Annotated in this window: 46 protein-coding genes and 1 tRNA gene; 23 read left to right on the top strand and 24 right to left on the bottom strand. The window is 71.3% G+C overall.

Translation table 11 applies throughout. The features are described from left to right. Positions 1-171 precede the first annotated feature (171 nt). Genes ACWDAK_RS31890 through ACWDAK_RS31880 form a run of 3 tightly spaced genes read right to left on the bottom strand, consistent with a single transcriptional unit; the run spans position 172 to position 3,011 of the window. On the bottom strand, positions 172-903 hold the full coding sequence (locus tag ACWDAK_RS31890; RefSeq protein ID WP_344636754.1) for a tyrosine-protein phosphatase: 732 nt from the start codon (positions 901-903) through the stop codon (positions 172-174). A gap of 54 nt (positions 904-957) precedes the next feature. After that, the gene (locus tag ACWDAK_RS31885) at positions 958-2,199 is read right to left on the bottom strand and encodes an aminotransferase class I/II-fold pyridoxal phosphate-dependent enzyme (protein ID WP_344636753.1); all 1,242 of its coding nucleotides are present in this window, start codon (positions 2,197-2,199) and stop codon (positions 958-960) included. Next, positions 2,199-3,011, bottom strand: coding sequence for an SDR family NAD(P)-dependent oxidoreductase (locus tag ACWDAK_RS31880; protein WP_344636752.1), 813 nt, complete (start codon positions 3,009-3,011; stop codon positions 2,199-2,201). The genes ACWDAK_RS31885 and ACWDAK_RS31880 overlap by 1 nt, the downstream gene beginning before the upstream one ends. A 187-nt stretch (positions 3,012-3,198) precedes the next feature. On the opposite strand from ACWDAK_RS31880, the gene ACWDAK_RS31875 reads away from it, so the two are divergent. Beyond that, positions 3,199-3,702, top strand: coding sequence for an FBP domain-containing protein (locus ACWDAK_RS31875; RefSeq protein WP_427395487.1), 504 nt, complete (start codon positions 3,199-3,201; stop codon positions 3,700-3,702). A gap of 58 nt (positions 3,703-3,760) precedes the next feature. Here ACWDAK_RS31875 and ACWDAK_RS31870 read toward each other — a convergent pair whose 3' ends face one another. Continuing rightward, positions 3,761-3,949 carry a hypothetical protein gene (locus ACWDAK_RS31870; RefSeq protein WP_344636750.1) on the bottom strand — a complete coding sequence of 63 codons (189 nt, stop codon included), beginning with the start codon at positions 3,947-3,949 and terminating at the stop codon, positions 3,761-3,763. A gap of 116 nt (positions 3,950-4,065) precedes the next feature. Then, complete coding sequence (locus ACWDAK_RS31865; protein WP_344636749.1) at positions 4,066-4,467, bottom strand: pyridoxamine 5'-phosphate oxidase family protein; 402 nt, start codon at positions 4,465-4,467, stop codon at positions 4,066-4,068. 226 nt (positions 4,468-4,693) lie between these two features. Here ACWDAK_RS31865 and ACWDAK_RS31860 point away from each other — a divergent pair, with 226 nt between their 5' ends. From ACWDAK_RS31860 to ACWDAK_RS31850, 3 genes are all read left to right on the top strand, one after another. Then, the gene (locus ACWDAK_RS31860) at positions 4,694-6,133 is read left to right on the top strand and encodes a DUF2252 domain-containing protein (RefSeq protein WP_344636748.1); all 1,440 of its coding nucleotides are present in this window, start codon (positions 4,694-4,696) and stop codon (positions 6,131-6,133) included. A 189-nt stretch (positions 6,134-6,322) separates the two neighbouring features. Continuing rightward, positions 6,323-7,531 carry a cytochrome P450 gene (locus ACWDAK_RS31855; RefSeq protein WP_427395486.1) on the top strand — a complete coding sequence of 403 codons (1,209 nt, stop codon included), beginning with the start codon at positions 6,323-6,325 and terminating at the stop codon, positions 7,529-7,531. Continuing rightward, positions 7,528-7,767 carry a ferredoxin gene (locus ACWDAK_RS31850; RefSeq protein WP_344636746.1) on the top strand — a complete coding sequence of 80 codons (240 nt, stop codon included), beginning with the start codon at positions 7,528-7,530 and terminating at the stop codon, positions 7,765-7,767. The genes ACWDAK_RS31855 and ACWDAK_RS31850 overlap by 4 nt, the downstream gene beginning before the upstream one ends. Here the strand turns inward: ACWDAK_RS31850 and ACWDAK_RS31845 are convergent. From ACWDAK_RS31845 to ACWDAK_RS31835, 3 genes are all read right to left on the bottom strand, one after another. Continuing rightward, a complete protein-coding gene (locus ACWDAK_RS31845; protein ID WP_427395485.1) occupies positions 7,761-8,642 on the bottom strand; it encodes an ATP-grasp domain-containing protein in 882 nt (293 codons plus the stop codon). The genes ACWDAK_RS31850 and ACWDAK_RS31845 overlap by 7 nt on opposite strands. After that, a complete protein-coding gene (locus tag ACWDAK_RS31840) occupies positions 8,639-9,514 on the bottom strand; it encodes an ATP-grasp domain-containing protein (protein ID WP_427395484.1) in 876 nt (291 codons plus the stop codon). The genes ACWDAK_RS31845 and ACWDAK_RS31840 overlap by 4 nt, the downstream gene beginning before the upstream one ends. A gap of 228 nt (positions 9,515-9,742) precedes the next feature. Next, positions 9,743-10,624: a hypothetical protein gene (locus ACWDAK_RS31835; protein WP_344636743.1), complete on the bottom strand. Its 882-nt coding sequence runs from the start codon at positions 10,622-10,624 to the stop codon at positions 9,743-9,745. Between the two features lie 203 nt (positions 10,625-10,827). Here ACWDAK_RS31835 and ACWDAK_RS31830 point away from each other — a divergent pair, with 203 nt between their 5' ends. Then, positions 10,828-11,508, top strand: coding sequence for an AAA family ATPase (locus tag ACWDAK_RS31830; RefSeq protein ID WP_425557613.1), 681 nt, complete (start codon positions 10,828-10,830; stop codon positions 11,506-11,508). 336 nt (positions 11,509-11,844) lie between these two features. Further along, positions 11,845-12,627 (top strand): hypothetical protein, encoded by a 783-nt coding sequence (locus ACWDAK_RS31825; protein WP_449806519.1) that lies wholly within the window; start codon positions 11,845-11,847, stop codon positions 12,625-12,627. A gap of 371 nt (positions 12,628-12,998) precedes the next feature. Here ACWDAK_RS31825 and ACWDAK_RS31820 read toward each other — a convergent pair whose 3' ends face one another. After that, entirely contained in the window at positions 12,999-14,837 is a 1,839-nt protein-coding gene (locus tag ACWDAK_RS31820; RefSeq protein ID WP_427395482.1) for a flavin monoamine oxidase family protein, read from the bottom strand. A gap of 216 nt (positions 14,838-15,053) precedes the next feature. Here ACWDAK_RS31820 and ACWDAK_RS31815 point away from each other — a divergent pair, with 216 nt between their 5' ends. Then, the gene (locus tag ACWDAK_RS31815; protein WP_344636740.1) at positions 15,054-15,839 is read left to right on the top strand and encodes a hypothetical protein; all 786 of its coding nucleotides are present in this window, start codon (positions 15,054-15,056) and stop codon (positions 15,837-15,839) included. A 564-nt stretch (positions 15,840-16,403) separates the two neighbouring features. Here the strand turns inward: ACWDAK_RS31815 and ACWDAK_RS31810 are convergent. Further along, complete coding sequence (locus tag ACWDAK_RS31810; protein WP_344636739.1) at positions 16,404-16,943, bottom strand: NUDIX hydrolase; 540 nt, start codon at positions 16,941-16,943, stop codon at positions 16,404-16,406. An 831-nt stretch (positions 16,944-17,774) separates the two neighbouring features. On the opposite strand from ACWDAK_RS31810, the gene ACWDAK_RS31805 reads away from it, so the two are divergent. The 4 genes from ACWDAK_RS31805 to ACWDAK_RS31790 all read left to right on the top strand — a co-directional run bounded on the left by ACWDAK_RS31805 (position 17,775) and on the right by ACWDAK_RS31790 (position 19,418). Beyond that, on the top strand, positions 17,775-17,954 hold the full coding sequence (locus ACWDAK_RS31805; protein ID WP_344636738.1) for a hypothetical protein: 180 nt from the start codon (positions 17,775-17,777) through the stop codon (positions 17,952-17,954). Between the two features lie 57 nt (positions 17,955-18,011). Then, positions 18,012-18,533: a hypothetical protein gene (locus ACWDAK_RS31800; protein WP_427395481.1), complete on the top strand. Its 522-nt coding sequence runs from the start codon at positions 18,012-18,014 to the stop codon at positions 18,531-18,533. A gap of 233 nt (positions 18,534-18,766) precedes the next feature. Continuing rightward, positions 18,767-19,051 carry a hypothetical protein gene (locus ACWDAK_RS31795; RefSeq protein ID WP_344636736.1) on the top strand — a complete coding sequence of 95 codons (285 nt, stop codon included), beginning with the start codon at positions 18,767-18,769 and terminating at the stop codon, positions 19,049-19,051. 52 nt (positions 19,052-19,103) lie between these two features. After that, positions 19,104-19,418, top strand: coding sequence for a hypothetical protein (locus tag ACWDAK_RS31790; RefSeq protein WP_427395480.1), 315 nt, complete (start codon positions 19,104-19,106; stop codon positions 19,416-19,418). Positions 19,419-19,813: 395 nt separating this feature from the next. Here ACWDAK_RS31790 and ACWDAK_RS31785 read toward each other — a convergent pair whose 3' ends face one another. After that, on the bottom strand, positions 19,814-20,398 hold the full coding sequence (locus tag ACWDAK_RS31785) for a hypothetical protein (protein WP_449806518.1): 585 nt from the start codon (positions 20,396-20,398) through the stop codon (positions 19,814-19,816). A 395-nt stretch (positions 20,399-20,793) separates the two neighbouring features. Here ACWDAK_RS31785 and ACWDAK_RS31780 point away from each other — a divergent pair, with 395 nt between their 5' ends. Then, positions 20,794-21,453 carry a pyridoxal-dependent decarboxylase gene (locus ACWDAK_RS31780; RefSeq protein WP_427395478.1) on the top strand — a complete coding sequence of 220 codons (660 nt, stop codon included), beginning with the start codon at positions 20,794-20,796 and terminating at the stop codon, positions 21,451-21,453. A gap of 177 nt (positions 21,454-21,630) precedes the next feature. Here ACWDAK_RS31780 and ACWDAK_RS31775 read toward each other — a convergent pair whose 3' ends face one another. Then, complete coding sequence (locus tag ACWDAK_RS31775) at positions 21,631-22,164, bottom strand: NUDIX domain-containing protein (RefSeq protein ID WP_427395477.1); 534 nt, start codon at positions 22,162-22,164, stop codon at positions 21,631-21,633. 253 nt (positions 22,165-22,417) lie between these two features. Here ACWDAK_RS31775 and ACWDAK_RS31770 point away from each other — a divergent pair, with 253 nt between their 5' ends. Together ACWDAK_RS31770 and ACWDAK_RS31765 are read left to right on the top strand one after the other, a co-directional pair. Further along, positions 22,418-22,969 (top strand): hypothetical protein, encoded by a 552-nt coding sequence (locus tag ACWDAK_RS31770; protein ID WP_427395476.1) that lies wholly within the window; start codon positions 22,418-22,420, stop codon positions 22,967-22,969. Positions 22,970-23,375: 406 nt separating this feature from the next. Continuing rightward, complete coding sequence (locus ACWDAK_RS31765; protein WP_427395475.1) at positions 23,376-24,326, top strand: SDR family NAD(P)-dependent oxidoreductase; 951 nt, start codon at positions 23,376-23,378, stop codon at positions 24,324-24,326. Between the two features lie 636 nt (positions 24,327-24,962). On the opposite strand, the gene ACWDAK_RS31760 is transcribed toward ACWDAK_RS31765, so the two are convergent. The 3 genes from ACWDAK_RS31760 to ACWDAK_RS31750 all read right to left on the bottom strand — a co-directional run bounded on the left by ACWDAK_RS31760 (position 24,963) and on the right by ACWDAK_RS31750 (position 27,027). Then, on the bottom strand, positions 24,963-25,298 hold the full coding sequence (locus ACWDAK_RS31760; RefSeq protein ID WP_344636729.1) for a hypothetical protein: 336 nt from the start codon (positions 25,296-25,298) through the stop codon (positions 24,963-24,965). Between the two features lie 535 nt (positions 25,299-25,833). Continuing rightward, complete coding sequence (locus ACWDAK_RS31755) at positions 25,834-26,679, bottom strand: hypothetical protein (RefSeq protein ID WP_449806517.1); 846 nt, start codon at positions 26,677-26,679, stop codon at positions 25,834-25,836. Between the two features lie 75 nt (positions 26,680-26,754). Further along, positions 26,755-27,027 (bottom strand): hypothetical protein, encoded by a 273-nt coding sequence (locus tag ACWDAK_RS31750; protein ID WP_427395473.1) that lies wholly within the window; start codon positions 27,025-27,027, stop codon positions 26,755-26,757. Positions 27,028-27,315: 288 nt separating this feature from the next. On the opposite strand from ACWDAK_RS31750, the gene ACWDAK_RS31745 reads away from it, so the two are divergent. After that, positions 27,316-27,537: a hypothetical protein gene (locus ACWDAK_RS31745; RefSeq protein WP_449806516.1), complete on the top strand. Its 222-nt coding sequence runs from the start codon at positions 27,316-27,318 to the stop codon at positions 27,535-27,537. 323 nt (positions 27,538-27,860) lie between these two features. Here the strand turns inward: ACWDAK_RS31745 and ACWDAK_RS31740 are convergent, their stop codons facing one another. Beyond that, entirely contained in the window at positions 27,861-28,343 is a 483-nt protein-coding gene (locus ACWDAK_RS31740; protein ID WP_344636726.1) for an RICIN domain-containing protein, read from the bottom strand. Between the two features lie 486 nt (positions 28,344-28,829). Between ACWDAK_RS31740 and ACWDAK_RS31735 the strand changes: the two genes are divergently transcribed. Together ACWDAK_RS31735 and ACWDAK_RS31730 are read left to right on the top strand one after the other, a co-directional pair. After that, a tRNA-Ser gene (locus ACWDAK_RS31735) sits at positions 28,830-28,887 on the top strand. 433 nt (positions 28,888-29,320) lie between these two features. Next, a complete protein-coding gene (locus ACWDAK_RS31730) occupies positions 29,321-30,982 on the top strand; it encodes a TROVE domain-containing protein (protein ID WP_427395471.1) in 1,662 nt (553 codons plus the stop codon). A 795-nt stretch (positions 30,983-31,777) separates the two neighbouring features. Here ACWDAK_RS31730 and ACWDAK_RS31725 read toward each other — a convergent pair. Continuing rightward, entirely contained in the window at positions 31,778-32,200 is a 423-nt protein-coding gene (locus ACWDAK_RS31725) for a RidA family protein (protein WP_427395470.1), read from the bottom strand. A gap of 46 nt (positions 32,201-32,246) precedes the next feature. Continuing rightward, complete coding sequence (locus ACWDAK_RS31720; protein WP_427395469.1) at positions 32,247-32,921, bottom strand: HD domain-containing protein; 675 nt, start codon at positions 32,919-32,921, stop codon at positions 32,247-32,249. Between the two features lie 71 nt (positions 32,922-32,992). On the opposite strand from ACWDAK_RS31720, the gene ACWDAK_RS31715 reads away from it, so the two are divergent. Next, a complete protein-coding gene (locus ACWDAK_RS31715; RefSeq protein WP_427395468.1) occupies positions 32,993-33,958 on the top strand; it encodes a GlxA family transcriptional regulator in 966 nt (321 codons plus the stop codon). A gap of 431 nt (positions 33,959-34,389) precedes the next feature. Beyond that, positions 34,390-34,686: a hypothetical protein gene (locus ACWDAK_RS31710; protein ID WP_344636721.1), complete on the top strand. Its 297-nt coding sequence runs from the start codon at positions 34,390-34,392 to the stop codon at positions 34,684-34,686. A gap of 598 nt (positions 34,687-35,284) precedes the next feature. Here the strand turns inward: ACWDAK_RS31710 and ACWDAK_RS31705 are convergent. Then, on the bottom strand, positions 35,285-36,115 hold the full coding sequence (locus ACWDAK_RS31705; protein WP_427395467.1) for an MIP/aquaporin family protein: 831 nt from the start codon (positions 36,113-36,115) through the stop codon (positions 35,285-35,287). 592 nt (positions 36,116-36,707) lie between these two features. Here ACWDAK_RS31705 and ACWDAK_RS31700 point away from each other — a divergent pair. Continuing rightward, positions 36,708-37,040: a hypothetical protein gene (locus tag ACWDAK_RS31700; protein ID WP_344636719.1), complete on the top strand. Its 333-nt coding sequence runs from the start codon at positions 36,708-36,710 to the stop codon at positions 37,038-37,040. Positions 37,041-37,090: 50 nt separating this feature from the next. Here ACWDAK_RS31700 and ACWDAK_RS31695 read toward each other — a convergent pair whose 3' ends face one another. The 4 genes from ACWDAK_RS31695 to ACWDAK_RS31680 all read right to left on the bottom strand — a co-directional run bounded on the left by ACWDAK_RS31695 (position 37,091) and on the right by ACWDAK_RS31680 (position 40,662). Then, the gene (locus ACWDAK_RS31695; RefSeq protein WP_344636718.1) at positions 37,091-37,738 is read right to left on the bottom strand and encodes a response regulator transcription factor; all 648 of its coding nucleotides are present in this window, start codon (positions 37,736-37,738) and stop codon (positions 37,091-37,093) included. A 42-nt stretch (positions 37,739-37,780) separates the two neighbouring features. Next, entirely contained in the window at positions 37,781-39,415 is a 1,635-nt protein-coding gene (locus ACWDAK_RS31690; RefSeq protein WP_427395466.1) for a sensor histidine kinase, read from the bottom strand. Positions 39,416-39,483: 68 nt separating this feature from the next. Continuing rightward, positions 39,484-39,729, bottom strand: a complete 246-nt coding sequence (locus ACWDAK_RS31685) for a hypothetical protein (protein WP_427395465.1) — start codon at positions 39,727-39,729, stop codon at positions 39,484-39,486. A gap of 108 nt (positions 39,730-39,837) precedes the next feature. After that, complete coding sequence (locus ACWDAK_RS31680; RefSeq protein ID WP_427395464.1) at positions 39,838-40,662, bottom strand: SDR family oxidoreductase; 825 nt, start codon at positions 40,660-40,662, stop codon at positions 39,838-39,840. Between the two features lie 256 nt (positions 40,663-40,918). On the opposite strand from ACWDAK_RS31680, the gene ACWDAK_RS31675 reads away from it, so the two are divergent. Both ACWDAK_RS31675 and ACWDAK_RS31670 read left to right on the top strand, forming a co-directional pair. After that, on the top strand, positions 40,919-43,150 hold the full coding sequence (locus ACWDAK_RS31675; RefSeq protein WP_427395463.1) for a xanthine dehydrogenase family protein molybdopterin-binding subunit: 2,232 nt from the start codon (positions 40,919-40,921) through the stop codon (positions 43,148-43,150). Between the two features lie 26 nt (positions 43,151-43,176). Beyond that, a complete protein-coding gene (locus ACWDAK_RS31670; RefSeq protein WP_344636713.1) occupies positions 43,177-43,638 on the top strand; it encodes a (2Fe-2S)-binding protein in 462 nt (153 codons plus the stop codon). A gap of 7 nt (positions 43,639-43,645) precedes the next feature. Here the strand turns inward: ACWDAK_RS31670 and ACWDAK_RS31665 are convergent, their stop codons facing one another. After that, positions 43,646-44,968, bottom strand: a complete 1,323-nt coding sequence (locus tag ACWDAK_RS31665) for an outer membrane protein assembly factor BamB family protein (RefSeq protein ID WP_427395462.1) — start codon at positions 44,966-44,968, stop codon at positions 43,646-43,648. A gap of 403 nt (positions 44,969-45,371) precedes the next feature. Here ACWDAK_RS31665 and ACWDAK_RS31660 point away from each other — a divergent pair, with 403 nt between their 5' ends. Continuing rightward, the gene (locus ACWDAK_RS31660) at positions 45,372-46,073 is read left to right on the top strand and encodes a pyridoxine/pyridoxamine 5'-phosphate oxidase (RefSeq protein ID WP_427395461.1); all 702 of its coding nucleotides are present in this window, start codon (positions 45,372-45,374) and stop codon (positions 46,071-46,073) included. The last annotated feature ends 111 nt before the right edge of the window (positions 46,074-46,184 follow it).

Raw genomic sequence — 46,184 nt, 5'->3', positions numbered from 1 at the left:
GGCGGCGCCATCGAGGCCACCGCACGCCCGGAAGGCGGCCTGACCATGCGGGTGCGGATCCCCGGCGCCTGAGAACCCCCTCAGGGCCGCTGAACAGCCCCGCCCCGGGCCCCGGCCGACGGCACGGCGGCTCCGGAGTGCCCCGAGGCCGCCGTTGACGGCCGCCCGAGCTCAGTCGACGAGCAGCCGCTCGCGTAGCCGCTCGCCGAACTCCGTCCCGAGGCCCAGGACTTCGCCGACATAGCCACGCACGGACCCGTGCCGCTCCGCCAGCCCGTCGAGGAAGAGCCGCATCAGCACGGCCGGCGCGGTCCCGTACCCGGGCCAGTTCAGCTCGTGGCCCGGATTCGCCGCGCGCCAGTCCGCGATCAGCCGCTCGGTGGCGAGCCCGGTCAGCGCGAAGTCGGCCACCACCGTCTCCTCGGGCACTCCGAGCAGGTCCAGTACCAGCGCGGCCACGATTCCCGTACGGTCCTTGCCCGATGCGCAGTGGAAGACCAGCGGGCCGCCGTCGGCGGCGATCACTTCCAGGACCCGCCGGAGCTCCTTCACCCCGTCCTCGGCCACCTCCGCGTACCGCTCGGCGAGGAAGGCCGCCGTGTCGGTCTCGGGGCCGAGCGCCGCCTGGTCGTACGGGCGGTGCTCGATGCTGAGGTTGTGGTACGCGACCCCGAGGTCCTCCGGTACCCGGCCCCTGGCCTCGATCTCCCAGGGGTAGCGCAGGTCGATCACGGTACGGATGCCCAGGGCCCGGAAACGCTCCCGGTCGGGCTCGCCGGCAAGCTTGGCCAGCGAGTCCGACCGGTAGAGCGCGCCCCAGCGCACGGTACGGCCGTCCTCCGTGCGGTAGCCGCCGAGGTCTCGGAAATTGTGCAGTCGGTCGAACTCGATGTGTCTGATCATCAGTTCACTGTAGAGCCACGGCAGTTGACTCCCGGGGCCAGGGTCGGTTGCGCCTCAGGGCCGAGGCCGCGAACCGAGCAGCCTGCCCAGCCTGGCCACCGCCTCGGCGACCGTCTCCTGGTCCTGGGTGTGGCAGAGTCGGAACCAGCCGGGGGCGTTGGGATGGAAGATCTCGCCGGGGATGATGCTGACCCTGGCCTGCTCCAGGATGGTCCGCCAGAGCTCGCGCTCGCCGTCGTAGGTCGGCTCGGGCAGCCGGTCGCGCAGGTCCAGCCAGAGCGAGCAGCCGGCCTCCGCCGGGATGTGTGGTATGCCCTCCCGGGCCAGCGCGCCGGCGGTCGCCGCATACGAGGCGGCGAGCCGGCGCCGGTTCTCGGCGAGGAAGCCGGCCGTCCACTCGGGGTCGTCCAGCAGGTCGGCGAGGAAGGACTGGGTACCGGTGGAGACCGGGGCGAAGTAGGACAGTGCGCGGGCGGCCGCGCGGACCCGGGGGTCCGTCACGTGCAGCACCCCGGTCTTGAAACCGGGCAGGCCGAAGTCCTTGGCGAAGCCCCAGATGGTGTGGGTCCGGCCCGCCCTGGCCTGGCCGACGGCCGGGTTTCGCAGGCTGGTGAACGGGGTCGGGCCGAACACCGAGTGCGAGTACAGCTCGTCGCCGACCAGGTCCAGGTCGTGGGCCGCCGCCACCTGGGTTAGCTCGCGCAGTTGCTCGGCGCTGTGCACCTGGCCGAGCGGATTGGACGGCGAGGCCAGCACCACCGCCCGGACCGTCACGCCCTGCCGGTGCAGTTCGGTGACCGTACGGTCCACCGCCCGGGCCGAGAGCGCGAAGTCGTCGGACTCGTCCAGCAGCGCGGGGACCACCCGCGCGCCGGACCGGCCGCCGAGGTCGGTGTCGAAGGCCGCGTAGTAGGGCGCGGGCACGACGATCGCCTCGCCCGGGTCGCAGAGGATGGTGGCGATGATGTCGAGCGCGGCCGTGGCGCCGCTGACCACCACCAGGTCCTCCGGATCGACCGCGGACCGGCCGGTGCGGGTGAGGAGTTCGGCGATCCGCCGGCGCAGCACGGGGCTTCCGTGGAGTTCGGCGTAGCGGGTGTTCTCCTCGGTGAGCGCGCCCGGCCGGGCGAGGTGGTCCGCGAGCAGGTCACCGACCAGCCGGTTCTCGGCGGTGCCCAGGTTGAGGTAGCCGTCCGGGCGCAGCCGGGGGTGGTAGGGCCGCGCCTCGGCGCGGAAGTGGGCCTCGGCAATGGCCGGGGAGGCGGCCGTGAGGGCGGCGGCGGTCCGTGACACCATCAGTGGCCTCCGGCGTCGTGGTGGGTGGGGGCTGCGGTGATGAGTCCCGGGTGGACGCCCAGTCCCATCGAGGCGTCGATGACGGCGCCGTGCAGCAGCGCGGAGTGCGGGCCGGCCAGCCAGTGGACCAGCTCGGCGACCTCGTCCGGTTCGATCAGCCGTCCGCGCGGCAGGCGGGCGAGCAGCCCGGCCCGTTCGTCCGACGAGAGGCCGGTGAGGGTGCTGGCCTCGAACATGCCGGTCGCGGTGGCACCGGGGCAGACGGCGAAGACGTCCACGTTCTCGTGGGCGAGTTCGGCGGCCAGCTGCCGGGTGAGGTGGCCGACGGCGGCCTTGCTCATCCCGTCGGCGAGCCGGAAGCCGGGGAACTGGGAGATGCCCCCGCCGACGCTGGAGACGTTGACGATCTTGCCGAAGCCGCGTTCCCGCATCCCGGGCAGCAGTTGCCCGATCAGCCAGAGCGGCCCGACCGCGTTGATCCGCAGCAGCGCGGCGTCCTGTTCGTGCGCGGCTCCCTCGGCGTAGCGCTCGATGGTGGCCGATCCCGCGCCCGCGTTGTTGACCAGGATGTCGACGGGGCCGGGGAGTTCGCCGACCAGGCGCTCGTGGTCGGACCACTCGCCCTGGCGGAACGGGAAGGCCCGGACCGTCCCCGGTCCCTCGCGGTTCAACTCCTCGGCGAGCTCGGCGGCGCGTTCCCGGCCCGAGTGGTAGGTGAACCAGACCCGGTGCCCGTCGGCGGCGAACCGTGCCACGCAGGCGCGTCCGATGCCCGCCGAGCCGCCGGTGATCAGGACATTCCGCTTTTCCATGGGCCCCCTCGGGCTCGGCTGCCGTCCGCGCGGCCGGCGCGCGGACGGGATCCAACTGCCCTGCTGGGGCAGCTCGCTCGCGGCTCGGTCATGAACCGGCTTGATCATCGCACCGGCATGAGCATAGCGACAGCCCCCGGAGAAATTCAGGCGACGCCGGCGCGGCGCGGTGCTAGCTTCCGATCACATGAAACCGGTCACCGACGAACAGATCCGCGCTTCCTTCGTGAACTGCACCAAAGGAGAGGCGCGCAGGCTCCGGCTGCCCCGTGAATCGGCCGATCTTCCCTGGGCGGATCTGGACTTCCTGGGCTGGCGCGATCCGGGCGCCCCTGACCGCGCCTACCTGGTCGCCGAGCGGCCCGACGGCCTGGTCGGGATCACGCTGCGCGCCACCACGGGCATCCGCCGGAGCGTGCTGAAGAGCAACCTCTGCTCCTTCTGCATAACCACCCACGCCGGTTCGGGCGTCGCACTGCTGGCCGCCCGCCGCGCGGGCCAGGCCGGACGCGACGGCAGCACCGTCGGAACCTACGTCTGCGCGGACCTCGCCTGCTCGCTGTACGTCCGGGGGAAGAAACGTTCGCAACTGGCCGAGCGCGTCACCGAGTCGCTGACGCTGGAGGAGCAGATCCTGCGGACCCAGGTGAATCTGGACGCCTTCCTGGACCAGGTGCTCCAGTCCGCCTGACCTTCAGGCCCGCCGCACTGCCGCGTGCTCCGTACGACGCTGCGACGCGCCCGCACGGTCAGCCGGCCAGCGCCGCAAGCCCGGGAGCCCGGGGCGGGACGGCACTCCGGGCCCTGGGCAACTCCCCGCGGGAGGCGAGTTCACGCCGGTCCGTGTCCAGGGAACTGACCAACCCGCTCAGCAGCTTGCGGAAGTTCTCGGCGTCGTCGGTCTGATCGGCGGGCTGGGTGAGGTCGTTGGACGGCATGCGGCGGGCACTCTCCTCGCGAGCTGCGGGCGGTGGACACCCCGATCCTCGCGTCCGGCTCTCAACAGCCGATAAACGATCACTGAGCGCCCACCGCGGCGCCCCTCCGCGCGGGCTCAGCCCCGCCCGAGCACCCGGTCCACCGCGATCTCGATGACCACGCGCTCCGGGTTCTCCCGCGGCTGGCGGTAGCGCTCGGCGTAGCGGCGCACGCCCTCGGCGATCCGCTCCGGGTCGTCGCTCACCACCGCGATGCCCTCCAGCGTGCACCAACGCGCCCGGTCCACCTGGCAGACCGCGACCCGCAGCCCGCCCGGCCCGGCCGCCAGCACATTGCGGACCTTGCGGCTGTTCCGGCTGCTGATCACCCGGGCTGTGCCGGTCTCCGGGTCGAGGGTCGCGCCCACCGGGACGACGTGCGGGGTGCCGTCCGGCCGCAGGGTGGTCAGGGTGCAGAGGTGGTACTCGCGCCAGAAGTCGAGCAGGTTCTCGTCCAGCGCACGCGGGTCATGAGGCATACCGGCATGCTACGTCGCGGGCTCCGGCGCCCACCGGGCTCCTACCGAACTCCCCGTCCCCGGTGGGTCCGGCCGGTCCTGCCACGTCCGGCGCACCCGTCCGGCACGCCCGTCCGCCGCTACGTCGCCTCCCCAGCTCAGTTGCCGCCTCTGTCCAGCCCCACCAGGTACCGTTCCCACCTGCGGCAAAGCCAACTGATGGCGTGTGAGGGAACGGAGTCCGGCAGTGGCGAGGACGGTCGAACCGAGGACGGGGAGCAAGGGGCACACGGTGCGGGAGGGCAGCAGGACCTTCGCGGTCCCGGGCTTCGCGCCGTGGCCGCCGCCCAGGGGTGAGAAGCGGCGCGGCCGGCGGCTGCGTGAGCAGGTGCCCCGCGAGGCGCATGCGCGGCTCACCCTTCCCGAGGACCGCCCGAGCGTGGCGCGGGCCGTCGAGGAGGGCAACGCCGGGCGGCTCCCGGAGCTGGTCCCGATCCGGGTCGGCCGGATGTCCGCCTCCCCCTTCGCCTTCCTGCGCGGCGCGGCCGGCCTGATGGCCTGCGACCTGGCCGCCGGACCGGCCTCGGGCGTCCTGGCGCAGCTGTGCGGCGACGCGCACGCGGCCAACTTCGGCCTCTACGGCGACGCCACCGGCCGTCTGGTGATGGACATAAACGACTTCGACGAGACCGTGCCCGGGCCGTGGGAGTGGGATCTCAAGCGGCTGGCGACGAGCCTGGTGCTGGCGGGCCGGCAGGCGGGCACGGACGAGCCCACCTGCCGCCGGGCCGCCTTCGACACGGTCCGCTCCTACCGGCGGACGATGCGCCTGCTGGCCAGGCTCCCCGCCCAGGACGCCTGGAACGCGGTCGCCGACGACAGGCTCGTGACCTTCGCCGACGCACATGAACTGACCGACGTGCTGGACGGTGTGGGCGCCAAAGCACTGCGCAACACCAGCGCCAAGTTCGCCGCCGAGTCCACCGTCCGGGGCCGGGACGGCCAGTGGCGGTTCACCGCCGCACCGCCCGTGCTCAGCGAGGTGTCGGACACCCGGGCGGCGGAGGTCGCGAACTCCCTCGCCGAGTACCTGGAGACGGTTCCGGTCGAGCTGCACCCGCTGCTGGCCCGCTACAGCGTGCACGACGTGGCGTTCCGCGTGGTCGGCACCGGCAGCGTCGGCACCCGCTCGTACGTCGTGCTGCTGCTGGACCGGCGCGAGGAACCGCTGGTGCTCCAGGTCAAGGAGGCCCGGCCGTCCGCCCTGCTTCCGCATCTGGCCCGGGCGGGGTACCCGGTGTCAGCCGCCGGGCACGAGGGCCGCCGGGTGGTGCTCGGCCAGAAGCGGATGCAGGTGGTCAGCGACATACTGATGGGCTGGACCACGGTGAACGGACTCCCTTACCAGGTACGGCAGTTCCGTAACCGCAAGGGCAGCGTCGACCCGGCGGTCCTGCTGCCGGAGCAGCTGGACGACTACGGCCGGCTGACCGGTGCGCTGCTCGCGCGGGCCCACGCCCACACCGCCGACGCGGCCGTGATCGCCGGGTACTGCGGCAAGAGCGAGGCCCTGGACGAGGCGATGGCCGCGTTCGCGGTGGCCTACGCGGACCAGAGTGAGGCCGACCACGCGGCGCTGCTCGCCGCCGTGCGCTCCGGTCGGCTCCCCGCCGAGACCGGCGTCTGACCGCTCCCCGGACCGGCCGTGGGGCCCACTGCCCGACAGCGGGCCCCACGGCCGGTCCGCCGCCCCGAATGGCCGACATTCGATGATCCCTTGGCCGGTTCACGGTCTTCCTGCCCGGGACGCGGCGAGTTACCGTCGGTAACGGCGCGCAGACGTGGCGTGCCCTCCCCCGACCGCGAGGAGGACGGAATGACCGTCGAGCATGGTGAGGCCGAATCCGCCGAGCCGCTGATCCCACTGCACTGTCTGCGCCACGCGGAGCCCGGGCCACCCAGACTGACCGCGCTGCCCAACGGCACTCCGGTCTGGCTGGCGACCAGGCACGCGGACGTCCGGCAGGTGCTGACCGATCCGCGGCTGGACCGCGCCTCGCTCTACACACCGGACGCGCCGCCGACCTCCACCGGCCCGAACCTCCTGGACGATCCGGAGGGCCTTCTCAACATCGACGGACCCGAGCACCAGCGGCTCCGCCGTACCGTCCAACGCGCCTTCACCCCAAGGGCGATCGAGCGCTGGCGCCCCTGGGTGGAGTCGGTGGTCGAGGAGCTGATCGACGGCCTCGAGGCCTCGGGTTCTCCGGTCGACGTGATCGCCGGGCTCACCGGTTCACTGCCCATCGCGGTGATCAGCCGGCTGATGGACCTGGACGGCGTGGACCACGAGCGGCTCTCCTACTGGAGCGACCACGCGCTCTCCACCTCCGCCTACCCGGCCGAGCGGGTCCGGCAGGCGATGCGCGAGTTCTACGCCTTCTCGGAGCAGCTCATCGCCCAGCGCCGGAAGAACCCCGGCGATGACCTGGTCAGCAGCCTGCTGCAGGCGGCGGACGTCACCGAGGGCGTGACCGAAGGCCAACTGGTGGTGCTGGTCTGCGGGTTGGTGGTGGCCGGGCACGAGACCACGATGACCTCCTTCGGCAACGCGCTGGTCCAGCTGCTCACCGAGTCCCCGGCCGCCTGGGCGCGGATCGGGGCGGATCAGGAGAACGCCGCCGCCGCCGCCGAACAGCTGCTGCGCGCCGTCCCGCTCGGCGACACCGCCGAGATTCCCGGCCTGCTCCGCCGGGCCGTCGCCGACCTGGAGATCGGCGGGGTGGCCATCTCGGCCGGCAGCGTGGTGGCCGCCGACGTGCGCACCGCCAACCACGATCCCGAGGTCTACCCGCCGAGCGAAACGCTCGACCACTTCGCCCCGCTCGGCACCCCCAGCCTCACCTTCGGCGCCGGACCGCACCACTGCCTGGGCGCCTGGCTGGCCCGGATGGAGCTGGAGCTGGGCCTGCACCAGCTGGCGAGGCGACTGCCCGGCCTGCGGCTCGCCGAGCCGGTCGAGGGGATCGCCTGGCGCACGGGCCTGCTTACCCGGAGCCCGGCATCGCTGCGGGTGGCCTGGTGAGCGCCGCCGAGCGGGAGCTGACCGTACGGGTGGACGGCACCCGCTGCGTGGGCACCGGTGCCTGCGCCCGCACCGCTCCCGGCGATCTCGAACTCGGCCCGGACGGACGGGCCAGAGTGCTGCGCCCCGTCTCGGACGACCTGCCGAACCTGACCGAGGCGGCGGAGCTGTGCCCGGTCGAGGCCATCACCGTGCACTCGGCCGCCACCGGCGAGTTGCTCGCCCCACGCTACTGAGCCATCCCTCTGGGTGCCGCCGCCCCGCCGGGCGGCGGCACCGGTTCTCCGGCCCCGGTCACCGCCGGTCGGAGCGTTCTCGGCCGGTGCAGCCCGTGTCCCACCGCGACCGCCAACCGGGCCAGCGCGCCCGGCGCGCCCTGCTGCCCCCGGATCCCCGGGAAGGCGTTCACATCCACGATCAGCGGCACGCCCCCGACGTCCAGGATGTCCACCCCGTACACATCCAGCCCGAACACCTCACCGACGTGAAGCGCCAACTCCCGCCAGCCGTACGGAAGTTCATCCACCGAACGGGACGGCAGTCGCTCCCCCTCGGCGAGCTCGGAATGGCGCAGCTCCGCGAAGACCTCTCCCGCGACCACCCAGAGCTTGTGGTCCCAGCCCGATCCGGGCGCCAGGTCCTGGACCACCACCGGCTCCCCGGGCCACCGGTCGGCGAGCTCACGCAACCGGCGGTCGTCCGCCACCCTCGCGACCAGGTCGCCCCGGCGGCTGTGCCGGCTCTTCACCACCAGTGGGTGCCGGACCGGCCCTCGGCCCGCCAGCGCCGCCAGGTCCGGCAGTGCGGTGGTGGCGGCGAAAGGGAGCCCGGCCCGCTCGGCGAGGCGGGCCATCCGCACCCGGTCCTGGCAGAAGCCGGTCGAGGCGCCCGAGTTGACCACCGGCACTCCCATGTTCTCCAGCCGCTCGGCGAGTACGAGCGCCGCCGGAGTGCGGGCCTTGAGCAGGTACACCTCGGCGAGCGCGGCCGGCTCTGGCGGATCCTGGTCGGGCGCCAGGTGCGCCACCCGGTGCCCGTCCTCGGCCAGCAGGGCCGCGGTGGCCGCCAGCAGCGGGTGCCCGGGAGCCGCGGTCAGCAGGCCGATCCTCATACGGCGCCCACCTGGTCGGGGATCCGGACCGCGCCCGGCAGCGCCGACGGCCACGAGGATCCGTTCAGCGCCAGTCGAAGGACGGCCCGGGACACCTTGGCCACGGCGTCCGGCACCTGCCGGAAGCTCGGGAAGTCATTCACGTCCACCACCACGGGCCCGTCCGGGCCGAGCAGGACGTCCACCCCGTACAGGTCCAGGCCGTAGACCTCGCCGACGGCCGTGGCGATGGCGGCGACCTCGGGGCTCAGCGCCACCGGCCGCTCCCGGACCGGCCCGCCGCCCCGGGCGAGCGGCGAAGTCCGCTCGGTGCCGAACAGTTCACCACCGGCGCAGTAAACCTTGAGATCCACACCGGCGTTGGGCACGTACGGCTGCGCGAGAAGCAGGCCCTCACTCCCGGGGCACTGCTCAAGCGCCGTCAACTGCTCCGGGGCGTCGACCCGGTGGACCGCCCGGCCCGAGCTTCCGTCGGCGGGCTTGACGACCAGCGGGTAGCGGTCCACCGGTATCCGGGCCAGGTCCTCGGTCCTGGCCGCCGCCCAGGTCGCCGGGACGGGCAGACCGGCCAGCTCGGCCAGCACGGCGGCCCGAGCCTTGTCCCGTACGCCCCGGATCGCCCGGGCATCGTTGATGGTGGTCAGTCCGGCGCCGGCGGCAGCCTCCAACAGTCCCAGACCAGGGCCGCCGGAGACGGTCTTGAGCACCCAGGCGTCATGGGCACCGTCCCGGATCAGCTCGCCGAGGTCGAGCAGCGAACCGCCGGGCCGCAGTACGTCCACCCGGTGGCCCCAGGCCCGCAGTTGGCGCACCACGTCGAGTGGCATGCCATCGTTTCGGTACTGCTCCTCCACCAGGAAGCAGAATCTCATCGCGTACTACCCCTGTCCCCCGACTTCACCGGCCGACCGGGCTCGGCCGGCCTCGGACCGGCCGGCAACGGGGACCTCGGGAATAGGATCGGCCGACGCCCGCGTTCCCTGTTGCCTGTCGGTCTCAGCGCCCCAGGATGCCATGAATTGCCCGGACAAGATCACCCAGGAGGTAATGAAACGGCAACAAGAGCGCCACGGCTGAATTTAGCCGAGGTTTCGGGCGGTTCAACTCCCTTCGGCGGCGTCGTCGTACTGGCGCCTCGACAACCGCCGCTGCGCGCCGGGGCCGAGCGTCAGACCGAAGCCGAAGCGCTCGGCGGCCTGCCGGATCCGCTCCAGCGGGAGCGAGCCGTGCCGCTGGAGCACCAGCCGCGGCCGCCCGTGCTCGTCGACGCCGTCGGTCCGATGGAAGGCCAGCACCGAGGTGGACATCGGCTCGTGCAAGGGGTGGTTGCGGCGCGCGGCCTCCTCGTCGGCGTGCTCCAGCATCCGCACCCCGGCCTCCCGGCCGAACTCGGCCCGCAGGGCCGCCGCCCGCCAGTGCGCGGGCTCCTCGTCGGCGCCGGTGGCGCGCCGGGAGCGGTTGGCCGAGGTGATGAACAGCAGATCGCTCCGGGTGCCGGCCAGCGCCCGGGAGAGGAACTCGTTCGACGGGCAGGAGTAACCCGGGGCGATCACCTGGACGGTGCGCCGGCCGTCCTCCTCCGCCGTCAGATGGCCGGGCAGGTCGGCGGGCGCGGGCCCCTGGAAGCCGAACGGGCCCAGCGTGAACAGCGCATCGATCAGTGCGGTCACCTCCCGGTGGCCGATCCCGTCGGGCAGCCGGGCCCAGTCGAAGAGCAGCGGAATCCGGGCCGGCGCGGTGGTCACACTGCCGGTCTGCCCGGCGGGCCGGCCCTTCATCAGGTTGACCCGCCGGACCACCACTTCCTCCGGACGCGCCGTCAGCGCGTAGAAGTTCCCGAAGCCGTGCGCCACTGCCAGCCCCGCCACCACCGCACCGGCGGCCCACCGCACGTCCTCGGCCCGGCCCAGCACGGCGCGCCTCGCACCACCGGCACCACGGCCGATTCCACCACCGGCGCAGACACAGTTGCTCGCGACCATCCCGGACCTCCGTACACCCACATTCCCTCAGGCCATCAACGCGACAGAGCGCCAAAACGTCACAGCCGAGTCCCGAAGCCGCTCCGAGTCGACCCCTTGCGCCTTCGGTGCCGCAGCACTGTCAGACCCCGCCATTACCATCTCTTGACAATCCCATGGACAACCCAGGGGAGTGGAGAAATCCGGGAGGATGAGGAGGGAAAGTGCGGAAAACCATCGGCTCCGGCCTCACTCGGTCCGCCACCGCGAGCATCGGCGCCCAGCCCGCGCCGGGCCGCCCGGAGCGGCCGTGGGTGCTGCGCCCGCGCGGTCTGCACGACCTACGGCACGGCACGCCCCCGGCCGGCCCGGCCGTACTGAGCTACCCGCCCGGCGACTTGGTGGTGGTCAGCGGCCTGCCCGGCAGCGGCAAGAGCACCCTGATACGGCGCTGCGCCCAGGCGCCGGCCATCGACTCCCAGTTCAGCCGTGAGCACTACGCCCGCCTGCTCCCGCCCGGCCTGCCGTACGCGGTCTACCGCCCGCTGGTCCGGCTGCACCACTACCGGCGGCTGCACCGGGCGCTGCTGGCGGGTGGTCCGCTGCTCGTGCACGACTGCGGCACCCTGCCCTGGGTCCGCGACTGGCTGGTCAGAGCGGCGCACCGGCAGGGCCGCCGGCTGCATCTGATACTCCTCGACAGCACCCCGGCCGAGGCCAGACAGGGCCAGTACGCCCGGGCCCGCCGGGTGTCCGCGTACGCCTTCACCCGGCACCGCCGCGCCGTCGGCCGGCTGCGCGCCGAACTGGCCGGCCCGTCGGGGGCGGTGGCGGGCTGCGCGTCCGCGGTGCTGCTCGATCGCGCGGCGGCCCGTGGGCTGCGAGGGATCGAGTTCACGGCCTGAGCGAGCACCGACCGCCAAACCCGAGCCGGCATAGGCGATCCGAGCCGGCGCGGGCCGGCGCGGGCCGGCGCGGGCCGATCCGCTGCACCATCGGCCGACACGGTGTCAGGTCGTTCGTCCGGGTCATTGCCCGCCGCCAATCGTCCGTCCGACGGCGCGCCGGACGGGGTACACGGGCGACCCCTCCGATCATCGGGATACCGCTCAGGGGTCAGTGGCCGGTGGTTCGAGCCCCGTCCAGCCGAGGTCATGCGGTCGACCCCGCTGTCGGCCTGCACGGCCTCGTACGAGCCTCCGTCAGCACCGTCACTGGAGACCGCTGCCATGCGCAAGCCGATGACTCGCCGTTCCGCCGCCCTGTGGGCCGCCGTCGCCCTGTGCCTGGGCACGGGCACGGGCACGGGCACGGGCACGCAGAGCCTCTCGTACGCCGCCACCGGCCGGCCCGGCACCCGGTTACCGGCGGCCGCACGGCCCTCGTCCGCCAGGACCGCGGCGCCTCCCGCACCAACTGCCCGCACGCCGTCGAGCTGGCTCACCCCCTTCACCCCGACGGTCCCCGACCCCAGTACCGCGACGGCCGAGGAACTCGCCGCGGGGGCGGCGGCCGCGGGCTTCCCGTCCGGCCCGATCACCGACCCGCTGGGGCAAGCCGGGCAGCCGATCTCCCGCACCGACGTGATCGCCAGGGCGCAGACCTGGGTGACGGAGGGCGTCCCGTACAGCAAGAGCGTCAAGCACACGGACAGCGGGGGCACTTACCGCACTGACTGCTCCGGCTACATCTCGATGGCCTGGAACCTGCCGTCGAGCGCCGCCGACAACTGGGGCGAGACCACCTGGACGCTTCCGGACTTCGCCACCCGGCTGGACGGCCTGGACGAGTTGCGGGCCGGCGACATGATCGACAAGACGGACCAGCACGTCGTCCTCTTCAAGAAGTGGGCCAATGCGGCACACGCGGCCGCGGTGGTCCTGGAACTGGCCCACAGCGGAACGCACGCCCGGCAGTCGACCTACTCCCGCTCCTTCCTGATCGAGAACAACTTCCTGCCATTCCGGTACGACAAGATCATGGACTCTCCGCCCCCACCGCCCGCTCCACACGGCGCGGTGTGAGACCGGATGCGCTCGGCGGACGGCACCTGGCGGAGCAGGACGGGACTCAGCGACGGCGCCCCGGGCATCATCGCCCTCTGCAGCGCCGCCCTGAGTGACGGAACCCGGCGCGTGGGCACCCCCACTCGGGCTACCGCGAGTAGCCCTTCGACTACGGAAGGGCTACTCGATCAAGTAGGCACTCTTCCCCACGGGCCCTCAACCTGGCTAGCGTGTCATGCGCATGGCCCGCCTCGGTCATGCGTCCGCCGGTCGAAAGGAGGAACCATGTCCGCCGCGCCCGCGTACAACCAGCCAGCTCGCGGCCGAAGAAGACCCGTGAGCCAGGGGTCGCCCCCGCTCACCGCCTTCGGCACAACCGGGTGCAGCCGCTAGCGCGGATGCACCTCCAGGAAGGTCCGCACAGCTGACTCCAGCGCGCCCTCGATCCAGGCCGGCTTCAGGCTGGTGTGCTCACCGGCGAAGTGCACCCGACCCTCGACGGTCCTGGCTGCCGGGTGCAGGTCGTGCACCTGGCCGGGGGTGAACATCACCGCCTCGCCGAGCGCGTAACGGGCCCGGGCCCAGGACTGGGTGGCGCCCACCCCGGTGAACTCGGCACGGACCCGGGGCCCGAACATCCGCTCCATGTCGTTCAGTGCGAAGGCGTACCGCTCGCCCGGCGTCAGCGAGTCCCAGCGCATCGCGTCGTCCGACCATGTGTAGGACGCCAGCACCACGCCGCCCTTCGACCCCTGCGGCGAGTGCGAGGGGAAGTAGGTGAACCGGCTGGCACTGTCCGAGACGCAGCCGCCGCCGGTGAAGCCGGCGCCGCCCTCCTCCCAGAACCGGTTCTTGAACTCCAGCAGCACCTTGGTCGCCGAGTCGTAGTGCAACTCGGTCACCGCACGTCGCTTCTGGTACGACATCAACGGCTCGATGGAACAGAACCGCAGCGCGCTGAACGGGATGGTGACGATGGCGTAGTCACCCTGGAAGACCTCCGTGGGGGCGGTCGGCGCACCGTCGCAGGACTCCTCGTCGCCGCTCTCCGCGGTGGTCTCGATACGCACCCCGCTGTCCGTCTGCACCAGGCGGGTCATCCGGCGGCCCATCCGCAGCTCACCCTTCAGCTGCTCGGCGAGCTTGTCGGTGAGGACGGCAGTGCCGCCCTCCAGTTCCCAGTAGCGGTTGGTCGGGCTGATCACCGCGTGGTCGATCAGCGTCGGCACCAGGGAGTAGTGCAACCGCGACGTCATGTTCTCCAGGGTGCCGGCGGCCTGGATCCGGTTGTCGTCCCACCCGGCCTCCTCGGACAGGAAGCGGCGGGTGGAGTAGTCGGCGTACTTCCGGAAGATGTCCGTCCAGGCGGCCAGCCGGTCGGCGATCGGACCGTCCGGCACCGTGACCTTCTTGAACGCGTCGTTGACGGCCGCCGTGGTGGTGCCGGCCAGATCGGCGCCGAAGGTGCGGTTGATCGCGACCGGGGACTGGGCGTAGGCGGCCCGGGTGCTGCGCGCGCCGTTGACCTGGATCCAGGTGCGGAAGTTGGCCGTGGGCGCCTTGAAGGTGGAGTCGGCCGGCCCGTTGCTCCAGACCTCGCCGGTGAACGAGCGGTGGACCACCGCCGGCACCTCGCCCACCGGCCTGGCACCGGGCGCGACATCGGCGTTGTAGAACAGCCGCCGCTTGACGCCCAGCTTGTCGGCCAGTGCCAGCACCATCGGGTGGAAGTCCGGCAGCCGCATGGCGCCCGCCTCGGCGTGCAGCCGCTTGTCCTCGAAGATGTTCCGGAAGGTCTTCACCCGACCGCCGGTGCGGCTGGCGTTGGCCTCGATCACCACCACCTCGTGCCCGGCCTGCTTGAGCAGGTACGCGGCGGTCATGCCCGCCACCCCGGCACCGACCACCAGGACCTTCTTGCGCGGGGCCCTGGGCGGCAGCTTGCCGTCGATCAGGATCTTCAGGTACTCGAGCGTCAGGTCGCGCCGCTCGTCGTCGCTGACCATCAGCATCTTCCGCGCCAGGTCGCGCGCCTGGTGCTCGTCGGCACCGCGCGGTACGGCCGCCGGCACCGCGGCCGCCGCCCGGCCGGCGAATCCGGCGGTTCCGGCCACGGTGGCCGCGGCGGCCGAACCGAACAGCGTCCGGCGCGAGAGCCCGCCGCGCGGCCGGCTCGCCCCCCGCCGGCCGGTTGACGGATCGGTGGGCAGATCACTGGGCAGGTCCACGGAATCACTCCATCGCATACACACTCGGACAACACCCGGGGCAACGGGAGGAGCGGTCCAAGGTCACGCCGTCGCAAGGCGGTTCACCGGTTCGAGCGGCGACCGGGCCGCGGCCGGGCGGGCCTCACCCGTCCGAGCGATCACCACGGGTGGACCCCGGCCGGCGCCCGGCGGCGTTACGCGCCACGCACCGCGCCGATCGCTACTGTGCGGTTCATGCCCACCCCCACCCCCTCCCTTGAGGTACGCCTGCGCCGCCTTGCCGAACGGCTCGGCACCCGCCACCGGACCCCGATCGAGACCTGGTTCGACTCCGAACGCCGCCGCTGGACCCTGCGGTGGTACGACGGACCCTCGGTGGCCGTGATCAAGACCGAGCTCGCCCGGGTGACGCCCGCAACCTCCCAGGTGCTGGTGCGGCGGGACCTCACCACCCGGGCGCTGGCGCTCGCGGCGATCCGGGAGACCCGCGCGGGAGCGATGCGACGCCGGGTCGGCAGCTGGGGCCAGCGGTACCACCTGGAACAGGTGGTCGGGGACCGGCCGCATCCCGAGCGGGCCGCCGATCCGCGCGAGGAGGCGATGCTGGAGCGGCTGCTCGCCGAGGCCACCACCGGGGACGGGCAGTGGGCGGTGCCGGACGAGAGCCGGGCCTTCGACCTGATCGCCCGCGACGGCATCGCCTGGCTGCTGCCCAGCCACCGCCTCACCGCCCCCGGGGAGCCGGCCGGACTCGCGCTCGACCCACTGGAGCTCCTGACCGCCCGCTATGCGCAGGGCGTACACCGGACCGCCTGGGAGACCGCGCTCACCACCATGCCGCTGCGTGCCGCGATCACCGCCGCCCAGGCCGACCCGGACCCCGACCCGGACACCGCCCGCGCCGCCCTCGCGCTGCTGCCCACCCTCCGCGACCAGCTCACCGTAGAACTCGACACCGTCCAGGCCGCCCTCACCCGCGCGGCCACGGACACCGGAAACACGCCTGCCGAAGCCCACTAGTACTGCAACGGTGCTTGTCGTGACGAGGCTTCAGCTCCCGGGCTGTGGCCTCGTCGCTTGTAGTGGCCGCCAGCCGGCGACTGCGAGGCCCGACGTCCGGGTTCAGGAGGGCGACGTACTCGCGAAGGCGGCCACGACGCCGAAGGCCAGCGGTGGCGGCCGAGGGCCGTGCCCGAGTAGCTGGAGGCCGCCGTGGGGCTCGGCCTACGCCTCCGCCTCCGCCGCTGCCTTGCGCAGCGCCATCTCGGGGTACTCGACGATGTGCAGAACTGAAACAGGAGCGACCGACTGACGAAGGCCATCGTTCTGGTACCAGTTCAGCAGACAGGCAGCGCCAGCGGTTCGGAAACGCGCACCAGCGGCGCATATAGCGTGTCGGCACGGCTGAGCACGAGACCCGAACCTCCAAGCTCATCGCCGGACAGCTTGCGAGCGTCTCGCCTCGCCGAAATCGGACTCGGCAGGGCGAGCCGTGCTCGCAGTCACTCGGGAAGGAGGCGGCGATCGCGGCCTCCCGGCGTACGCGGGTGAGCTGCGGCGCCGGCCCGCCTGCCCACCCCGGGGTTACAGGAGCTGGAGGCAGTCCAGGGCGAGGTAGGCGGCGGCGGTGTCGGTCATCTCGCCCCTGCGGAGCACGGTGGTGCGGAACTCGGGCAGGGGGAGGGTGACGACGTCGATGAACTCGGTGCGATCCGGGGTCGGCTCCGCGACCTTGACGCAATTGGTGGCGAAGAAGGCGATGCGCAGGGCATTGGAGTAGGCGTCGTGCCAGTACGGTCCGGCGGCGTGGAGTTCGCCCTGGTAGCCGGTCTCCTCCAGCAGTTCCCGGGCGATGGCGTCCGCCGCCTGCTCGCCGGGTTCGATGATGCCGCCGGGCAGTTCGTACAGCACACGTGCGGGGCCGGGCCGGTACTGGCGGGCGAGGATGACGCGCCGGTCGGGGGTGAGGGCGAGCACCGCGCCGCCCGGGCGCTCGCGCTTGAGGTAGAACTCCTCCTTTTGTCCGTCGGGCAACTCGAAGTCGACGCGGTCCACGGACCGGCCGAACTTGCTGAACACCGTGGTGCGTTCGATCTCGCGCCACGACGCGGTGGTGTCGGTCATGGCTGGACTGTACGGCTCCGGCCCGGGGCCGGGGTGCCCGTTCCTTCGTCTGCCGGCGGCTGGTCCCTGCTGGAGGGCGGCGGGAGGACCCCGTGAACGAACGGAGCACCACCGACACCACCGCCCGCTACTACTACACCAGCAGTGCCCTTGATGTCCTGCGCCCCGGCTCCACAGCCCATGGCTTTCGGGTTCTTTCCATCGCAGGCGCTACCGCGGCAGCTGTCGGCCGCTGCGGCCATCGGGGTTGCTGACGGTGCGATGAGAGCCAGTGTGGTGAAGGCCAGTCCGGCGGCCGTGGTCGCCAGCGCACGGGAGACAGTCATGGTTCTCCTTCCGAAATACGCCGCAGGGGCCGGGTTCCGACTGCGGTTGTAGAACGTGGATAGCACCTCTGTCACTGGCAGTTGATCCGATCACGCACCCTTCCACCGAATGGTGTACAGACATCAGCGAGGTTTGACGGTGACGAGGAGCAGTCGGGCGTCTGAAGCAGCGACCGTTGCGGCGTACCGAGTGGAGAGCTTGGATGCCGCCGGCCGGGATGGGACTGGGGCTGCCGGTGAGCGTGTGCCACTCGTCCACGTCGGTGTACTGTTCGCTGATCTCGGCCGCGCGCTGGTTGAGTCGGGTGGTGCGGACGGTGAGGTCACCGGTGATAGGGGGCGTGCCTCATATCAGCTGACGGCACGAGAGTTTGGCTCGCCCCGTAGCGCGGTCAAGGCCGCGCTGTAGTCCTGGTCGAGATACAGAGGAGCTTGTTCTGTTTCTTCGTGACGGTGTCCTGGGTTACGGTCAGTGCACCATGCACCAACGGGGGGTGCTTTCGGCTTGGCTATCGAGCTGCCGAGCGAGGTGGAGTCGTTCCTGTCGTTCATCGGGATCAACTGGCCCACGGTGAATGAGGACAAGGTCCGCGAGTACGCCTCGCACGTAAGGGAGTTCGCGGAGAACATCGACTCCGCGCACCGGGATTCGACGGCGACGATCCAGCGGCCGGGCGAGGCATAACAGGGCGCTTCGCACGAGGCGCTGCTCGCCAAGTGGGCGCGTCTGTCGGCCAGTCACATGGATGAGCTGGTGCAGGCCTGCCACACGGTGGCAACTGCGCTGGACGTGGCTGCGGATGTGATCGTCGGGATGAAGGTGGAGGCGATCGGCGAGCTGGTACTGATGGCCGCGGCGTTCGTGGCCGACCAGGCGGCCGCGGTGGCCACCTTCGGTGCGGCGGAGGCCGCGGCGCTGTTGATCGAGGAGGGAGCGAAGAAGCCCGTCAACTACCTGGAGCAGCAGCTGGAGCAGTACATCATCGGGCAGGTGATCGAGGCTGCGGTTGATCCGCTGGTCGAGGTTGTCGGCCGGGCCGTGTCCGGTCTTGTCTTCCAGGCTGCGGAGTCTGCCTTGGGTGTCTTTGGCGGGGGCGGGGTGGTTCGGTTTCCGGATCGACCCGAGTGCGCTGGAGACGCACGCCCAGATGATGCACGACCACGCCGAGACCGTCGCTGGCCATGCGCAAGCGTTTCAGTCCAAAGTCGCGGGGGTGAGCTTCGAGGTGGTCCACACCCAACCGGAGAGGACCACCAACCGTGAACGACACCTACACCCGCTGGGCGATCCGCGTGGCAGCCACCGCTGGCGCCGTAGCCGCGATCGCCGGGGCCTGGGCCTCGATCGCTGGCGCGGTAGCTGCAACTGCTGGCGCCAAAACGGCAGGGGCCGGGGCCAAACGGGCGCTGGCCGCCGCACCCAATCCTCCGGCCGACACCCAGTAGCCCTCCGCGAGCCGATCCCCTTGAGGGCCTGCCCGCGCATAGCCTGAAGCCATGAGCAGCTACCACGGCCCGGCCGTCGTCATCCACGGCGGCGTGGAGATCCCCGTCGAGGCGGACCTCCACGCCGAACACCCCGCCGGGGACCTGTTCACCTGGCGGGGCACTATCCAGGCCGTAGCAAGCACCGATCGGGACGCCGAGATCTGGGCGCTGCCAGCTAGCCATGGGGGCATCCTGCGGCTGCCCGGCGGCCGGGAGGGTCATTTCACGGCTACTGGGAATGCGATTGGCGAGGGCCGACTGGAGATCAAGGGCAGCGGTACCGAACCATTCTGACGAACAGCTCCATTGCGTGGGATCCCCCCAGGGCGCCCGTACGACAGCCGCCGTGCCGAACGCTCTGCCTCTCCCCGACGACCTGGTCGAACTCCACCGCGCTACCACCGCTGCAGAGCTGGCGGTCGGCGAGTACTGCGCGACGGTGCAGGCCCACCGCCGAGAGTTGCACCCGGATGATGTCATCGCTCGCGCGCCGTGGGACGAGGAGGAGACCGCCGAGCTCGGCCAGCTGCGGGACGCGTACCTGGAGGCGACTCTCGCGGTGCGTGCGCATCCGTTGTGGGAGCTGGCTCGCGTCGAGGCGTGTCATGCGCAGACGTGGCAGGCGTTGATCGACGCCCTGAAGGAGCCGGCCGCGGCCTGAACGGGCCCTCCGAGTCTCAACTCCAGGTTTCCGCATGGATGGGTACTCGGTATCCCATCCACGCGGGGCCCGGTTCTGCTTCCCGGGTCGTCCGAGCTGGCGCACGGTCCAGCCCGCGGCGTGCCAGAGACCGGGGGCGAGGGTGGTGCGGCAGTCGACCAACAGCGGGTTGGCGGGATGGCCTACCAGGGCCTGCGGGTCGGTTTGCTGGTACTCGGGCCACTCGGTGGCCAGGACGACCAATTTTCGCCGCCGCATGCGGGATGCCGAGGTGACCACAGCCAATCACGGATAGACGCATTGCAGGTCCTTGTCTGGTCGGGGAGCACGCCGCACTCGGCGCGCTCCCCGACGCTCTCGGTTCTGGAACTGGCCCACGGCGGGCCGGAGTTCGCTCAGACTCCTACCGCCCCTGTCCTCCGCGCGAACTCCCGAACCCCCGACAGCGGTGCTGGCCTGTACAGCAGGTCGGCGGTCATCGCCCGCAGCGCTGGGCGGCGGACCTCTTCCGGGGCGGCCTGCTCGACCATGCGAAGCGCCGTGAACGTCCGTCGTGGATCGTCCAGTTGGTGCCACATGCGGGCTACGTCGGTTCCAAGGCGGGCGCGACGCTCCGCGGTCGGCAGCGCCCGGGGGTTGATACGGGCGGCATGCTGGACGCCTTCGTCCGGGGTGCCGAGCGCGTTGTTCACGCCGATCCAGTACAGGTGCAGTTGCTCGGAGGTGGCGTCCACTGTGAACAGCCGCTGGCCCGGGCCGGTTTGGAGGCCGGTGACCGTCTGCTCGGCGCAAGCCATGAGGTCCAGTGCGTCCGCGCGGTGGTGGCCGCAGGCAGCGGTGTAGGCGGCGGTCATCAGCAGGCTCGCCCCGACCGCCCGCGGTTCTACCCCGCGCTGCTCGATGAGGGGCTGTGCGATGCGGCGGAGGAGGTCGATGGCCGCGTCGGTGCGTCCTGCGCGGCGCATCGTGATGGCAAGCACCCTGGCCGCCTCGCCAGTGACGACCGGGTCGCCGGAGGCCCGCGCCGCGGTGAGGGCCCGGTCTGCTGCTACCCAGGCGATGTCCGCGTGCTGTTTGAGGGCGAGCTCGGCGGCAAGGACGTAGGCGCGGGCCGCTGCGGCGTGGACCTGTTCCCCGGCCGTGCCGGTGGCTGTGCTGCGGGTAGCCTCGGCAGTACCGATCAGCGCGGGTAGCCGCTGCCCGAGGGCCTGGTAGCGGGCTGCCCGGAAGTCGGCCCCGGCCGCCGCCAGGTCTGCGCGGAGGTCGTCCCCGGAGGACGGTTCTGCTTCGGCGGGATGGAACAGCGCCTGCTCCAGTGCCCTGTCGGATCCGGCGCGTCAGCCGGTGGATTGGCTGCGGCACACACGTCACCGAGGTGGACACGCGGGCGTTCCGCTACGACCTCGCCGCTCTCGCCCAGGCTGTGAAGGCCCAGCGCGGCCGCACGATGGCCGTGGTCGCCTACGCTGGGGACTCCCGTACCCAGACCGTGGACCGGCTGCGCGCGGTCGCCGAGACGGTGCGCGAGCACGACTCGGACGTGTGGCTGCATCTGGATGCTTGCTGGGGCCTGATGTGCGCGCTTACCCCGCGCCTGACCCATCTGCTGGACGGCCTGGAGCTGTTCGACTCGGTGACCGTGGACCCGCACAAGGTTCTCAACGTCCCCTACGGCATCTCCGCGCTGCTGCTGCCGCGCGATGGTCCGAGAAGAACCTCGACGGTGCAGACACCATCGTCCTCGCCAGCTGGTTCCGGTTCATCGACGAAGACCTGGACGATGGCCCGCACTACGAGGCTGGCCTGGTACTCGCGATTGCGTGACCCCTACCCTCGGCGCAACTGCGGGCTTGACCGGCAGAACGGCCTGAGGTGGCTTCTGACGCTCGATCACATCCTCGCGCGGCAACTGGGCATCCATGCCGCAAAAACGCCGGACAGGCCCTGCCAGGGTCCAGAACGAGTCCGCAACTCCCCCACGCCGCCCACGGTTCGTATGGGCGGCCGGCAAGCCCCGCCGATCATTGACAGGTAACTGTCAATGACGCTTGGCTCGGAGCACTGATCAACAACCCACAGGGAGACTCATGAAGCTCAAGTCCGTTGTCGCCGCTGTCACCGGGCTGGTCCTGGGCGCGGCGCTGCGTCGCCATAGTCTCCACTCCAACCCGGCGAACCATACCGGTCAGAGCAACTGGCTGCCGCGCTCGGCTCACAGCGTCGCGGCATAGGCCGCCGCGTCCGCGTCAAGCTCGGCGCGGGTGGCCGAGAGCACGCGGACCTCGCCACCGGCGCGGGCGGCCAGGGCGGCGCGGAGACGGGAGATACGGAGGGCGCCCATGTAGGCGGGAAGGTCTGCCGGGGCGACCCAGGCAGCGTCGCGGACCTCGTCCGGCTGGAGGCGCAGCGACGGATGGGGGAGCGGGACCGTGCCCAGATCGAAGTAGAACTGGACGCCTGGCATGTTCGGCAGGTCGCTGCCGTCGCCCCTGGCCCAGGCGATGTGGAGCAGTCGCCCGGCCTCTAGGCGCAGCCCCGTCTCCTCCACGAGCTCCCGCTCCGCGGCCTGCTCCGGCGTCTCGCCGGGGTCGATCACACCGCCGGGACAGCCCCACGGCTCACGGTTGAAGCTGCGTACCAGCAGAACCCGGCCGTCCGGGTCGGTGACGACGCAGGAGACTGCGGGGAAAGCGCGGGCGATACCGGAGAGGTAGGCGGGGACCTCCGCGGATCCAGGTTGTGACACCGTCAGGACTCCTTGCATAGTTCGTTGCTCGCGTATGTCTTTAGATTCCGGAGACGCTGCAAGAGGCGCAGCTGGTTCGCCGGCTACCCGACTGCGTATCGTTAAGGGCTGTCCCGTAACTGACCTCTGAGATGGCCCCCCGGGTTCTGCCGACGGTCAGCCGCCAGGACGATCGAGGGGTGGCTCTCGTGGGGGATGCCGATCGTGCGTGCAGCCGACGCACTGTCGTTGAGGTTCGGTGATGGTGGGGGTCATGCCGATCACACGTCTCGCCCTGCCGCTCGGCGACACCGAGCGCCCCGTCCCGGTCTGGGCCCTCCGGCTTGCCAAAGCCCTCCCGTTCGTCGTGCTGCCGCACTGCCTGTGGCGACTGCCGTTCGCCGTCGACTTCCAGATGGGCATGATCGATCCGAACCGCCCGACTATGCCCTGGTGGGCGCCGGCCTACGTCGTCGGGCTCAGTGTGCTCACCGAGGCGCTGTGCCTGCTGACCACTGGGCTGGTGGCCGGCTGGGGTGAGGTGGTGCCGCGCTGGGTGCCGTTCGTCGGCGGCCGGCGGGTGGCGCCGCTCGCGGCGGTGATCCCGGCGGTCCTGGGCGGCCTGGCCCTGGTGGCGATGTTCGACCTCTACCCACTCGCATGGGCGGGCGTCCTGCCCGAGGTGGGGTACAGCAACGGATGGTGGATGGCCCTGGCCCGGGTATGCATCAGCCCGGCGATGCTGTGGGGGCCGATCGTGCTGGCCCTGGCCTGGGCCTACTACCGGCGGCGCCGACCTGCCTGGGCCGCAGCACGGTGGCCGTGATCGCCCGGCTCCCGGCAAAGGAGGGTGAGATGATCTCGCGGTGGCTGGTGTGATCACGGCATCGGAGCCGTCCTAACTCCAGTGTGACTTGGTGATCTACGCGCTTGTGCCCCGTCGCCGGGAAGCTGGCCAGTGAGCGGTCGAGTTGGCCAATTGAGCGGTCGCAGGACGTTCACGGAGTCCATGCTCGAGCTGCCGTGTCGATCCGGCCGATGCGGAGTTGGTCGCCGTAGGTGTTGAGCGAGCGCCGTTGCTCCACAGTGCCGGTCGCGTGTGTCCGGCGGGGTGTTGGAAGTCTGCCGGTGGTGAAGGCGATCTATCAGCGATCTGTGGGTAGCACGGTGTGTCATTGGCCGGGTTGGCGTCGCCGACCACGCACCGCCCCAAGCCGAAGGAGTCTCTCGTCATGTCTTCCGTGTATCTGAGCCGGCCGTGGGACGTTCACCGGCTTCCCTCCGCCGCAGGCAAGTCCTTCCTGGTCACCGGGGGCAACGCTGGGATCGGCTACTTCGTCGCGGAACAGCTCGCCGGGACCGGGGCCGTCGTGGTGCTCGGGAGTCGGGACCGGGAGAGGGCCTCCGCCGCCATGGCCTCGATCCGCTCGCGTGTCCCCTGCGCGCAACTGCGCCACCTCCAGCTGGACCTCGCCGACCTGGCATCCGTACGGACCGTCACGGACGAACTCGGACTCGACCGCCTCGACGCGGTGGTCCACAACGCCGGTGTCGCGCTCGACGATCCACCGCGGCGCACAACGAAGGACGGTCACGAGCTGATGTTCGGGATCAACCACCTGGGGCACGTCGCGCTGACCCGAGGCCTGGCGCCTCTGCTGTCCGCGGCGCCCGCGGCCCGGATCGTGACGGTGGGGAGCTTCGCGGCGCGCTCCGAGCGACTGGACCCGGAGGACCTCCAGTCGGTGCGGGACTACCGACCCAAGCGCGCCTACGGCCGGTCGAAGTTGGCGCAGATGTCCTTCGCCTTCGAGCTCGACCGCCGCCTGCGCGCCCGTAGCAGCACCGTGCTCAGCCTGGTGGCCCATCCCGGCGGCGCCCTGGATTCCCTGACCCCGCCCCGTGCGGGCGTGCATGCGACAGCCCTCGGCACGCGGTTGCGCGGCGTGCCCGCCAGGCTGCTGCTCCAGGGCAAGGACTGCGGGGCGTGGCCGATCGTCCGGGCCGTCCTGGACCCGCAGGTGCGCGGAGGACAGCTGTGGGGGCCCAAGGCCTTCGGCCTGCGCGGCACACCGCGGCTGGAGTCGGTCCGCGCCCACATGACCGATCCCGCCCTTGCCGCGCGCCTGTGGGACGCCAGCTGCGACGGGGCTGGCGTCGAGCCCCACCTGGCCCTCCTGTAGACGCGGCTCACCACGCGCGCCCCAGCCGACGCCCGCAAGAAGGCCGCCACGGTCCTCCACGCCAGCGACGCGTACTACCAGGACGAGTTCAACAAGGGTGTCGATGTCGTCACCGCCCGCGGCACTGACGGCAGCTTCGACGCCTTCCACACCTGGTACCAGAAAGCCGCCACCGACTCGCAGGCCGGCATCGACGCGTTCAAGCAAGCCGGCAGTTACTTCGACGCGAGCGACGAGCCGCCGTCGATCAGCGACTGGCGGGACGACAACGGCACTCTCGCCGCTGACGTCGCGGGCCTCGCGAATGACGGGCTGGACGTGGGCGGCCCGGAGGACGCGAAGGCCCGGCGGAAGGTCAGGGAGGACATCGCCATTGAGCCCGCGCAGCTTCCGATCGCTGGTCACCGCTTTGCCTCGCGAGGGCGCCGAAGCGGTACGGCGGGGCCGGTCGCCGCAACGAGGTTGCCTGTGCCTCCCCAGGTCAGGCGCCGCCGGTAGTACGAGATCGTGACGACCACGAGCAGTGGTCCCCCATCGTCACATCAGGGCCCGACAACCACACTGGGCGATCGAGGCTCCGGCGGACCGAGAGAGCGTCAGCGGCGCACCTGGTCGTGCCCTCGTGGCCGAGCGCACTCAGAGACGATTCGCCTCACTCCACGCGTTGAACGCAATCGCCCAAGCCGCCACATCCTGCGCCTTGCCCGGCTTCACCTTCACCGTGGCCGTGTCGCCGTCGGCGCCGACTAGCACGACGGTGAGCTCGCCGGTCTTCTTTCTCGCTGCCAGCGCGAACGGCCCGATCAGTGCCAGCCGGGTTATCGTGATGCGTTTGCCGGTGTTGTCCAGGGTCTGGACGCTGGCGCCAGCCACAGGGGTGCGCCAGGTCTTCCAGCCTTGCACGGCGGTGAGGTTGCCGTCGGAGTCGAGGTGGATCCCGCAGCCGAAGGGCGGTTTCGGTGGTTTGACCATGCACGGTAGTGTCGGGCCCCGCCGTCGCTGGCGGGGCCACTGTGACCGCATCGTTGTCATCGGGGACCCTCCCGACAGGTGATGTACCCAAATGCTTTCTGATGACAGATCATCAGGTTTGCTGATGTAGCGCCCGCCCAGTAAAGCTCCAGGTCCGTCGACCGTCGGCCGATCGCGCATTCCAGCCCGCCCGAGATACCTCCGCCCGGATCGGCCGTCCCTGGCGTACGGCAACGCCCCGCTGGTTCACGGCGGGGCACGGCCGTGCAGCGGCCAGTCGGCCGACAGGCCGGGCGTCCCATTGGGCCGACACTGCGTCAGCAGCAGCTTCCCCCGTTACCGCCGTCCTTCTGGACCAGCGGGGCAGGCGCCGGAGCGGTGTACTTCTCGAACTCCTCGGCGGCCTGCTCCAAGAGGAGGTCTCGCGGATCTGCCAGAAGGGCGGCAAGATCGCGGAGGGCGGAATTGTTGGGGCGCCGTGTGTTGATCACCGTGAGGCCCCCGTCGCGGCCGATGTCTCCCCGGGGCCGGTTGGTCAGCGCCGAACGTAGAAGGTGGCCGTGTCGCGGTTGCCAAGCCAGCGCAGTGTCAGCGGGCACCGGGAGAGCGGGCGCCAACGGGCTGCAAGCTCGGTGAAGAAGGACTCATCGGCGCAGATCCCGCCAGCACCGTCGCCGAGGTAGAACAGGCCGGGGCCCTGGTAGGCGCGCAGGGTGTCGGCGGCCATCGGGTCACGGTGCGGGGGCCAGAGCAGCGCCAGCACCCGCTCGGGGTGTGCGGCGGCGTCCTCGGCGGCCCGGCCCGGACGGACCTCGGTGAACTGGAAGCGGTCGGTCCAGCCGTTGTGCTCGGCGCGTGCCTCGGCGTCGGTGGCCAGGACGTCGACGCCCCGGGCGCGCAGCAGCCACGCCCAGTAGCCGCTGCCCGCGCCGACCTCCAGCAGGCCGCGCCCGTCGAGGCAGTCGCCGATCCACTCCAGGGCGGTGCGCGAGGCCAGCGCCCAGCTGTAGATGCGGGAGAGCTCCTGGCGCCGGGGGAGCGGCGGTCCCAACTCCGCGGGCAGGTGGTCAAAAACGTCGATCACGGGCGCCCGGGAAGTACCGTGGCGCAGCGCGGGATACCAGAGCAGCGGGACCATCTGGGGGTTCTGTGCGGCGAATTCGACGTCCTGCTCGGGCAGCAGTTCGCCGAGCGGCCGGAACGGCCGGCCCCATCCGGCGTGGTGCAGCTCGGGGCGGGAGGCCCAGAGCCGGACCAGCCGCTCGGCGGTTTCGGCGATGAGCCGGACGGCGGGGTCGCCCGCCTTGGCACCGGACCGGTCGCAGGACTGCCCGGCCGGCGCCGTGCCGTTGGGGGTGGGGCTCACGGGGTCTGCTGCCAAGGGGGCTGCCTTGCCTGAGCACACGTCAGGAGCCGTTCATGGTCCGCTGGTTGCGGTCAGGGCGGTGGTGGCGACTCATTGCACGTAGCCGTGGTCCGGGACGACCAACCTGTCGGTGGTGTCCGTGGGCTGGGTGTCCGCGACCGCAGGGTCCGGGAGTGCCATGTGGGCCTCGACCACGATGCCGTGGGACGAGGTGGGCAGCGCTCCCGTGCTCACTCCCACGGCCGCGGCGGCGGCGAGGGCCGCAGTGGCGGCGCCGATCAAGACACTGTGACGATTACTCAGCTCCATGGCATAGCCTCCGGGTTGGGGAATTACCTCGGGCAGCGTAGCCAGGAAGATCATTTCGATCAATCTGTTTTGATCACGCGCGACCCTGCCCGGCCGGTCGGGCAGGGCGCCGGACGCGCCCGCACAGTGCAGTGTGCGGGCGCGTCAGGTGTCAACGCGGGTTCAGCGGTGCAGCATGAGCCAGGCACTCTGGCCGCCGCACCCGCTCGCCCGGTAGGTGGCGCTGCGGAAGCCGACCGGGATGGGCGAGCCGGGGCAGGCCCACAGACCGGCCCTGACGGCTATCTGGCTGCATAGGATCCCCGGATGGCAGTCACCAGTTACCTCCTACAAGGGCCGCGAGTGGCCATACGCCACGTCCGCCGCCAGGACTACGACGAGCTCACAGTGCTCGCCCAAGAGAGCGCCGAAATGCTTCGCCGCTGGCTGGGCGCCCGCGAGGACACGGTCGAAGCATTCGAGACGGGTTCTCCGGGGCGTCGCGCCTGCGGTGGTCCTGCCGCCCGTGACCTGTTCCCCGACGTTCAGCCGCGCTTCCTGTGCTTCGTCCTGCAAGCGGATTAGTACTCTGGTGTGCAGTTTCGCGACGGCCCAGGGCGACGACGGCCAGTACTGCACGCCTGACGCAGGCGGCGGCCGCGAGATGATCAAGGGTTGTGTGGACTCCTGGAGATCGTGCGGTGGCCGCGGGCCATGGCGTAGTGCCTGCCCGATGGCAGGTGATGTTCGACCAGCTGATGGGCCGTGTCGCGGACCGGTTCACGCGAGTGCGGCCTCACCAGGACGAGCACACGAAGGACCCGGCCCGGCAAGGTGCTTGCCGGGCCGGGTCCGAGTTCAGGCGGTGGCGGTGCGCCGTTCGAGGCGGGTCCTCCGCGAGGAGACGGTCAGTACCAGAGCTGGTTGTCCTGCCCGGCGCAGGTGGCCAGGGTCACGCGGGAGCCGTCAACGTTGCCGGGAACGGTCAGGCACAGGGTCCAGTTGGTCTTGCTCCGCAGCATGGCCGACGAGTAACCCGCGGGGCGGTCGATGTACCACTGCTGGTCGTCGTGGCCGTTGCAGTTCCACTGGGTCGCATCGCCGGAGTAGATGCCCAGGCACTCGCTGTTGCCGTTCTGAAGCTGGTAGTAGCCGCCACCGGTACCGGTCAACTCCCAGTTCTGGTCGGCGTTGCCGTTACAGCCCCAGATGACGGCGGCCGTGCCGTCGAAGGGGACGTTCCCGTAGACACCAAGACACTTGCCCGTGGCCACACTGTGCTGCGAGCCGCTGACGAGGGCCGAGGCGGAAGGTGCGTTGACGAGCGCGGCACCGGCCGCGAGCATGAGGCCCGCGGCGGTGGCGGCGATCCGAGTCAGAGCCTTGGTCATTTCGGTGAACCCTTCAGCCGATGCCGGAAAACGCGGCAGCCCCTGCCGGGAACAGCCGCAGGAGTTACCTCGATGCCCGGAAGCTACCTCAAGGAGATGCGCTCGCAATACCTTCACGATTGCACGGATGGGGCCGCATTACGTTCACCAGTGCACAGTCCTCGCAGCCGACCTGGCAGCTCTGCACGGACCTTCAACGCCTGGCTGCCTACCAAACTTGCCATCCTCCGCGCGTTGAGCACCGCAGCAGCACCAGCGGGATGATGCACCGCATGACCGACTGCACCGCGACCGGCAGCATCACCCTCAACGGCTAGTCCATCATCATCTGCAACCTGCCACCCCACGACGGCGACCAGCACCACGACATCGTCCACGGCGACTGGACCAGCAGCGCGGAGCAGTAGACCGCCACCGCCACCCCCACTGATAAATCCGATGAACTGTCACCCCAGCGGAGTACATTGGGCGTTGTCCAGGTGCGAAGGCCGGGGTTACTTCCATTGGTAATGGGGTTGCCGCGGGTTCGAGTCCCGCCCGGTCGCAGACCGGTAGCTCAGCTGGCAGAGCGCCTACGTCTCCTCAGTCGAACTTGACCTCTGGACAAACAACTTCAGACTTCCACCCGGTGCGTAGACCGCGCGTTCTTCACTGGTTCGATTCCTGCCAGGCCCACCCCTGGGCCTGTTGCCCTGTTGGTTGGGCGCTCGCGCTGTCGCTCAGATCTCGGATGGCATAACTTCACACGCACCTCCCGGTGCGCTGCGGTCCGGCTACTTCTTTGGGTGAAACCACGCCGGACCCACACCTGATCTCGGGAGGCACAGCACCGGGGTGCCCGGTGCGCAGGCACACGGTTACTTCTTGGTCACTAGGGTTCGAATCCCTTCCGCGCCCTGACCGGCGCGGGGTACCGTCGCCGACTCTGATCTCGGGCACCCCTGCTTCGCCTCCCCTCCGCAGCGAGGGGATTCCTCTTGTCCCGCTTCAACACCCGCACCACCCGGCCGGCCGTCAGCTCGCCGATCCGAACGACCGGCGCGGCCACCCGCACCTACGAGGGCGCGGCCGGCCACCTGCGCGACGAGCGCAGTGAACTTTTCCTCCTCGCGGTCTCGAACACGGTCGGAACCGACACCTTCTACGAGAAGGCAGGCGACCGCGACGACCGCTACGTGCAGCTCGTCCGGCAACTCGCCGTCGAAGACCCCGCGTGGACCTACAACCTGCTCCACTGGCTGCGCACGGACGGCAACATGCGAACCGCATCGCTCGTCGGCGCCGCCGAGTTCGTCAAGGCCCGGCTCGACGCCAAGGCCGACGATCTCGTCCTGCGCCCCGCGCAGCAGGGCGTGAACCGGCTCGTCGTCGACGCGGTCCTTCAACGCGCCGACGAGCCTGGTGAGTTCCTCGCTTACTGGACCAGCCGCTACGGCCGGAACGTGCCCAAGCCCGTCAAGCGCGGCATCTCCGACGCCGTACAGCGGCTCTACAACGGCAGGGCCCTACTCAAGTACGACACCGACAGCAAGGGCTACCGCTTCGGCGACGTCCTCAACCTCGTTCACGCCACCCCGCACGCCGACAAGCCGTGGCAGGGCGGCCTGTTCAAGTACGCCCTGGACCGCCGCCACAACCCCGACACCGCACTGCCCCCGGACCGGGACCGGCTGCTGACCGCCAACCGCGAGCTGCTGGCGCTGCCGATCGCGGAGCGGCGCGCCGTGGTCACCGAGCCCGGAGGCATCGAACGACTGTCGGCGGCAGGGCTCACCTGGGAAGCGCTGGCGGGCTGGCTTCAAGGCCCGATGGACGCTGCTGCGTGGCAGGCCGTCATCCCGTCCATGGGCTACACGGCACTGCTGCGGAACCTGCGGAACTTCGACCAGGCCGGCGTGTCCGACGAGGTCGCCGAGCAAGTCGCGGCGACCCTCGCGGCGCCGGAGGCCGTCGCGAAGTCCAGGCTGTTCCCGTTCCGCTTCTGGGCCGCGTACAAGCACACCCACTCGCTGCGCTGGGGGCACGCCCTGGAGAAGGCCCTCGCGCACTCCCTCGCAAATGTGCCGTCCCTGCCGGGCCGGACGCTCATCCTGGTCGACCGGTCGCCATCGATGTTCCCCGGCTACGGGTTCTCGACGCCGAACAAGTCCGACATCCCGCTCGCCGAGCAGGCCGCGGTGTTCGGCGCAGCGCTCGCTGCCCGGGCGGCAGACCCGACGCTGGTCGAATTCGGAATGCACAGCAACTGCATCGATGTTCCTAGGGGCGGCAGCGTGCTGCGCCTCATCGAGCAGTTCGGCCGTATCGACGGCACTGACATCCCGTCCGCGGTCAAGGAGCACTACCGGGATCACGACCGGGTCGTCATCGTCACCGACGAGCAGACCCGGCCCGGCTGGCTGCCGTCGAACTGCCACGGTCACTGGGGCGGTATGCCGGAGACCCGCATCGACGACCTGATCCCCGCGCGCGTGCCAGTCTACATGTGGAACATGGCTGGTTACAAGCCCGGCGCGATGCCGTCCGGGAGCGGGAACCGCCACACCCTGGGTGGCCTCACGGACGCGGCGTTCTCGCTGATCCCGCTGCTGGACGCCGGACGCGATGCGAAGTGGCCTTGGGAGCAGCAGCGCGGCTGATGGCCCGTCATGGTGCCCGCACCCCATGTTGAGGTGCGAGCACCACCGCGCACCATGACACGACTGGTAACGACCTTCTGGCCACGACACGGCACGACGTCCACCGACTGCTGGAACGGGCCGCCGCCTGGATGCCCACTGAGGCCGACCAGTGACCTGCCGCCTGACCGCTGCCCCGCAGGCCGGACTCTACCCCCCCCCCCCCCCGCTGCGGCAGGTAGCACGAAGGTCGCGTTCACCAAGGAGTCCTCGCAGCTGCGCGCGACCTTTGTCGGCGGCCCGCGCGCAGCATGCCCGTCCGCTACTGACTTCGGCGCTTCGGGGTGATGGATCGGCGCGTTCTACCGGCGGACCGTCGCAGTGACCGGCGCAGCCGTTCCCAAGATCTGCCACCGCCGTCACTTTCAAGCCCCGAGGTCAGTATCCAGCGGCCTCGAACAGCGCCTCGAACCTGATCACTCACACGAGGGTTCGCCGGACACGGGGCGGCCTCCGCTTGATCATGCACTCGGGCTAGGGGTGGATGATCGGAGCGAAGGCCGTTGGGGACGACTGTGTCGTGTGACGGGATCGGCAGGGGCGCGTTCGCCACCACAAGGTCGGCGCCAAGCCCCGACGGACTGGATAGGACGGCAAGGCAGGAGCCTTTTCCTGAACCCCCTCCGGGGCTGCTCGGGAGCCCTTCGTCGGTCCGGGGCGTGGACCGCCTGCTCCGAAGACGGCAGGGGCCGGGGATGGGACCTCAGGTCGGTGGTGGGGCGCTCCTGAGCCGGGGGGCGGCCCAGGAGCGGCGGTCTACCGAGATGCGTCGGAATAGGCGGCAGTGGCGCGAATTTCGACGAGCAGCCCCGGACTGGCGAGGGCGCTGACACCAATCAGCGACCAGGTCGGGAAAGGGGCTTTGATGAGGCGCTGCTTGGCTTCGAGGAAGCCGGGCATGTGCCGATGGATGTCCACGTGGTAGCTGGTCACGTCCACGAGGGCGGACAGGTCGAGGTTCTCCAACCGGAGGATCTCCTCGATGCGCCGGATGGCGAGCTCGGTCTGCTCTTCGATGGTGTCCGCGATGGTTCCGTCGGCACGGCGGCCGATGGTTCCGGCGATGAAGAGCAGACCGTGCGCACGGACCGCGGCGGAATAGCCGAAGCGGGCGAAGGCGCCGCTGGTCTCTCCGAAGACTTCGGAGTCCTCGGGGACCTCGACGGTGTGTATGGTCATGGCAGTGCTTCCCTCTCTCTGTTGACTGGTCGTGGGATCCGTGACGTCAGCTGCCCCAGCGGGACGAACGACAGGCGTGCTCCAGTCGGGTCCGGCCGAAGGTCTCACGTTCTCGGAGGAATTCACCGGGAATCGTGTAGCGGGGTGCGTTCTTCGGGTTCTCAGCGGCTTGCGCGACGATCGCGTCGGTGAGTGAGCGGATCATCTCCAGTCTCGGGTAGGCGGCATGCACCGCGTCGGCCTGCTCGTCGGTGACGGCTTCGACGTGACCGGTGCCCAGCGGGCCGCCGAAGTCGAGTGCGACGCCTTCGCGGACGAGCACGCACAACGTGCCGCGCCGTTCCGCGATGCCTGGGGAGGTGTGCAGGGCGATGGCCTGCCAGACCTCATCGGCGTCAGCCGCGGAAACTCCGCGCCCGACGAGGAACTCGGCGGCCCGGTCGGCGCCCTCGACCTCGAAACGCTGACAGTGCGCGCCGTCCGACGCGACGCCGAGGTCATGCATCACGCAGGCGGCGAACAGCAGGCTGTCGTCGTAGTCACGGCCGACGGCCAGGTCGAGGCGGCCGGCCACCAACCTGGCGAACAGGTAGCTGCGGACGCTGTGGTTGAACACGGAGGGCGTTTGCACCGTCCGGACGAGATTCACGACGGCGTCGGCAAGTGGTGTGCCGGGCAGCGTGATCAGGTCCGTGGTCACCTCGCGGGTAGATCCGTTCATGACTTCAGAGTGGCCGCGACCGCCCTGACCTGGCGAGAGGCAAAATTACCCGACTTCGATAGGATCCTGCCATGGCAGTTCACCGAGTCGCAGTCCTGGCGCTGGACGGGGTCACCCCGCTCGATCTGGCGATCCCGACGCAGATCTTCAACGCCCGACCGGAGACCCCGTACGAGATGACCGTGTGCGCGCTCGACGCGAAGGTGACCACCAGCGCGGGCTTCGCACTGATCGCCGGTGGGGAATTGGAGCAGGTACGCGTCGCCGACACGGTGATCGTTCCGGGGTTCGAGCCGATCCTCCAGCTTCCGAACGCCGTACTCGATGCGCTGGCCGAGGCCCGCGACCGTGGTCGGCGCGTGGTGTCCATCTGCACGGGAGCCTTCGCGCTGGCCGCGGCGGGCGTGCTGGACGGCCTGCACGCCACGACCCACTGGAAGCACATCGAGGAGCTCGAACGAGATTTCCCCGCCATCACGGTCGACCGCGACGTCTTGTACGTCGACGAGGGTGACGTGCTCACCTCGGCCGGGGTCTGCTGCGGCATCGACCTCTGCCTGCACATCGTGCGCCGCGACCTCGGGGCGGTGGTGGCCAACCAGATCGCCCGCGGCTTGGTCGCCGCCCCGCACCGAGACGGCGGGCAGGCGCAGTACGTACCCGCTCCGGTCGCAGTAACTGGCGAGGCCTCGCTCTCCACCACCCGGGGATGGGCCCTGCAACGACTCGAGGAGCCACTCACCCTGCCGGTGCTCGCCCGCCACGCCGGCCTGTCGCAGCGCACCTTCATCCGCCGGTTCGCCGAGGAGACCGGCACGACCCCGCTGCGGTGGCTGCTCAGCGCCCGAATCGGCCGGGCACGGGAACTACTGGAAACCACGAACCACCCGGTGGACCGGGTGGCACGCGACTGCGGACTGGGCACAGCCGCCAACCTGCGCCTGCACTTCCGCCGCGCACTCGACACCACTCCCACTGCCTACCGACGCACCTTCTGGTGTTCGGACCACGCACGCAAGCCGGACCCGTCGCCATAACCCGGACGGCTCACCACTACCTCGGACAGCCTTACTGATCGTTTCGGAATGAGGCTCCGAGTCGTCTCAAGCAGATGATGCCGCAAGCGAGTTGAAGCAGGCCTTGGTGGAGGTCGGCGCGCACCTCGCAGCGGACCCGCAGGCGCTTGAACTGGTGGAGCCATACGGTTGGGTCGGCCGCGCGGCGAGGTGCCTGCTCGTGGCAGGTCCTTTTCCGCGCGGCCTCCCGCCGAGTGAAATGACGGTTTCCCTGTCATCCGGCTCTCCAGTGATCACGGCGTGTGTGATCTGGCCGTTCGTGCGCGGCCCCGCGGGGCTGGTGCTGGACGTTCCGGGTGAACCACACAGGCGGCCGGTTACGCCTAGCGATCATTCGGTTACCTTGTCGGCGACAGGAACCCCCATCCGCACCCCACCCCCGGGAGTCACCCGTGCGACGCGTCGCAACCCTGCTCGCCGCTCTCGCCACCACCAGCACGCTGGCCCTCGCCGTACCCACCTCCGCCTACGCCGCCCACGGGCAGCTCCTCTTCTTCAGTAACGATCGGGTCGTCAACAATCCGAGCGTCTGCGTCAACCAGGCACTCGGGTCGCAGCCCATGGAGAACCGGACGACCGCGTACGTCCTCGTCTACGAGGGCGCCAAATGCTCCGGAAATGTTCTCGCGGTGGTCCCGCCAGGCGGCACGGCGACCGAGTCGGCCGGTAAGAGCGTGTACGTCGCATAAGGGCGACGGCCACCGTCTGACCGAACGACCGTGATCGGCCTCGGAGACGTCCAGTGGAAGTCGGACCTCCACCGCCTCCGGTGCCGGTCCGCGTCCGGCCTGTGCTGTCCGGCAGTCGAAGGCACCCGGAGCCACCGCTGGGCAGCACTGGGATCGGCGGTCCCGCGTTTCCCCCGAGCGCGGGGCTGCTTCGCGTTCACGGCGAACTACAAGTCCCGGTGTGGCACTGGGCGTTGATCACCCCGCGCCACCCGCGAGGACCAACATGCCCTCCACCCCAACCGCTTGCCCGAGCAACTGCAACCGCGCCTGACGCCAAGCCGAGACCATCGGACTCCCCCGGTCCCTCGCATGGGACCAGGGCAACGAGATCGCCGTGGAGGGCCTGGTAGATCGTCTCGTGGACCACCTGCATCTCTGGCCCGTCGGGGAACTGCCGGCGAGGTATCTGGGCGATCTGCTCAAGGCTCCAGTGCTTGGTGAGCCGCTCCTGCATGAAGCCTTGGAGCTCCAGGTTCTGTGGGGCTCCGGTACGGCAGCGCACGCTTCCTCGCGCTCCTCGGGCGAGCCGCCCGGTGAGGCCAAGCGTTCGCGGGACCTACTCGGCGGTGTCCGGGGCGGGGGTGCGGCCGACCTCCTGTTCACCACCCCTGACCAGGAAGTCGCCGATCAGGATCTTGTAGAGGGCACCGCCGACGACACCGCCGACCAGCGGGCCGACGATCGGCACCCAGAAGTAGAGGTTCCCGTACTGGTCCCGCCAGGCATGGCCGTAGCCGGTGAGGTAGCTGGCCAGCCGGGGGCCGAAGTCGCGGGCCGGGTTGATGGCGTACCCGGCGTTGGTACCGAAGGCCATACCGATCGCGACCACGATCAGCCCCACGATGAAGGGGCCGAGGTTGGCCCGTGGCGGGCTGTTGAGCACATCGGTGACCGCGAAGACCAGCAGCACCAGGATCGCCGTCCCGATCACCTGGTCGCGCAGCGCGCCCAGCTCGCTCACCGGGAAGCCCCCGTTGCCGGGGAGGGTGGAGAAGACGCCCTGGCTCTTGATCGAGTGATTCGGGTCGAACTTGGCCAGCACCTCGGTGTAGTTCCACCGCACCACCAGGGCCGCTACGAACGCGCCCGCGGTCTGCGCCACGGCGTAGGGGCCGACCTTCGCCCACGGGAAGCCCTTGAAGGCCGCCAGTGCCACGGTGACCGCGGGGTTGAGATGGCCGCCGCTCATCCGGGCCGCGACGTAGACGCCGAGGGTGACACCGAGCCCCCAGGCCCAGGCGATGCTGTCATGGTCGCCGAGGCCCGCCGCGAGCACCTGCGCCACCACGCCCACACCGAACAGGATGAGGATCATGGTGCCGGTGAACTCCGCGAACAGTTCACCCGTCAGTCCCCACCCGGGGCCCTGTTCCGATCGCTCAGCCATCCGCACTCCCGAGGGTCCTGTCGGCCGGACCGGCCTTGGACGTCCTCCTCATCGTGTACGCACATCACGGACGGCTGCCCGTCAGGCAGGGCTACTTGGGGGCGTGAGCGGCCCGTCGACCGTGGTCGGGGCGCCAGGATTTGATTCCGCGCCCCCTTGACGGTGAAGTGCGCCGGGCCTGTGATGATGAGACCGCCCGGCAGCGGGGAGCGTGAAGAGAGGAAAGGGCACCTCCCGGCCGAAGACCGAGGATGCGCCGAGAGCCGCGTCCGGGCGTGCATCGTGCGGGGCACCCGTCCCCCAGCCTTCGGCCGGGGGGACCCCCAAGTCGCCAGGCTGGGGGAAGAGAGCGCAGCGGCGCTGCGCGCGACGAGGGATGTGCGTCCGAGGGCCCCTCGCCCTCAGCCCGACGGCTGGGGGCGGCGCCGCACGATGGCGGGCACGGACGGTCCCGCCCCCGGCCGAAGGCTGGGGCACGGGCGCCCCCACCCGACGGCGGGCACGGGGAGAGGGCGAGAGCTGTCGGCACGCGACACCGTGGGCCCTGCTGCCCGTCGGTCCGAGGGGCGACCGGGCGCGGAGGGGACTGGGTGTGGACGGCGAGGAGATCAGCTGGCTCACGGTGCCGCAGGTGCGCACGCTGTGGCCGGGGGTCGGTCCGGTGCACGAGACGGCGGTGGCCAACGGGGTGCGGTTCCGTACCGACACCGCCGACAGCGTCTGGGGCTCGCACACCGTGGTCCGGTACCACGCCGACGACGTACGGCGGGTGGCTCCCCGGCTCATGGCCGCGCCCGGTGAGCCGTCCGGCCGGACCGGGCTGGCGGGTTTCCTGGCCCTGCTGCTCCTGCTGGTGCTGGTGACCGCACTGGCCGTCTGGGCCTGGCACCAGAGCCGGGCCGGCGCCCAGACCTACTGGCACTGAGCGCGGGGCCCGAGCGGCAGTCAGCGTGAGACCTCCCGCCCGCGGGTCCGTCAGAGCGCGGCGTCCCGGGCGAGCAGTGCCGCCTGCACCCGGTTCTCGCACTCCAGCTTGGCCAGGATCCGGCTCACGTACGTCTTCACCGTGCCCTCGCTCATGTGCAGCCGGGCGCCCACGTCCGCGTTCGAGAGGCCCTCACCGAGCAGTTCCAGCACCTCGCGCTCGCGCGCCGAGAGCGCGGCCAGCCGCCGCCGGGCCGCCTCACCGCGGGCGACGGCCGGGCCGGCCGCGAGGCTGTCGACGATGTGTCGGGTGGCGGCGGGCGACAGGAAGGCATGACCGCTGGCCGCCGCCCGAACCGCCTGGATCAGTTCGCCGGGCGCGGTGTCCTTGAGCAGGAAGCCTGCGCCTCCCGCGGTGATCGCCCGCAGCACGTTCTCCCGCTCACCGAAGGTGGTCAGGATCAGCGCCCGCGCCCCCGGTGCCACCCTCGGCAGCTCGGCGAGCGCGGTGAGACCGTCCATCACCGGCATCTGGATGTCCAGCAGCACCACATCCACCACGTGCGCCCGCGCCAGCTCCAACGCCTCACGGCCGTCGGCCGCCTCCGCCACCACGTCGATGTCGTCGGCGGAGGTGAGGATGAGCCGGATCCCGGCGCGGATGAGCGGCTCGTCGTCGGCGACGAGGACTCGGATCACTGGTTGGCCTCCCGGACGCATGCGCTGATCTGCTGGCTGCACCTAGGCACGGTAGTGCACCTTTTCGATCAGCACGCCGTCGCGGAAGCAGAGCCGGCTGGCGTAGTCGCCCGCCGGCTCGTCGCTCCGCTGCTCCGCGCTGAACCAGAGGCAGGACGCCCCGGCCGGGACGTCGGGCCCCTTCTGCCGGTACCCGCTGGTGAGGAAGTCGCTGCCGGAGGGCAGCTTGTCCTTCACCGCGCTCTCCGGCTGGCCCACCTGAACCGCGTCGTAGACGTCGCGGTCCAGCGTCGCGTTGTCGGTCTCCTCGACCAGCACGTAGCCGCCGAAGCCGAGCAGGCCCAGGAAGGCGAGACACGCCAGGCCCACCACCACCGCGCAGCCGAGCGCCGGGCTGCGCCGCACCGGCGGAGCCGGCGGCGGCGCCTCCGGCAGGTCGGGGTCGTCCGCGGGCGGGCGGCCGGCCCCCTCGTACGGCAGCACTCCGGCGAGCCGGAAGCCGCCCTCGGGGGTGGGCCCGCTGTGCACCATGCCGCCGAGCAGCCGGGCGCGTTCGCGCAGCCCGGTCAGGCCCTGGCCGCCGCTGACCACCGGTCCCGGTGCGGTTGCGGCCGAGGCGCCGTTGACCACCTCGACCAGCAACGCGTCCGGCTCGTAGCGCAGGGCGACCTCGATCGGTGCGCTCGGGGCGTGCTTGTGCGCGTTGGTCAGGGCCTCCTGGACGATCCGGTACGCGGCGTGCCCGGTGGCGGCGGCGAGCGGGCGGATCTCGCCGGAGCGGGTCACCCGTACGGCGGTTCCGGCGGCCCGGGAGGCGTCGGTGAGCCGCTCGATCGTCTCCACCCCGCCGGCCGCCCCGGTGTCCCCCGCCGTACCCGCTGCGCCCCTCGACCCGGCCAGCCCGACCGTGTTCTCGTCCCGCAACAGGCCGACCGTCTCCCGCAGCTCGCGCATCGCGGTCACGGCGGCCTGGCGCAGCACGGCCACCGCCTCGCGCTGCCGGTCCGTCAGGCCGCGGTCCACCTCCAGTGCACCGGTGTGCACGGAGATGAGCGCGAGCTGGTGGCCGAGGCTGTCGTGCATGTCCTGGGCGATCCGCTGGCGTTCGCGCAGTCTGGCCTGGTGGGCGATCATGGCGCGTTCGCGCAGCAGCTGGTCGTTGCGCTCCTGCAGGGTGCTGAGCAGGGTGCGGCGCTGCGCGCGGTAGCGGCCGAAGACGGCCGGCAGGACCACGAACAGCAGGAACACCGCCAGGTTGATCCCGATCAGTCCCCTGGGCGGGATCCCGTCGAGGTTGTAGCGGAGTGAGACCGCGGTGCTCAGCACCAGGACGGACGCGCAGGCCGCCGTGAGCGCCCAGGCCCGGGCCATCCGGTAGCCGGCCGACCAGCTCGCGGCGGCCAGTATCGGGATGCAGCCGCCGAAGGCGCCGAGGCCGACCGCGGTCAGCAGCAGGACCGTCAGTGGGAGTCCGCGGCGCAGCAGGTAGAGCGCGGCGGCGGCGAGGCCGACGGCGATCGCGCCGAGCGGGTTCATCGGGTCGGCCAGCGAGATGATGCCGCTGAGGACCGCGACCAGGAGTGCGGCCGTACCCTCGCGGAGGTACTCGCGTCTGCCCCAGGGGCCGGGGAGGGCACGCTTGCGTGCCGCTGTCCGGAGTTCTGCTGTCTTCGCCACCCGGGCGAGCGTAATCGGACGGGCCGACCTGCGCCGTTGTCTTTGGTCGCGCTCGCGCACGACGAAAGTCACGCCTCTGGGCGTGGGCGGCCGGGCAGCCCCGCGCGTGCGTCCGCCGCCGGGCCTGTGGGCCGGGCGGTGAGGAGCAGGGCGACGTCGTCGGCGCGGTGGGCCGAGTGGCGGGCGGCGCCGGGGAGGCGATCGTCGAGGATGTCCAGGCATTCGGGGACGGTGCAGTGGGCGAGCGAGACCCTCAGGCGGTCGATGCCCTGGTCGATGGCGGTGCCGGACTCCTCGACCAGCCCGTCGGACACCTTGGCGCACCTTCTCTCTGGCCGCCCGGCCCCTCGGGGTGTCAACCGGGACCTCGCCCCCGCTGCCCGGGCCGCCGGGGCAGCGGGGCGACCTGATCGGTCGGTGGGTCAGGTGGTCGAGAGCGCCCGGGCCTGGCGGAGCTCCTGTCGGGCGGCGTCCTCCACGGCGGCGATGGTCGCGTGGGCCGGTCCGCCCACGGGGATGCGGACGGGGGTGTCGGCCGGCGGGGCGGCCACCACACGCAGGACCAACTCGGCGAACTCCGCCGGGCGCCCGAGGGAGGGGTCGTCGGCCAGTCCCTGGACTCCCTCGCGGGTCTGGCGGGTGATCTCCTCGTACGCAGGGATCCGGGCCCGGGTCTCGGCGGCCTTGGCCCCGAAGGAGGTGGTGAACGGGCCGGGCTCCAGGGCGGTGACCCGGATGCCGAACGGGGCCGCCTCGGTGGCGAGTGCCTGGGTGAGGCCCTCCAGGGCGTGCTTGGCGGTGATGTAGCCGGCGAGTCCGGGGAAGCCCGTCCGGCCGGCGATCGACGAGACGTTGAGGATGTGGCCCGAGCCCTGGGCCCGCATCAGCGGCATTACCAGCCGCGCCAGCCGCCAGGGCCCGACCACCAGGGCCTCCAGCTGGTCGCGCAGTTCCTCGTCCGAGGTCTCCTCGACCGTGCCGAACAGGCCGCAGCCGGCGTTGTTGACCAGGACGTCGAGCCCGCCGAAGCCGTCCACGGCCAGCCGGACGGCAGCCGCGCACTGGTCCGCGTCGCGGACGTCGAGCCGGGCCGCGACCACCCGGGCCGGATGGGCCGCCGCCAAAGGGTCGAGGGCGGACGGCCTGCGGGCGGTGGCCAGGACGCGGTGCCCGGCATCCGCCGCGGCCCGGGCGAGGGCCAGCCCCAGCCCCGACGAGCATCCCGTGATCAGCCAGCGCAGTGTCATGACGTCCTGCCTCTCCCATGGGTCGGATCCGCTTCTTCCAGCATCGGCGGAACCCGGGTACTCCGTTACCTGCCGGCTGCTCCCGTGGCGCGCCGTCAGCCGGGTCACCGAGAGCGCGTCGCACGGGCCCGACGAGTGCCACTCCGACATCCGTTCTCCGACGGACCGTCAGGGCTGGAGTGGTCACCAGCACTGCAGAGAAGGCGAGTTGGCGGGGAGCGGTCTGCGTCGTTGACCTTTCGATCCGCGCCTCCCTATGCTCGACCCGCTCCGTCCTCCCGGGCCGCGCCCGGCAGTCCACCCGGGAAGGGACTCTCCCATCAGTACGCCGACCACCCCCCGGAGCATCGGCCGCCGGCGCTTCCTCACCTACCTGGTCGCCGCGCCCGCGCTCGCGGTGGGCACCCAGCTCGCCCTGGACGGCGAGCCGGCCGAGGCGCTGCCCGGCATCCCCGACGTTCTCGACCTCGGCGACGCCCTGATCCTGGCCGGGCTGCCGACCTCACATCTGCTGGTCCTGGAGGTCACCGCGGCCGGCCGTGTCGTGCTCCAGCTCCCCCGCCTCGAGGTCGGCCAGGGGCTGACCACCGCGATGGCGATGCTGGTGGCGGACGAACTCGACGCCAGGCTCGGCGATGTGGACGTCCCGCTCGCGCCCGCCCGGCCCGAGCTGCTGTTCAACCAGCTGACCGGCGCCTCCAACTCGGTCCGCTCGCTCTACGACCCGGTACGGGTCGCCGCCGCGGCGGCCCGAGCCAGGCTGGTCACCGCGGCCGCCCGCCGGTGGTCGCTGGCCGCCGGTTCGCTGCGGACCCAGGACAGCACCGTGCTGGCACCGGACGGCCGCAGCGCCTCGTACGCCTCACTCGCCGTCGACGCCGCCGCCGTGCTGGTGCCCGCCGTGCCGGCCGTGACCAAGCCCGTCGAGCAGCAGCAGCTGGTCGGCCGGGCCACCGGCCGGATCGACGCCCGCGACATCGTCACCGGGAAGGCCAAGTACGCCGGCGACCTGGACGTCCCCGGTGCGGTGCCGACCGTGGTCTCCCGGCCGCCGACCATCAACGGCACGGTCCGCTCGTACGACGCCACCGCCGCGCTCGCCATGCCGGGGGTGATCGGCGTGGTGCGGATTCCCAGCGGCATCGCCGTGCTGGCCGAGACCTTCGACCAGGCCATGAAGGCCAAGGCCGGGCTCAGCATCGACTGGAACCCCGGACCGCTGGCCGCGCTGTCCGACGAGGACATCCGCCGCAAGCTGCGCGACGCCCAACCGCCCTTCGTACTGCCGCCGTTGCTCACCCGGCACCTGGACGCCGAGTTCGACTTCGCCTTCGTCAGCCATGCGCCGATGGAGGTGCTGACCGCCGTCGCGGACGTCCGCGCGGACCGGGCCGAGCTGTGGTTCGGCGCACAGGCGCCGATCGTCGCCCAGCAGACCATCGCCGCCGACCTCGGCCTGCCAGTCTCCGCCGTCACGCTCCAGGTGGTGCGCGGCGGCGGCTCGTTCGGGCGGCGGCTGTTCTTCGACGCCGGTCTCGAGGCCGCCCAGATCTCCAAGGCGGCCGGGCGGCCGGTGAAGCTGATGTGGACCAGGAACGACGACGTGCGGCACGGCCGGATGCGCCCGGCCAGCCACCACCGGATCCGGGCCACCCACGCACTCGGCAAGGTGGTCGGCTACGAACACCGGGTCGCCACCGTGCGGACCGACTTCCGGCACGGCCTCGGCGAGGCGCTCACCGCCGCCGCCTTCGACCTGTCGGTCGCCGGGATCACCCTCTCGCAGGCGTTCTTCCTGCTCACCGAGAGGCTGCCCTACGACCTCGGGCTGAGCAGCCAGTCGCTGGCCGAAGTGCCGCTGGAGATGCACACCGGCAGCTGGCGCTCGGTCTACTCCGGCCTGGTCCGGGTCGCCGACGAGGTCATGATGGACGAGCTGGCCCGCACCCTGGGCCAGGACCCGGTGGCCTTCCGCCGCAGCCGGCTGTCCGACCCGGCCGCCCGGGCCGTGCTGGACCGGCTCGTCCAGGAGGGCGGTTGGGGCCGGCCGATGCCGGCCGGGCACGCCCAGGGCGTCGCCTTCCACGCCGAACACCGCTCCAGCGTCGCCTACCTGGTCGAGCTGGACGCCACCGACCGGACCGCGCCGCGGGTCACCAAGGCGGTCGCCGTCGCCGACGTCGGTCGGGCGATCAACCCGCGCGGTCTGGAGGCCCAGCTGATGGGCGCGCTGATGGACGGCATCTCGGTCACCCTGCAGGCCGGTGTGCACATCGACAGCGGGGCGGTGCGCGAGGGGAGTTACGCCGACTTCAGGTACGCCCGCCAGCGGCACAGCCCGCCCGAGTTCGCGGTGCACCTGATGCCGCCGAGCGGACCGCCGGGCGGCGCGGGCGAACTCGGCGTACCAGCCGCCGCGGCGGCCGTCGCCAACGCCTGGGCCCGCGCCACCGGGACCTCGCCCCGCAGCTTCCCGATCGACTTCTGACCCTCCCGAGGAACATCCGACACACCATGCCGAGCTACCAGTTCGTTCTCAACGGCCAGTCCGTCACCGTCGACGCACCGGCCGACATGCCGCTGCTCTGGGTGCTGCGCGACAAGCTGGGCGTCACCGGCCCCAAGTACGGCTGTGGGGTGGGTGTCTGCCGCGCCTGCACCAGCCATCTGGACGGCGCGGAGATCCAGCCCTGCATGGTCCCGGTCCAGGACTGCGCGGGGCGGCAGGTGACCACCATCGAGGGCCTCGCGGACGGCGACCGGCTGCACCCCGTGCAGCAGGCCTGGCTGGACAACGACGTGGCCCAGTGCGGCTTCTGCCAGCCCGGGCAGATCATGACCGCCGTCGCCCTGCTGCGCCGCAACCCCGAGCCGACCGACGCCGACATCGACCGGATCGAGAACGTCTGCCGCTGCGGCACCTACTTCCGCATCCGGGAGGCGATCAAGCAGGCGGCCGCCGCCTCGCGGAGCTGACGCCACCTCAGAGCGGCAGTCCGAACAGCTGGGCATCGTGGCCGGCGAAGAGGCGGCTGCCGTCGGTGCCCAGGTGCCAGACCTGCACGCCCGGGCCGGAGTCACGGAACTGCCAGCGCAGTTGCCCGGTGCGGACGTCCAGCGCGCAGACGCCGAGGTCGGCCGGACCGGGGACGTAGAGGGTGTCGCCCACCAGGAGCGGGTCGCTGCGCGGGTCGAGGCGGAACGGCACCCTCGCGGACCACTTCCGCTTGCCGTCGGCCGGGTCGTGGCGGTCGATCCGGCCGTCGTCGCGCAGCAGCAGGATGTCGCCGTCGGCGGGGGCCGCTCCGAGGTAACGCCAGGAGTCGCCCTGCTCGGGTGTGATCGTCCAGGCCGCGCCACCGTCCGCGAGCCGGATCGCCTGGACTCCGCCCAACTGGCTGGACGTGTAGACGTGTTCGGGCCCGAGCCCCGCCAGGTAGGCGTCCGCACCGGTCTGGACCGACCACGACCGCGAGGTGTCCCCGGACTTCAGCAGCGACAGTTCACCCTGCCCGCCGTAGGCCAGCAGCCGGCCTCCGGCGATCGGGAAGAACCGCTCGTACCAGGTCCCCTGGGGAAGCCGGTGACTCCAGAGCGTCCGGCCGGTGTCCGAGGACAGCCCGAACAGGGCCGTTCCGTCGACCCGCCGCCGCTGCCAGGCCATCCCGTACAGCACTCCGTCGACGCAGTCCTGCAGCCGCACCGTCCCGGGGTCGCCGAGCTCCGGTGGGCAGGGCAGCTGCCAGTCGGCGGCCGGGTCGGTGAGGTGGAAGCTCCTGATCCGGCCACTGCGGGCATCGAAGATCCGCTCGCCCACCACCATCGGCGGGTTCAGGCCGGGCGGCGGCGACGGCTCTCCGGGCGTCGGGGTGGGTTCGCCCTCGGACAGGTCGATCCGGCGGCGCTCCGCCCCGGTGGCCGGGTCCAGCACCAGCAGTTCGTCATCGGCCACGAAGAGGGGCAGCACGGCGGAGCCGGGGATCCGGTCGACCTTCGACGCGGCGACACCGCGGTGCACCCAGAGCGGACGGGACCCGGGAGGGACGGCCGGGGCAGTGGGGTCGGCGGACTTCACCGGGGCGGCCGGGGCACCGTCGTTCAGCCACCAGACTCCGCCGACCAGAGCCAGTGCACCCGCTCCGAGAAGTAACTGACGTCTCGTCAGGCCGCCGCGATAGGGCTCCGGTTCGTCTTCCCGGACCGGGGAACCCGCCAGGACCTCCAAGCTCGGCTCCATGCCCGGCTCCAGGTCCAGCATGATCTCGCCGACCGGCTCCCCGGGCTCTTCCGGCAGTTTCTTCCCCATACCCCCGCACGCTCCCCCCGTGAACACCTCGCACGGAGGATAGCCGACGCCCGCGGGACACGAACGACCGGTCGGCCACAAGGGCGAGGGCCCGGCTGTCCGCCGGCAGCCGGGGATGCGGACGGGCCCCGGAAGACATTCGATCCGCACACAATCGACCCGCCGGCGGCACGGCTCCGACCACCCCCGGCGCCCCGCCCTCACGCCCGCGCCGCACGACTTCCAGGCTGCGGCCCTGCACACGGCCGGCGACGGGTAGGGTGAGCCTTGACCTGGTACATACCTGGGATTGACCTTCCGGTCGGCCCGGCGCGATCGGGCCTGACGGGGCATGACCGGGTGTGACCGAGCAGCCTGGCGCCGGTCGGCGCGGGGCCGGCACGATTTCTGGACGGGAGTCACGGTGACGGAGCAGGCGAAGGCCAAGGATCGCAGCGCACTGGCGCAGCTGCTGCTGGAGCATCCGCCGATGGCCCGCGAGCTTCCCGGCTTCGCGGTCGACGGGCTGCCCACCAACCCGGCCGAGCTCTTCGGCGAGTGGCTGACCGGGGCGTTCGAGGCCGGGGTGCCGGATCCGCAGGTGGTCACACTCTCCACGGTGGACACCGACGGGTGCCCGGACGCCCGGGTACTGGCACTGCGGGACGTCGACGTGACGGGCGCGGGCTGGGTGTTCGCGGCCGATGCGGACAGTCCGAAGGGGCGCCAGCTGGCCGCCCGCCCCCGGGCCGCGCTCACGGTGTACTGGCCGCTCCTGGGCCGTCAGGTCCGCGTCCGCGGCATGGTGGAGGCTGCGTCACCGGAGGATTCGGCACTCGACTTCCTGGGCCGCTCTCCGTGGTCCCGACTGGCCTGCCTGGTCGGGCACCAGAGCGAGCCGCTCAGCTCCTTCGAGGCCTACGACAGCGCCGCCCAGGAGGCCGAGCTGCTGCTCGAGGCCGACCCGAAGGCGGTCGCCCCGGGCCACACGGTCTACGTCCTGCGAGCCTCGGAGGTCGAGTTCTGGCAGGGCGACTCCGCCCGCCGCCACGTCCGGGTCCACTACACCCGCAACGAGGTGGGAGCCGTCGCCGGCGCCTGGTCGCGTACGCTGCTCTGGCCCTGAGGAGCCCGCGAACGGTGCCGGTGGCGGGCCGCGCGAGCTCAACCAGCGCCTGGTGGACGCCCAGGAGACCCGGCGCATCCTCGACCGCCTCTACGGCTACGAGGTCTCGCC

Source organism: Kitasatospora sp. NPDC001175, assembly GCF_053598215.1.
The sequence above is the reverse complement of the archived record's forward strand: the minus strand, read 5'-3'. Positions and strand labels throughout refer to the sequence as shown.

Coding starts and splice junctions, on each gene's coding strand:
- ACWDAK_RS31705 (WP_427395467.1), bottom strand. CDS start 36,115: ATGGCTGAGCGATCGGAACAGGGCCCCGGGTGGGGACTGACGGGTGAA.
- ACWDAK_RS31770 (WP_427395476.1), top strand. CDS start 22,418: ATGCCGATCACACGTCTCGCCCTGCCGCTCGGCGACACCGAGCGCCCC.
- ACWDAK_RS31795 (WP_344636736.1), top strand. CDS start 18,767: ATGAGCAGCTACCACGGCCCGGCCGTCGTCATCCACGGCGGCGTGGAG.
- ACWDAK_RS31725 (WP_427395470.1), bottom strand. CDS start 32,200: ATGACCATACACACCGTCGAGGTCCCCGAGGACTCCGAAGTCTTCGGA.
- ACWDAK_RS31720 (WP_427395469.1), bottom strand. CDS start 32,921: ATGAACGGATCTACCCGCGAGGTGACCACGGACCTGATCACGCTGCCC.
- ACWDAK_RS31760 (WP_344636729.1), bottom strand. CDS start 25,298: ATGGTCAAACCACCGAAACCGCCCTTCGGCTGCGGGATCCACCTCGAC.
- ACWDAK_RS31815 (WP_344636740.1), top strand. CDS start 15,054: ATGCCCACCCCCACCCCCTCCCTTGAGGTACGCCTGCGCCGCCTTGCC.
- ACWDAK_RS31875 (WP_427395487.1), top strand. CDS start 3,199: ATGAAACCGGTCACCGACGAACAGATCCGCGCTTCCTTCGTGAACTGC.
- ACWDAK_RS31810 (WP_344636739.1), bottom strand. CDS start 16,943: ATGACCGACACCACCGCGTCGTGGCGCGAGATCGAACGCACCACGGTG.
- ACWDAK_RS31715 (WP_427395468.1), top strand. CDS start 32,993: ATGGCAGTTCACCGAGTCGCAGTCCTGGCGCTGGACGGGGTCACCCCG.
- ACWDAK_RS31750 (WP_427395473.1), bottom strand. CDS start 27,027: ATGATCTTCCTGGCTACGCTGCCCGAGGTAATTCCCCAACCCGGAGGC.
- ACWDAK_RS31840 (WP_427395484.1), bottom strand. CDS start 9,514: ATGAGATTCTGCTTCCTGGTGGAGGAGCAGTACCGAAACGATGGCATG.
- ACWDAK_RS31855 (WP_427395486.1), top strand. CDS start 6,323: ATGACCGTCGAGCATGGTGAGGCCGAATCCGCCGAGCCGCTGATCCCA.
- ACWDAK_RS31800 (WP_427395481.1), top strand. CDS start 18,012: ATGGATGAGCTGGTGCAGGCCTGCCACACGGTGGCAACTGCGCTGGAC.
- ACWDAK_RS31665 (WP_427395462.1), bottom strand. CDS start 44,968: ATGGGGAAGAAACTGCCGGAAGAGCCCGGGGAGCCGGTCGGCGAGATC.
- ACWDAK_RS31845 (WP_427395485.1), bottom strand. CDS start 8,642: ATGAGGATCGGCCTGCTGACCGCGGCTCCCGGGCACCCGCTGCTGGCG.
- ACWDAK_RS31835 (WP_344636743.1), bottom strand. CDS start 10,624: ATGGTCGCGAGCAACTGTGTCTGCGCCGGTGGTGGAATCGGCCGTGGT.
- ACWDAK_RS31740 (WP_344636726.1), bottom strand. CDS start 28,343: ATGACCAAGGCTCTGACTCGGATCGCCGCCACCGCCGCGGGCCTCATG.
- ACWDAK_RS31890 (WP_344636754.1), bottom strand. CDS start 903: ATGATCAGACACATCGAGTTCGACCGACTGCACAATTTCCGAGACCTC.
- ACWDAK_RS31825 (WP_449806519.1), top strand. CDS start 11,845: ATGACTCGCCGTTCCGCCGCCCTGTGGGCCGCCGTCGCCCTGTGCCTG.
- ACWDAK_RS31680 (WP_427395464.1), bottom strand. CDS start 40,662: ATGACACTGCGCTGGCTGATCACGGGATGCTCGTCGGGGCTGGGGCTG.
- ACWDAK_RS31870 (WP_344636750.1), bottom strand. CDS start 3,949: ATGCCGTCCAACGACCTCACCCAGCCCGCCGATCAGACCGACGACGCC.
- ACWDAK_RS31885 (WP_344636753.1), bottom strand. CDS start 2,199: ATGGTGTCACGGACCGCCGCCGCCCTCACGGCCGCCTCCCCGGCCATT.
- ACWDAK_RS31675 (WP_427395463.1), top strand. CDS start 40,919: ATGCTCGACCCGCTCCGTCCTCCCGGGCCGCGCCCGGCAGTCCACCCG.
- ACWDAK_RS31765 (WP_427395475.1), top strand. CDS start 23,376: ATGTCTTCCGTGTATCTGAGCCGGCCGTGGGACGTTCACCGGCTTCCC.
- ACWDAK_RS31865 (WP_344636749.1), bottom strand. CDS start 4,467: ATGCCTCATGACCCGCGTGCGCTGGACGAGAACCTGCTCGACTTCTGG.
- ACWDAK_RS31670 (WP_344636713.1), top strand. CDS start 43,177: ATGCCGAGCTACCAGTTCGTTCTCAACGGCCAGTCCGTCACCGTCGAC.
- ACWDAK_RS31880 (WP_344636752.1), bottom strand. CDS start 3,011: ATGGAAAAGCGGAATGTCCTGATCACCGGCGGCTCGGCGGGCATCGGA.